This window comes from Streptomyces sp. LaPpAH-108, from assembly GCF_000373625.1.
Taxonomy (GTDB): Bacteria; Actinomycetota; Actinomycetes; order Streptomycetales; family Streptomycetaceae; genus Streptomyces.
In genome coordinates, this window is the sequence record NZ_KB891993.1 from 394,492 (window position 1) to 452,162 (window position 57,671).

General features: G+C 72.0%; 47 protein-coding genes. 23 read left to right on the forward strand and 24 right to left on the reverse strand.

Features of this window, described 5'->3' with window-relative positions; all coding sequences use genetic code 11:
- Nucleotides 1–8: 8 nt before the first annotated feature.
- Nucleotides 9–719 carry a DUF2470 domain-containing protein gene (locus tag B079_RS0113280; RefSeq protein ID WP_018546299.1) on the forward strand — a complete coding sequence of 237 codons (711 nt, stop codon included), beginning with the start codon at nt 9–11 and terminating at the stop codon, nt 717–719.
- 209 nt (nt 720–928) lie between these two features.
- On the opposite strand, the gene B079_RS0113285 is transcribed toward B079_RS0113280, so the two are convergent.
- A complete protein-coding gene (locus B079_RS0113285; RefSeq protein ID WP_078495929.1) occupies nt 929–2,407 on the reverse strand; it encodes an MFS transporter in 1,479 nt (492 codons plus the stop codon).
- A gap of 158 nt (nt 2,408–2,565) precedes the next feature.
- Between B079_RS0113285 and B079_RS0113290 the strand changes: the two genes are divergently transcribed.
- Genes B079_RS0113290 through B079_RS35185 form a run of 4 tightly spaced genes read left to right on the forward strand, consistent with a single transcriptional unit; the run spans nt 2,566 to nt 8,767 of the window.
- Nucleotides 2,566–4,392: an ABC transporter ATP-binding protein gene (locus B079_RS0113290; RefSeq protein ID WP_018546301.1), complete on the forward strand. Its 1,827-nt coding sequence runs from the start codon at nt 2,566–2,568 to the stop codon at nt 4,390–4,392.
- Nucleotides 4,389–6,275, forward strand: a complete 1,887-nt coding sequence (locus B079_RS0113295) for an ABC transporter ATP-binding protein (protein ID WP_106432316.1) — start codon at nt 4,389–4,391, stop codon at nt 6,273–6,275. Before B079_RS0113290 ends, B079_RS0113295 begins: the two co-directional genes overlap by 4 nt.
- Before the next feature lie 42 nt (nt 6,276–6,317).
- The gene (locus B079_RS0113300; protein WP_026248652.1) at nt 6,318–7,040 is read left to right on the forward strand and encodes a TetR/AcrR family transcriptional regulator; all 723 of its coding nucleotides are present in this window, start codon (nt 6,318–6,320) and stop codon (nt 7,038–7,040) included.
- Nucleotides 7,041–7,096: 56 nt separating this feature from the next.
- The gene (locus tag B079_RS35185; RefSeq protein ID WP_158684979.1) at nt 7,097–8,767 is read left to right on the forward strand and encodes a hypothetical protein; all 1,671 of its coding nucleotides are present in this window, start codon (nt 7,097–7,099) and stop codon (nt 8,765–8,767) included.
- Here B079_RS35185 and B079_RS31975 read toward each other — a convergent pair.
- A complete protein-coding gene (locus B079_RS31975) occupies nt 8,741–10,951 on the reverse strand; it encodes a tetratricopeptide repeat protein (RefSeq protein WP_158684981.1) in 2,211 nt (736 codons plus the stop codon). The genes B079_RS35185 and B079_RS31975 overlap by 27 nt on opposite strands.
- 263 nt (nt 10,952–11,214) lie before the next feature.
- Between B079_RS31975 and rox the strand changes: the two genes are divergently transcribed.
- On the forward strand, nt 11,215–12,645 hold the full coding sequence (rox, locus tag B079_RS0113325) for a rifampin monooxygenase (RefSeq protein WP_026248654.1): 1,431 nt from the start codon (nt 11,215–11,217) through the stop codon (nt 12,643–12,645).
- Nucleotides 12,646–12,927: 282 nt separating this feature from the next.
- Nucleotides 12,928–14,040 carry a glutamate--cysteine ligase gene (locus B079_RS0113330; protein WP_026248655.1) on the forward strand — a complete coding sequence of 371 codons (1,113 nt, stop codon included), beginning with the start codon at nt 12,928–12,930 and terminating at the stop codon, nt 14,038–14,040.
- 58 nt (nt 14,041–14,098) lie between these two features.
- Here the strand turns inward: B079_RS0113330 and B079_RS0113335 are convergent, their stop codons facing one another.
- Nucleotides 14,099–14,542 carry a universal stress protein gene (locus B079_RS0113335; RefSeq protein WP_018546309.1) on the reverse strand — a complete coding sequence of 148 codons (444 nt, stop codon included), beginning with the start codon at nt 14,540–14,542 and terminating at the stop codon, nt 14,099–14,101.
- A 444-nt stretch (nt 14,543–14,986) separates the two neighbouring features.
- Here B079_RS0113335 and B079_RS0113340 point away from each other — a divergent pair, with 444 nt between their 5' ends.
- Nucleotides 14,987–16,414: a phosphocholine-specific phospholipase C gene (locus tag B079_RS0113340; protein ID WP_018546310.1), complete on the forward strand. Its 1,428-nt coding sequence runs from the start codon at nt 14,987–14,989 to the stop codon at nt 16,412–16,414.
- Between the two features lie 205 nt (nt 16,415–16,619).
- Here the strand turns inward: B079_RS0113340 and B079_RS0113350 are convergent, their stop codons facing one another.
- Entirely contained in the window at nt 16,620–17,216 is a 597-nt protein-coding gene (locus B079_RS0113350) for a ScbR family autoregulator-binding transcription factor (protein ID WP_199779906.1), read from the reverse strand.
- A 522-nt stretch (nt 17,217–17,738) separates the two neighbouring features.
- On the opposite strand from B079_RS0113350, the gene B079_RS0113355 reads away from it, so the two are divergent.
- A complete protein-coding gene (locus B079_RS0113355) occupies nt 17,739–18,461 on the forward strand; it encodes an HAD family hydrolase (RefSeq protein ID WP_018546313.1) in 723 nt (240 codons plus the stop codon).
- A gap of 42 nt (nt 18,462–18,503) precedes the next feature.
- Here B079_RS0113355 and B079_RS0113360 read toward each other — a convergent pair whose 3' ends face one another.
- Together B079_RS0113360 and B079_RS0113365 are read right to left on the reverse strand one after the other, a co-directional pair.
- Complete coding sequence (locus B079_RS0113360) at nt 18,504–20,300, reverse strand: TerD family protein (RefSeq protein WP_078495955.1); 1,797 nt, start codon at nt 20,298–20,300, stop codon at nt 18,504–18,506.
- 81 nt (nt 20,301–20,381) lie between these two features.
- Nucleotides 20,382–20,936 (reverse strand): DUF3761 domain-containing protein, encoded by a 555-nt coding sequence (locus tag B079_RS0113365; RefSeq protein WP_026248657.1) that lies wholly within the window; start codon nt 20,934–20,936, stop codon nt 20,382–20,384.
- A gap of 244 nt (nt 20,937–21,180) precedes the next feature.
- On the opposite strand from B079_RS0113365, the gene B079_RS0113370 reads away from it, so the two are divergent.
- On the forward strand, nt 21,181–21,795 hold the full coding sequence (locus B079_RS0113370) for a TOPRIM nucleotidyl transferase/hydrolase domain-containing protein (RefSeq protein ID WP_018546316.1): 615 nt from the start codon (nt 21,181–21,183) through the stop codon (nt 21,793–21,795).
- Between the two features lie 18 nt (nt 21,796–21,813).
- On the opposite strand, the gene B079_RS0113375 is transcribed toward B079_RS0113370, so the two are convergent.
- Entirely contained in the window at nt 21,814–22,569 is a 756-nt protein-coding gene (locus tag B079_RS0113375; RefSeq protein WP_018546317.1) for an SDR family NAD(P)-dependent oxidoreductase, read from the reverse strand.
- 111 nt (nt 22,570–22,680) lie between these two features.
- Here B079_RS0113375 and B079_RS0113380 point away from each other — a divergent pair, with 111 nt between their 5' ends.
- Entirely contained in the window at nt 22,681–23,292 is a 612-nt protein-coding gene (locus tag B079_RS0113380) for a TetR/AcrR family transcriptional regulator (protein WP_018546318.1), read from the forward strand.
- A gap of 36 nt (nt 23,293–23,328) precedes the next feature.
- On the opposite strand, the gene sbnA is transcribed toward B079_RS0113380, so the two are convergent.
- The 8 genes from sbnA to B079_RS0113420 all read right to left on the reverse strand — a co-directional run bounded on the left by sbnA (nt 23,329) and on the right by B079_RS0113420 (nt 35,019).
- Entirely contained in the window at nt 23,329–24,348 is a 1,020-nt protein-coding gene (gene sbnA, locus B079_RS0113385) for a 2,3-diaminopropionate biosynthesis protein SbnA (protein WP_018546319.1), read from the reverse strand.
- A 39-nt stretch (nt 24,349–24,387) separates the two neighbouring features.
- A complete protein-coding gene (gene sbnB, locus B079_RS0113390; protein ID WP_018546320.1) occupies nt 24,388–25,458 on the reverse strand; it encodes a 2,3-diaminopropionate biosynthesis protein SbnB in 1,071 nt (356 codons plus the stop codon).
- A complete protein-coding gene (locus tag B079_RS0113395; RefSeq protein WP_018546321.1) occupies nt 25,455–26,459 on the reverse strand; it encodes a TauD/TfdA family dioxygenase in 1,005 nt (334 codons plus the stop codon). The genes sbnB and B079_RS0113395 overlap by 4 nt, the downstream gene beginning before the upstream one ends.
- A 68-nt stretch (nt 26,460–26,527) precedes the next feature.
- Nucleotides 26,528–29,770: a non-ribosomal peptide synthetase gene (locus B079_RS0113400; RefSeq protein WP_018546322.1), complete on the reverse strand. Its 3,243-nt coding sequence runs from the start codon at nt 29,768–29,770 to the stop codon at nt 26,528–26,530.
- Nucleotides 29,771–29,781: 11 nt separating this feature from the next.
- Nucleotides 29,782–32,388, reverse strand: coding sequence for a Pls/PosA family non-ribosomal peptide synthetase (locus tag B079_RS0113405; RefSeq protein ID WP_018546323.1), 2,607 nt, complete (start codon nt 32,386–32,388; stop codon nt 29,782–29,784).
- A 197-nt stretch (nt 32,389–32,585) separates the two neighbouring features.
- Nucleotides 32,586–33,149 (reverse strand): cysteine hydrolase family protein, encoded by a 564-nt coding sequence (locus tag B079_RS0113410; RefSeq protein WP_018546324.1) that lies wholly within the window; start codon nt 33,147–33,149, stop codon nt 32,586–32,588.
- Between the two features lie 18 nt (nt 33,150–33,167).
- Nucleotides 33,168–34,580: an MFS transporter gene (locus tag B079_RS0113415; protein WP_018546325.1), complete on the reverse strand. Its 1,413-nt coding sequence runs from the start codon at nt 34,578–34,580 to the stop codon at nt 33,168–33,170.
- Nucleotides 34,573–35,019: a MarR family winged helix-turn-helix transcriptional regulator gene (locus tag B079_RS0113420; protein WP_026248658.1), complete on the reverse strand. Its 447-nt coding sequence runs from the start codon at nt 35,017–35,019 to the stop codon at nt 34,573–34,575. The genes B079_RS0113415 and B079_RS0113420 overlap by 8 nt, the downstream gene beginning before the upstream one ends.
- A gap of 164 nt (nt 35,020–35,183) precedes the next feature.
- On the opposite strand from B079_RS0113420, the gene B079_RS0113425 reads away from it, so the two are divergent.
- The 3 genes from B079_RS0113425 to dnaK all read left to right on the forward strand — a co-directional run bounded on the left by B079_RS0113425 (nt 35,184) and on the right by dnaK (nt 38,368).
- Complete coding sequence (locus tag B079_RS0113425) at nt 35,184–35,915, forward strand: MgtC/SapB family protein (RefSeq protein ID WP_018546327.1); 732 nt, start codon at nt 35,184–35,186, stop codon at nt 35,913–35,915.
- Nucleotides 35,916–35,996: 81 nt separating this feature from the next.
- Complete coding sequence (locus tag B079_RS31980) at nt 35,997–36,410, forward strand: hypothetical protein (RefSeq protein ID WP_018546328.1); 414 nt, start codon at nt 35,997–35,999, stop codon at nt 36,408–36,410.
- 74 nt (nt 36,411–36,484) lie between these two features.
- Complete coding sequence (gene dnaK, locus B079_RS0113435) at nt 36,485–38,368, forward strand: molecular chaperone DnaK (protein WP_018546329.1); 1,884 nt, start codon at nt 36,485–36,487, stop codon at nt 38,366–38,368.
- 11 nt (nt 38,369–38,379) lie between these two features.
- Here dnaK and B079_RS0113440 read toward each other — a convergent pair whose 3' ends face one another.
- On the reverse strand, nt 38,380–38,592 hold the full coding sequence (locus B079_RS0113440; RefSeq protein ID WP_018546330.1) for a hypothetical protein: 213 nt from the start codon (nt 38,590–38,592) through the stop codon (nt 38,380–38,382).
- Nucleotides 38,593–38,703: 111 nt separating this feature from the next.
- Between B079_RS0113440 and polX the strand changes: the two genes are divergently transcribed.
- Complete coding sequence (gene polX / locus B079_RS0113445) at nt 38,704–40,467, forward strand: DNA polymerase/3'-5' exonuclease PolX (RefSeq protein WP_018546331.1); 1,764 nt, start codon at nt 38,704–38,706, stop codon at nt 40,465–40,467.
- A 1-nt stretch (nt 40,468) separates the two neighbouring features.
- On the opposite strand, the gene B079_RS0113450 is transcribed toward polX, so the two are convergent.
- Nucleotides 40,469–41,119 carry a dienelactone hydrolase family protein gene (locus tag B079_RS0113450; protein WP_037801578.1) on the reverse strand — a complete coding sequence of 217 codons (651 nt, stop codon included), beginning with the start codon at nt 41,117–41,119 and terminating at the stop codon, nt 40,469–40,471.
- Between the two features lie 453 nt (nt 41,120–41,572).
- Between B079_RS0113450 and gcvH the strand changes: the two genes are divergently transcribed.
- The 5 genes from gcvH (at nt 41,573) to B079_RS0113480 (ending at nt 45,952) form a co-directional block, all read left to right on the forward strand.
- Nucleotides 41,573–41,956, forward strand: coding sequence for a glycine cleavage system protein GcvH (gcvH, locus tag B079_RS0113460; RefSeq protein ID WP_018546334.1), 384 nt, complete (start codon nt 41,573–41,575; stop codon nt 41,954–41,956).
- A gap of 31 nt (nt 41,957–41,987) precedes the next feature.
- Nucleotides 41,988–43,058: a glutathione S-transferase family protein gene (locus tag B079_RS0113465; protein WP_018546335.1), complete on the forward strand. Its 1,071-nt coding sequence runs from the start codon at nt 41,988–41,990 to the stop codon at nt 43,056–43,058.
- Between the two features lie 28 nt (nt 43,059–43,086).
- Complete coding sequence (locus B079_RS0113470; RefSeq protein ID WP_018546336.1) at nt 43,087–43,392, forward strand: DUF4235 domain-containing protein; 306 nt, start codon at nt 43,087–43,089, stop codon at nt 43,390–43,392.
- A gap of 233 nt (nt 43,393–43,625) precedes the next feature.
- A complete protein-coding gene (locus tag B079_RS0113475; protein WP_018546337.1) occupies nt 43,626–44,411 on the forward strand; it encodes a hypothetical protein in 786 nt (261 codons plus the stop codon).
- A gap of 164 nt (nt 44,412–44,575) precedes the next feature.
- Nucleotides 44,576–45,952, forward strand: a complete 1,377-nt coding sequence (locus tag B079_RS0113480) for an MFS transporter (protein ID WP_018546338.1) — start codon at nt 44,576–44,578, stop codon at nt 45,950–45,952.
- An 83-nt stretch (nt 45,953–46,035) separates the two neighbouring features.
- Here B079_RS0113480 and B079_RS0113485 read toward each other — a convergent pair whose 3' ends face one another.
- From B079_RS0113485 to lnt, 4 genes are all read right to left on the reverse strand, one after another.
- Nucleotides 46,036–47,988, reverse strand: a complete 1,953-nt coding sequence (locus B079_RS0113485) for a helix-turn-helix domain-containing protein (protein ID WP_026248660.1) — start codon at nt 47,986–47,988, stop codon at nt 46,036–46,038.
- Nucleotides 47,989–48,064: 76 nt separating this feature from the next.
- A complete protein-coding gene (locus B079_RS0113490; protein WP_018546340.1) occupies nt 48,065–48,871 on the reverse strand; it encodes a 3-hydroxybutyrate dehydrogenase in 807 nt (268 codons plus the stop codon).
- Nucleotides 48,872–48,926: 55 nt separating this feature from the next.
- The gene (locus B079_RS0113495; RefSeq protein ID WP_018546341.1) at nt 48,927–49,406 is read right to left on the reverse strand and encodes an NUDIX hydrolase; all 480 of its coding nucleotides are present in this window, start codon (nt 49,404–49,406) and stop codon (nt 48,927–48,929) included.
- A gap of 66 nt (nt 49,407–49,472) precedes the next feature.
- Complete coding sequence (gene lnt / locus B079_RS0113500; RefSeq protein WP_018546342.1) at nt 49,473–51,077, reverse strand: apolipoprotein N-acyltransferase; 1,605 nt, start codon at nt 51,075–51,077, stop codon at nt 49,473–49,475.
- A 430-nt stretch (nt 51,078–51,507) separates the two neighbouring features.
- On the opposite strand from lnt, the gene B079_RS0113505 reads away from it, so the two are divergent.
- On the forward strand, nt 51,508–52,569 hold the full coding sequence (locus tag B079_RS0113505) for an O-antigen ligase family protein (protein ID WP_018546343.1): 1,062 nt from the start codon (nt 51,508–51,510) through the stop codon (nt 52,567–52,569).
- Nucleotides 52,570–52,646: 77 nt separating this feature from the next.
- Here B079_RS0113505 and B079_RS0113510 read toward each other — a convergent pair whose 3' ends face one another.
- Together B079_RS0113510 and B079_RS0113515 are read right to left on the reverse strand one after the other, a co-directional pair.
- Nucleotides 52,647–53,198, reverse strand: coding sequence for a hypothetical protein (locus B079_RS0113510; RefSeq protein WP_018546344.1), 552 nt, complete (start codon nt 53,196–53,198; stop codon nt 52,647–52,649).
- Nucleotides 53,199–53,348: 150 nt separating this feature from the next.
- Nucleotides 53,349–54,143: a glutamate racemase gene (locus tag B079_RS0113515; protein WP_018546345.1), complete on the reverse strand. Its 795-nt coding sequence runs from the start codon at nt 54,141–54,143 to the stop codon at nt 53,349–53,351.
- A gap of 57 nt (nt 54,144–54,200) precedes the next feature.
- Between B079_RS0113515 and B079_RS0113520 the strand changes: the two genes are divergently transcribed.
- The gene (locus tag B079_RS0113520) at nt 54,201–55,376 is read left to right on the forward strand and encodes a glycosyltransferase (protein ID WP_018546346.1); all 1,176 of its coding nucleotides are present in this window, start codon (nt 54,201–54,203) and stop codon (nt 55,374–55,376) included.
- A 28-nt stretch (nt 55,377–55,404) separates the two neighbouring features.
- Here B079_RS0113520 and B079_RS0113525 read toward each other — a convergent pair whose 3' ends face one another.
- A complete protein-coding gene (locus B079_RS0113525; RefSeq protein ID WP_199779917.1) occupies nt 55,405–56,634 on the reverse strand; it encodes a TerD family protein in 1,230 nt (409 codons plus the stop codon).
- A gap of 292 nt (nt 56,635–56,926) precedes the next feature.
- On the opposite strand from B079_RS0113525, the gene B079_RS0113530 reads away from it, so the two are divergent.
- Complete coding sequence (locus B079_RS0113530) at nt 56,927–57,412, forward strand: DUF6643 family protein (protein ID WP_018546348.1); 486 nt, start codon at nt 56,927–56,929, stop codon at nt 57,410–57,412.
- The last annotated feature ends 259 nt before the right edge of the window (nt 57,413–57,671 follow it).

The window sequence follows — 57,671 nt, forward strand, 5'->3', positions numbered from 1 at the left end:
GAGGGTTGATGGCTCCCGGCCCCACCAACGCGGAGCGGGTGCGCTCGGTCCTGGCTCGTGCCGACTCCCTGAGTCTCACGACCGACGCCACCCGCTACGAGCTGATCTCCATGCACACCGTCGACGACGGCGGCACGCTGCGCCTGCGCGTCCCCGCGGCCACCCCGCTCGCCGCCGAGGCGGTGTCCGCGCCGCGTGCCTCGCTGCCGTGCCGACTGCACTTCACCGACATCGCGCCGACCCCGGTCCGTGACCGGGTGCGCAGCCGTGTCGCCCTCGCCGGACGCCTCACCCCGGCCGAGGTCCAGGCCGAGCCGGACATCCTGGTCCTGCGCCTGGACCTGTCCCGGGCGGCCCTGCAGCGCGACGACCGGGCCGCCCGCGTCGGCCTCCGCGAACTCGCCGCCGCCCGCCCGGACCCTCTGGCCATCGAGGAGACCGCGCTCCTCACCCACCTCCACCACGACCATGCCGACATGGTCAGCGCCCTCAGCCACCTCGCCGACCCCGGCTTCCACCACTCCCTCCGCCGCCTCCACCCCGTCGCCCTCGACCGCCACGGCCTCGTCCTGCGCTTCGAGTACGCCCGCAACCACCGCGACGTACGACTGACCTTCCCCTCCCCCGTCCGCGACACGACGGACCTCGGCGCCCGCCTGGACCAGCTCCTGCGACGCCACGGTGCCGGGGCGCGCGGGAGGAGCGGGGATCAGTCCTGAGCCGGGGGCCGGGTGAGGACGGCGCGGCCGTCCCCGCCCCTCACTGCCCGGTGCGCCCCTCCGTCCAGTAGGCGCGCGTCCGGATCTCCCACCGTGCGAGCCCTAACTCCCGCAGGACCGAGCGGAGCGCCACCCCGCCCCGGACGGGGTGGCCGAACAGCCTCTCTGCGTCTGTGGCCAGACCGGCGGGGACGCGGGGTACCGCGAACTCACCTTTCCACGGCGGCCGTCGGGGCGGCCGACAGCTCGGGCTGGGGGGCGGGCCGCTTCGGCAGCAGGGTGGCGGCGGCGAGCGCGGCGACGGCGGTGAGGACGCCGGAGACGAGGAACGCGCGGTCGTAGCCGGCGGTGACCGCGACCGGTCCGGCCGGGTCGGTGTGCTGCCGGGTGACGGTGGAGGCCACCGTGACAAGCACCGCCAGACCGATGCTCCCGCCGCACTGGCGGGCCGAGTTGAGCAGCCCGGAGGCGAGCCCGGCCTCCTCACGGGCCACGCCTGAGGTGCCGAGCGAGGTGTTGGTCACCATGCACAGGCCGAGGCCCACCGAGGCGATCAGGGACGGTCCGAGGATGTCGCCGGTGAAGCTGCCGTGCGGGCTGACCCGGCCGAACCAGCTCATCCCGACCGCGGCGAGCGCGAGGCCGCCGACCAGCAGCGGCCGGGGTCCGACGCGGGGCACCAGCTTCCCGGCGACGACGGTGCCCGCGACCACGCCGACGCTGAACGGCACGAAGGCGAGGCCGGTGCGGACCGGGCTGTAGCCGAGGACCCCTTGCAGATACAGGGAGGCGAAGTAGAACGCGCCGAACTGGCCGCAGGCGATGAGGAAGATGATCAGGCAGGACACGGACAACGACCGGGTCCGGAGAATCCCCAGCCGTACGAGCGGTGCGGCCGTCCGCCGCTCCACCACGACGAACGCGACGGCGAGCAGCACCGCCAGGGCGAGTCCGCCGAGCGTGTGGGCCGAGCCCCAGGCGTAGGTGTCGGTGCGCACCACGGCGTAGACGAGGGTCGTCATCGCCGCCGTCGCCAGCACGGCGCCGGTCACGTCCAGTCGGGGACGCCGGTCCGCGCGACGGCCGCTGATGCACAGCGCGGCCAGCGGGATCGCCACGGCGGCGATGGGGACGTTGACGAAGAGCACCCAGCGCCAGTCGAGGTATTCGGTGAGCACACCGCCGAGCAGCACGCCGACCGCTCCCCCGGCCCCGGCGACCGCACCCCAGACGGCCAACGCCCGGTGCCGCGCGGGCCCTTCGGCGAAGGTCGTGGTGATCACGGTCAGGCTGACCGGCAGCAGCACCGCTCCGGAGACCCCCTGGACGGCACGGGCGGCGATCAACTCCCCGGGATTCTGCGCGAGTCCGCCCAGCAGCGAGGTCAGCCCGAACAGGGCCAGCCCGGCCACGGCGGCGCGGCGCTGCCCGACGAGGTCGGCCAGCCGTCCGCCGAGCAGCAGCAGGCCGCCGAAGGTGAGCGTGTAGGCGTTGACGACCCATTGCAGCGCGTTGGTGCCGAAGCCCATCTCGGAGCCGATCGAGGGAAGGGCGACGTTCACGACCGAGACGTCCAGCACCACCATCAGCTGACACAGACACACCACGGTGAGCACCAGCCCGGCACGCGGTGGCCGCCTCCCCTCCTCCCCCGCCGCGTCCGCAGTGTTCTGTCCCGCTGGTGTCATGACGGCCTCCGGCCCGGTCGCGCGGCAGGTCAGGGGCGTTCGGCCCGAAACCCTGTTGGACAACGTCCAATTAGGTTAGCCTTACCTTCATTCCACGAACAAGTACCGCCGCCCGCACGTCGGCTGACGAAGCCGCAGGGGCAGCCGAGGAGACCGTCATGGCCCCATCCGCCCCACCGGACACCGCTTCCCCGCCGGACACCGCTCCTCCGCCCGCCCCGGTCGAGAACACCGGAGCGACCGGACAGCGCGACGCCCTGGGCAGGCTGATCGCCCCGGTCCGGGGACGGCTCGTCGCCGGAGCCGCCTGCCAGGCCGCGGGCGCCGTGGCGGCGGTGGTGCCGTACGTCTGCATCGGCGAGCTGGCGCGGACACTGCTGAGCACCCCGCCGGACCACGACCGGGTGTGGACGGTGGTCCTGGTGGCGGCAGCCGCGTTCGTGGCGCGGTTCGCGCTGGTCGGCGCCGCCGGTGCGATCAGCCACCACGCGGACACCGACCTCGGCCTCGACATCCGCACCCGGCTGGCCCGACGGCTCGGCCGGGTGCCGCTCGGCTGGTTCGGACGGCACTCCGGCGGTCAGATCAAGACCGCCGTACAGGACGAGGTGTCCGCGCTGCACACCCTGGTGGCGCACGCCGCCAACGACTTCGCTGCCGCCGCGATCACCCCCCTGGCCGTGCTGGGCTGTCTGTTCTGGGCGGACTGGCGACTGGCGCTGATCTCGCTCACGCCGGTGCTGTTCTTCGTCGTCGCCTACGCGCGCATCACCCGTGGCTACGGCGAGCAGATGAGCGCCTATGTCGCCGCACTCGGGCGGATCAACGCGGCGGCGGTGGAGTTCGTGCGGGGCATCGCCGTGGTCAAGGCGTTCGGGCAGGCCCGGCGGGCGCACGCCCGGTTCCTGCGGGAGACGGACGCGTTCGCGGCGGCGTTCCTCGCGTGGACCGCGCCCATGCTGCGGCCGTTCGCGATCGCCACGGCGGCCGTGTCGGGCCCCACCATGCTGCTGGTGATCCTGGGCGCCGGGCTCGGCTTCGTCGCGGCGGGCTGGTGCTCGGCCGTCGATCTGATCCCCTTCGTGGTGCTCGGCATCGGGCTGGCCGGTCCCCTGCTGAACCTGGAGCACTCGGCCTCGGCCCTCCAGCTGGCGCGCGGCGCCGCCGGGAACATCACCGCGCTGCTCGACACGGCGACCCTCCCCGAGCCCGGCGAGCCGAAGGAACCGGCCGGTTCACGCGTGGAACTGCGGGACGTGTCGTTCGCCTACGACCACCGCGCCCCCGTCCTCGACCATGTCGACCTGGTCCTCGAACCCGGCACGGTGACCGCGCTCGTCGGACCGTCCGGCGCGGGCAAGTCGACGCTCGCCGGACTGCTCCCCCGCTTCGCCGACCCCGGCTCCGGGTCCGTCCTGCTCGGCGGGACCGATCTGCGCGACATTCCCGCCGAGGTGCTCTACCAGCACATCGGGTTCGTCCTCCAGGACGTCGGACTGCTGCGCGCGAGCCTGCACGAGAACATCGCCCTGGCCCGCCCCGGCGCCACCCGCGAGCAGGTCGTCGCGGCGGCCCGCGCGGCACGGGTCCACGAGGTGATCACCGCCCTGCCACGCGGCTACGACACGGTGGTGGGCGAGGACGGGCACCTGTCCGGCGGCGAGGCGCAGCGGGTCACCATCGCGCGCGCCCTGCTGGCCGACGCTCCGGTGCTGGTGCTGGACGAGGCGACCTCCTGGGCCGACCCGGAGTCGGAGGCCGCGATCCAGGACGCGCTCTCCCGCCTGGCGCGGGGCCGCACGGTCCTGGTGATCGCGCACCGGCTGTCCACCGTGACCGGCGCCGACCAGATCCTCGTACTGGACGCGGGACGCGTGGTCGAACGCGGGCGCCACGACGAACTCCTGGCCCTCGACGGCCGTTACGCGCGGTTGTGGGCCGCGCAGTCCGCATCCGGGACCGACGCCGGGGAGGCGACCTCGTGATCCGTCGACTGGGACTCCTGCTCGGCGCCGAGGGCCGGGGCGCGTACCGCCGCTATCTGGCCGCGCTGTTCGGCTACAACATCCTCCAGGGCGCCGCCTACGTCCTGCTGGTGCCGGTGCTGCGCGACCTGCTGCGCGCTGAAACGGCCGACGCGGCACGGTGGTTCGCCCTGCTCGCCGTGGTCGTGGTCGCCGGCTGGCTGGTGTCGTACACCGCGCAGCAACTCGGCTTCCGGCTCGGCCATCTGCTCGCGCGCACCCTGCACCACCGGCTCGGCGACCATCTCGCGGAGCTGCCCATCGGCTGGTTCACCGGCGACCGGGTCGGCGGTGTCGGGCAGCTGACCAGCAAGGGCGTCATCGACATCATGGGGCTGCCCGCGCACATGCTCCAGCCACTGGTGTCGGCCGCCGTCACCCCGCTCACCGTGGTCGTGGGGACACTGCTCTTCGACTGGCGGCTCGGACTGTGCGCCCTGGTCACGGTGCCGGGCGTGTTCGCGGTCTTCGCGTGGGCCGCGCGGCGCGCCGCGGAGGTGGACGACGAGCTGCACCGCAACGGCGCCGAGGCGGCCGACCGGATCGTGGAGTACGCCCGGCTGCAGCCGGTGCTGCGCTCGACCGGCCGGACCCGTGCGGGCCACCGGCAGCTCATCGAGGCGCTGGCGGCCCAACATGCCGCACAGCGAAAGCAGTTGCTGCGCAGCCTGCCCGCGCTGGGCGCCAACGCCCTGACCGTGCAACTGGTGTTCACGGCACTCATCGTGGTCGGCGCCACCCTCGCGCTGCGCGATCCCGGCCGCACGCCCGAAGTGGTCGCCCTGCTCGCGCTGCTGGCCCGCTTCGCCGAACCCCTGGCCGCCTCCGCCGAGTACGGCGCCCTGCTGCGGGTCGCCCGCAACAGCCTCACCCGCATCAACGAGGTCCTGGACACCCCGCCCCTGCCCCACCCCGACACCCCCTCGGCCCTGTCCGGCCACCACATCGAGGCGGAGCACCTCACCTTCGCCCACTCCCCCGAGCGGCCCGTGCTCCGTGAGGTCGGCTTCACGGTGCCCGAGGGCACGACCACCGCCGTCGTCGGCCCCTCGGGCGCCGGGAAGACCACCTTGCTGTGGCTGCTCGCCCGGTTCCTCGACCTCGCTCCCGGCGACGGCACGATCCGCATCGGCGGCGTCGACCTGCGCGACCTCACCGCCGAACAGCGGGCCGCGCTGATCACCCCCGTCTTCCAGGACGTCTACCTCTTCGAGGGCAGCATCGCGGACAACATCCGCCTCGCCCGCCCCGACGCCACGGACGACCAGCTCGCCGAGGCCGCCCGGCTGGCCCGCGTGGACGAGATCGTCGCCCGGCTCCCCGACGGCTGGGACACCCAGGTCGGCGAGGGCGGCACCGCCCTGTCCGGCGGCGAGCGCCAGCGGGTCTCCGTCGCACGTGCCCTGCTCAAGCAGGCCCCGATCGTGCTCCTGGACGAGGCGACCGCCGCCGTCGACCCGGAGAACGAGGCCGCCATCACCGCCGCCCTCGCCGCGCTCACCACGACCCGCACCGTCCTCGTCGTCGCCCACCGGCTCACGACGGTCACCCGGGCCGACCAGATCCTGTTCCTGCACGAGGGCCGCATCGCGGAACGGGGCACGCACGCCGAACTGCTCGCGCTGGACGGCCGTTACGCGGCGTTCTGGCACCGGCGCCGACGGGCACGGGGCTGGCGTCTGGAGACCGGGGACGGAAGGGGTGGCGGCGACGCGGCCGGGAACGGGGCGGATGCCGGGGCCGGGGACGGGACGGATACCGGGGAGGCCACCGGGGACGGCGACACGGCCGGGGGCACGACCGGGGGCGGTGACAGCGCGGCTCCCGCAGGGGTCGGCCGGTAGCCGGAATCCGGCGCACCCGCAGGCTGTGAGACGGTAACGGGCATGGCAGCGACACCCGGCCGGCCTTCGCCCGCCCCCGCCTTCCGGCCCCGCAGGAACCCCAAGCCGAGACTGACACCGGACCGGGTGGTCGACACCGCGCTGCGACTCACCCGGGAACACGGGCTGGAGGGCTGGACCATCCGCCAGCTGGCCGCCGCCCTCGACACCTGGCCCAACACCATCGCGCACCACGTCGGCGACCGCGAGGCGCTGCGCCACGCGGTCGTGCAGCGCGTGGTCGAGATGATGCCCAACCCGCCCGCCGAGCTGGGCTGGCAGGACTGGTTCCGCGCGCTGCTCCACCCGGCCCGCGACATCATCGGCGCTCACCCCGGGGTCGCCCGCCGCCTCGCCCGCGACGGCGCCACCGTCCCCGCCGCGCTGCCCATCATGGACCGGGGCATCGGCCTGCTCACCACGGCGGGCTTCGGCGACCGTGCCCCGCTCGCCTACGCCGTCCTCCTCAACAACGCCGTCCTGCTCGTCGCCCTGGACGACGACCGCGCCCTCGCCGACCGCGACCGCGGCCAGGCCGCCGCCACCCTCATGGCGATGCCCCCGCCCGCGGACGCCGGCACCGGCTGGGCCTCCCTGCAGCCCTGGCTCCGGCAATGGGCCACCGACCCCGACACCAGCCGCCAGACCCTCTACCGCTACACGATCGAAGCCCTCCTCACCGGCCTCGCGGCCGACCTCGCCCACCGTCACGAGGGGCACGAGTGAGGGAGCCGGGCCGACTTCCGGTACCCCTGCACCGGGACCGACAGCGCTGGAGCACGGTGCGTGCGCGACGCAGCGTCCTCGGCGTCGTCCACAACATCACCTCCGCGACACGCCTGCTGGACCTGCTGTCCGTCTTCGACGGGGACACCCGGGTGCAGGTTCTTTTCACGCGCACGGGGTCTTCGGCGCTGGACGAGGGCACGGACGCCTTTCTCGCGGCACGGGGAATGCTGCAACTCCCCTGGGACGAGGCGATTTCCCAGCCTTTCGATCTGGCGATCGCGACAAATCGGGGCGGAAATCTTCACGACATACCGTTTCCGCTCGTTGGCGCACCGCACGGGGCGGGGTACAACAAACGCCTGTCTCGCCAGAAAATGAATGAGCATTCAGAGTCGGGAGCTTTTGGGCTCACGGATGAATGGCTCATGCATGACGGCCAGGTGATTCCCTCCGTCATCATCCTCTCTCACGCCGAACAGCTGAGTCGGCTCGCTGAAGGATGCCCACAAGCTCTCCCCCTGGCCCAGGTAGCAGGCGATCCGTGCCTGGACCAACTGAACGCCGGACTGCCCTTCCGCGAAAGCTACAGACAAGCCTTGGGCCTGCTCCCCGGGCAACGTCTGGTGGTCGTCTCCTCGACCTGGGGACCGGGCTCGATCCTGGACTCCCCGCATGCCGAGGTGCTGCGCCGCGCCCTCGCGGAACTCCCCGCCGAAGAATTCCGTGTTCTGGCCGCCGTACACCCCAATTCCTGGTTCGGACACGGCGCCTGGCAAATAAACATGTGGCTTGCCCCGCTTCTGGAAAGAGGCCTCCTCCTCCCTTCTCCAGAATCCGAAACCTGGAAGGCCGCCCTCTGTGCGGCCGATTTCCTCATCGGCGACACCGGATCGCTGACACTGTACGGAATGGAACTCGGCATTCCCTGCGTACTGGGCGCATTTCAGGAATCAGTCGTGGCCTCGGGATCTCCCATGGAGAGGCTGGGCAAAATCATCCCCCGGCTGCATCCCACACTCCCTCTGCTCGATCAGCTCACACGGGCCGCCCGTGTCCAGCAGAGCGACCCAGAACTCGCCGCGCTGCGCGGCAGCGTCACGTCGGAACCAGGGAGATCCGCCGCCCTCCTGCGCCGACTTCTCTACTCCCGGCTGCACATCCCCGAGCCCGCTCACCCTGCGACGACCCGCGCCATCCCCCTACCGTCGCAGCCCTCGGCCCACCCGCACCGATCACCCCACCTGCGGGCCATGCAGGTGACCACCCAGGTGAGTGCCACTGGCACCACACCGGCGGTATCCCTCCGGCGCTTCCCCAGTGGCCTTCGCGACATCCCGAGCACCCACCTGTCCGCCGATCCCGACGACCCGGATCGGCAGTGGCCCGCAGCGGCCGATGTGCTGGTGCTCTCACGCGAGAGATGCCCGCTTCCCGGGGAGTTGAAGTACTCGGACTTCAGCGGTCGGTTCCCGAGGTGTGGGGTGGTCGCTCTGGAGAAGGCCGACCGGGGCTGCGTGATCCTCTTCCCCGATGACACCCGCATGGGGGTGCGCTGGCTCGACCGTCCCGATTGGGCAGACTTCACCATCGCCGCATCAGCGATCTACGCATGGGCGCAGCACTCGCCCGAAGGGCATCGGCCGCTCGCTCCGGGGGTCCGGATCAGCATCAGGGCGGGCGAGGACCTGGCGCCGGCCCTATGCGAACTCACTGCCGGGCCCTGAGCCCTCCAGCCTGTCCCGCGCCTCGTCCGCGCGTCGGCTACGGGCCTCGATGAACAGGTCCCGCGCGCTCTCCCAGTCCACCGTCGCCCGAAGCACGTCGCCGAGTGCGCGGTAGAGATCGCCGCGCAGGAGATGAGCCGCGGCGAGGTTGTACTCGGACTCCGCCTTCGGCAGTTCCTCAAGGGCGGAATCGGCGGCCACAACCGCTTCCTCCAGCCGTCCGCAGACGCGCCGGTCCTCCGCGTACCTCAGCCAGCACTTGCCGATGTTGAGTGCGATGTCCTTGCCCTCACCGAGATGCTCGAAGTACCCCAGCGCCAACCGCAGGGCTTCTTCGGCGTCGTCGTGACGGCGCAGAGCGGTATAGGCGGCAGCACGGTGGTAGGCGAGCAGAGCGATGCCACGGGGATGGCTGATGCCGTCCAGGCTCTGGACCGCCTGGTCGAGGAGCGCAAGAGCAACCTGCGGGCGCTTCAATTTCAACTCCAGCAGACCGAGGCCCTCCAGCGCGCTCGACTGCGTGCGCCGCTCTCCCTCGCTCATGTCCGGCGCGCTGCGGCGCACCAGGCGCAGAGCCTCTTCGAAGTGCTCACGTGCCCGACCGACATCTGCCTCTTCGACGTTCCAGCGGTCCAGATACGCAAAGCCCAGTTGGTAGTGCATCCGGGCTTCGGCCATCAGGTCGCCGCAGCGCCGGGCTGCCGCGAGACCGATCTCATGTGACCGGATCCACTCGGCGTGGCTGGCCGTACGCAGATAGAAGCTCCACAAGCCCTGGCACAACCGCCATGCTTCGTCGTCCATGCCGATCTGGAAGGCAAGGAGCACGGCGGAGAGCAGTCCCGCGCGACAGCGAGAGAGATGATGTTCGACGGATGTCTCCCGCAGCGTGGCGAACTGCGTGTACCAGGCGTAGACGTTCATCGGGTCGTGCCGCCAGCGCGAGGAAAGTGCCGCCTCTCCGGACTCGGCCACGCTCAGCCAGTGGCGGACGATCCAGCCTGCCACCTCCTGCCACTGCGTACCGGCTATGTCTCCCGTCGCGATGGTCGCAACGTGGTCCCGGACCCGACGGTGCATCCGAAAGGTGGCGTCGCTCTCCCGCTTCACCAACTGTGCCGCTATCAGGCCGTCCACCGCGTCGCGGGCAGCGGCCGGTACTTCGTCCGGCATGAGCGCGAGCACGGTGTCCATCCTGAAGTCGACGTATGGCATGGCGTCGAGGCGCCGGTAGAGCCGGGCCGCACCCGGCGCGAGGCAGTGGTAGCCCAGATCAAGCACGTGAGGCGATCCCCTTGAGCCTGCGGCCAGTGCTGCTGCGAGCATCCCTGGAGTACCGGGCACCGCTGTCGTCAAGCAGCCTCTGATGACCCCGGCGTCCAAGGGCAGACGGGGCAACTTCCGGATGGCAAGGCGCAATTCCCTCGATCGCTGAGCGCTTGGAATTCCCTTGAAGGTCAGTTCGACGGTTTCCCCGTACGTCAGGGGCTCCACATCGATGGGCTGGAAGTCCAGTAGCGATTCCAGCCCCCGTGGCACTGTCTCTCCGGTCATCAGCAGAACGCAACTCGAGGAGTCAGGGAGCAACGGGCGCACTTGATCCAGCCCGGACACGTTCTCCAAGATGACCACCATCGGCCGACCTTGCACAAGTCGCCGTACCTCGGCGGCTTTCCGGTCGAGACCGGCGGGATGGTCGTCTCGCGGAGCGCCCAGTTCGTTGAGCCAGCGCTCAAGAATGGCATCGGGGTCGGCTGCTGACGCCCAGGCGTCCGGCGACAGGTCGGCGCGCAGAACGCCTTCCGGAAGCACATCCTGCCGGGACCGGACCCACCAGTGCAGCGCTGTGGACTTGCCTACACCTGATGGGCCGCGCAGAAACATCGCAGCCATCCGCTGCGCGGTGGTACACCGCGCCCAGTAGTCGTTCATCGAATCGAGCACGGTGGCGTTTCCGACAAGGTCGACACCATCCGGGGAGCTGACCAGGGGGCGGCCCAGCGAGTCGCGTCGCGCTCGTCGTGGATTCTCCGGCTCCACTCTGGCCAATGTGCGCCCTGCACCCACACCTCGACCGCGAAGCGCCACGAAGCGCCGTTTGCCCCACTGCCACACATCCTGGACGGCCAGTCCCACGAGGTAGTTCGCGCACACGAGCGCCAACGCCATTAATGCGGCTTCCACCGAATTCCCCCGTTCCGGACGTTCCGGTGGTCCGCGTCCGTCGAGAATGCGCGAGGGAAACCCCCTCCACCTTAAAGATATAGCGCAAGGGGGCCCTTGCGGCAAGGCCCCCTTCGTGGCTCAGAATGGGCGGCCGACGCCCGGAGTCGGGGCAAATCTGAGCTTTGCGATGTATGGACGCATTCGTTGGCGTCCGGGTGGCCGCACGGGCACCGATGGGGTGCCGGGTGGGCGGATGGGCCGTCTTGTGGGACAGGGGATTCATGGTTGACGTGATCGTGGTCGGCGGCGGGCCGACCGGTTTGATGCTGGCGGCCGAGCTGCGGCTGCACGGCGTGCGGACGGTCGTGCTGGAGAAGGCGGCGGAGCCGAGCTGGCAGTCGCGGGCGCTGGGGCTGCATGTGCGCAGTGTGGAGGTGATGGACCAGCGCGGGCTGCTCGACCGGTTCCTGGAGCTGGGGAAGAAGTTCCAGGTCGGCGGGCCGTTCGCGGGGTTCGCCGCGCCGTGGCCGCAGGGGGTGGACACCGCGCACCCGTACGGCCTGGCCATTCCGCAGGTCGTCACGGAGCGGCTGCTGGCCGAGCGCGCCGCCGAGCTGGGTGCCGACCTGCGGCGCGGGTCAGAGCTGGTGGGGCTGAGCCAGGACGAGGAGGGGGTGAGCGCGGAGCTGGCCGACGGCACCCGGCTGCGGGGGCGTTACCTCGTCGGCTGCGACGGTGGCCGCAGCCTGGTGCGCAAGCTGATCGGTGTCGGCTTCCCCGATGAACCCGCCACCGTCGAGACGCTGTTGGGCGAGATGGAGGCGACGGCGGAACCGGCGACGCTCGCCGCCGTGACGGCGGAGATCCGCAAGACCCAGCTCCGCTTCGGCGCGATGCCGCTCGGCGAGGGGACGTACCGGATCATCGTGCCGTCCGAGGGAGTGGCCGAGGACCGTACGGCGGCGCCGACACTGGAGGAGTTCAAGCAGCGGCTCCGGGAGCTGACCGGCACCGACTTCGGGGTGCACTCGCCGCGCTGGCTGTCCCGGTTCGGGGACGCCACCCGCCAGGCCGAGCGCTACCGGGTGGGCCGGGTACTGCTGGCCGGGGACGCGGCGCATGTCCATCCGCCGGTCGGCGGGCAGGGGCTCAACCTCGGCGTGCAGGACGCGTTCAACCTCGGCTGGAAGCTGGCCGCCGAGGTCAACGGCTGGGCTCCGGAAGGGCTGTTGGACACGTACCACGCCGAGCGTCACCCGGTGGCCGCACAGGTGCTCACCAACACCCGTGCGCAGTTCGTGCTGTTGCGGACCGACCCGGGCGTGGTGGCGCTGCGGGAGCTGTTCTCGGACCTGCTGGACTTCGAGGAGGTGAACCGGTACATCACCGAGATGATCACCGCGGTCGCGGTCCGCTACGGCCTCGGCGAGGGCCACCCACTGCTCGGCCGGCGCCTGCGGGACCTGCCGCTGAAGCGGGGACGGCTGTACGAACTCCTGCATGACGGACGGGGGTTGCTGCTCGACGGGACCGGCTCCCTGTCGGTGTCGGGCTGGGACAACCGGGTCGACCACGTCGTGGACGTGAGCGAGGACCTGGACACGCCCGCCGTACTCCTGCGGCCGGACGGACATGTGGCCTGGGTCGGGGACGAACAAGAGGAACTGGCGGGCCAGTTGGCGCGGTGGTTCGGTACGGCGGCGGCCCACTGAGCCGTGGCGGGGCGGCGTTCGGTGCCGATACGCCGACCGGCATCGACCGACGACGGCCCAGAGCCGCCCCGCGTCGCCACCCCGCCCGCACACTCCAGGACTGAACCGTCCGCCCGAGGGCAAGCGGGAGCCACCGGGCCGCAGCCACGGCCCGGTGGCTCCCGTACGGCCGGTCGGTCGTACGACGTGGCGTCGCCCGGGCTCCACGGCCCCCGTCGCCGTCGCTCGTGCGAGAGTCGCCGCAGGGATGCCGGACCCGAACCGGTCGAGGGAGGACGAGGCGTGCGGAGCGTGGGAGTGGAGGAGGAGCTTCTCCTGGTCGACGCGGAGACGGGTGAGCCCCGGTCCGTGTCGGCGGCGGTGCTGGCCTCGGCGGGCCGCGCGGCGGGGGCCGGGGAGGACCAGGTTTTCGAGCCCGAACTCCAGCGTCAGCAGCTGGAGTTCGCCACCCATCCGCAGACCCGCAGGGACGCGCTCGCGGCCGAGATCCGCCGTTTCCGTGCGGAGGCGGCGGACCACGCCGAACGCACCGGGGCCGCCGTGGCCGCGCTGGCCACCTCCCCGCTGCCGGTCAGCCCCACGCTGACCCCCGACCGGCGCTACCGCTGGATGGCGGAGCGCTTCGGGCTGACCGTCCAGGAACAGCTCACCTGCGGCTGCCATGTGCACGTCTCGGTGGACTCCGACGCGGAGGGCGTCGCCGTGCTCGACCGCATCCGCCCCTGGCTGCCCGTCCTGTTGGCGCTGAGCGCCAACTCCCCTTTCTGGCAAGGCCAGGACAGCGGATACGCCAGCTTCCGCAGCCAGGTGTGGGGGCGGTGGCCCTCCGCCGGACCGGCCGAGATCTTCGAGTCCGCCGAGCGGTATCACGCGCAGGTGCGGGACATGGTCGGCACCGGGGTCCTGCGGGACGACGGGATGATCTACTTCGACGCCCGTCTCTCCCGCCGGTACCCCACGGTCGAGATCAGGGTCGCGGACGTGTGCCTGGACGCGGACTCGACGGTCCTGCTGGCCGTGGTGACGCGCGCGCTGGTCGAGACGGCCGCCCGTGCCTGGCGGGCCGGGGAGCCTCCGGCCGGGCACGGCGTGGCACTGCTGCGGCTGGCCGCCTGGCAGGCCGCCCGCTACGGCCTCGAAGGCCCGCTGCTCCATCCCGGGACCATGCGTCCGGTCCCCGCCGAGACGGTGGTGCGGGCGCTGTACGACCATGTCCGCGACGCCCTGGACGACCACGGGGACGCCAAGGTCGCCGGGGACATCCTGTCGGGGCTGCTCCGGCACGGAAACGGCGCGATGACGCAGCGCGGCGTCCTGGAGCGGACCGGCAGTCTGCGGGACGTGGTGACCGAGTGCGCTCGGCTCACGCAGGCGGAGCGGGGTACGCGGCCGTGACCTCGTGACGGCACACGCGGCCCGGTGACAGCGCTGGGTACTCCGGCCGGGCCCCCGCTCAGGATGTCCCGGCGCGCACGATCACCACCGGGCAGGTCGCGTGGTGCGACAGATGCTGGCTGACCGAGCCGAGCAGCGCGCGGGCGAACCCGCCCCGCCCCCGGCTGCCCACCACCAGCGCCTCGGCCCCCTCGGCCGCCCGCAGCAGCACGTCGGGGGCGTTGCCGTGCACCAGGTGCATCTCCACCGCGCCGTAGCCCTCGCCGCCGAGCACTTCGGTCAGCTCGCGCCGCATCCGGTCGCGGGCCTCCTCGGCGTCGACGTCCATGTCCACGGCGGGCGCCGACCAGCCGTACAGCCCCGGCAGCTCCCACACGGCGATCGCCTCCACGGTGCCGCCGAGCAGACCGGCGTAGCGCATGGCCCAGCGCAGGGCGGCGTACGAGGACGGCGACCCGTCGATGCCGACGACGACCCTCGGCCTGGAGACACCCTCGTCCATCTGTCACACCTCTCGCCCGACCGGTCGCGCTCTCCTCTCCACGCTGCGTGAGGCGTCGCCGCACCGCCAGAGATGGACCTCCGAGCGCATGACGGACACGCCCGTTCGGCGGAGCGCGGCGTCGGCCGGGCGCCGGCCTTCGTGTACGGCACACTCATCCGGGACTCGTCATCACCCATTCCGTCTCACGCTCCTTACGCGAACGGCACCTCCGTCAAGTCGGCGCCGTGCGGGGCCACAACGACTCTCACCTGCGTCAACGGCCTTGTGCGGCGAGCCCGTTGAGGTCACTGCTTGGCCATCGCTTTCCCATACGTTGACCACATGTTCACCACCCACCCCTGATGCATCACGCCGTCCCGGGCGGAGAGTGATCGGCGGCCCGCGGTTCCACCCGGGCCGCCGTCGTTCCGGAGTGCTTCTCTCGCTCAAGAAGGGGCAAAAATGGCCGAGTTGACTCGTCGTAGAGTCCTGGGTTCGGCCGCGGGCGCGCTGGGCGCCGCCGCGGCGATCTCCCTCCTCCCGCCGAGCGTCCAGAAGGCCGTGGCCGCCGAGCCGCCCAGGCGCGGTTCGCTGCGCGACATCGAGCACGTCGTCCTGCTGATGCAGGAGAACCGGTCTTTCGACCACTACTTCGGCACGCTCTCGGGGGTCCGGGGCTTCGCCGACCGGCACGCCCTCACGCTGGACGACGGCAGATCCGTCTTCTACCAGCCGGACACCGAGAACCCGAAGGGGTACTTACTCCCCTTCCATCTCGACACCCACACGTCGAGCGCCCAGGCCATCCCGTCCACCAGTCACGCCTGGTCCGTGCAGCACCAGGCGTGGAACAACGGCAAGATGGACCAGTGGCTGCCCGCCCACCGCAAGGCCGACGGCGTCAACGGCCCCTATGTGATGGGGTATTACACGCGCGAGGACATCCCGTTCCAGTTCGCGCTCGCCGAGACCTTCACGGTCTGCGACAACTACTTCTGCTCGGTGATGGGGCCGACCTGGCCCAACCGGCTGATGTGGATGACCGGTTCGATCGACCCGTCCGGCCAGAACGGCGGCCCGGTCATCAGCAACAAGGCGCCGTCGCCCTATCGCTGGACGACGTACGCCGAACGGCTCCAGGCCGCCGGGGTCAGCTGGAAGGTGTACCAGCAGGACGACGACTACGGCTGCAACCTGCTGGAGCAGTTCGCCGCCTTCCGTGACGCGCAGCCCGGTTCGGAGCTGTACGAGCGGGGGATGCGTCCGCAGCCCGAGGGCACCTTCGAGGACGACGCCCGCAACGACCGGCTCCCGGCGGTGAGCTGGATCATCCCGACGAGCACCCAGTCCGAGCACCCGGACTATCTCCCCGCGGCCGGGGCCGACTTCGTCGCCTCGAAGATCGAGGCCATCGCGTCCAACCCGAAGGTGTGGCGCAAGACCGCCTTCATCCTCAACTACGACGAGAACGACGGCCTGTTCGACCATGTGGCCCCGCCGACCCCGCCTGCGGGCACGCCGGACGAGTTCGTCCAGGGGCTGCCGATCGGGGGCGGCTTCCGGGTGCCGGCCATCGTCATATCGCCCTGGACCGTCGGCGGCTGGGTCGCGTCCGAGGCGTTCGACCACACCTCGGCGCTGCAGTTCCTGGAGCGGTTCACCGGGGTCGAGGAGCCGAACATCAGCGCCTGGCGCCGGGAGACCTTCGGCGACCTGACGACCGCCTTCCGCTTCCGTGACAGCCATCGCCGCCCGCCCCGGCTGCCCGACGACACGGCGGAGCAGCTGGAGAAGGCGAAGGAAGAGGTGGCGACGCTGCCCGAGCCCACGCTTCCCGGCGAGGAGCAGACGTTCCCGCGCCAGGAGCGGGGGCGCCGCCCGCATGTGTGACCGCTCCATGCTCGACCGCCCCATGCGTGACGCCCACATGTGCGGCCCGCACGCGTGCGACGCCCCCATACAGGCCGCCCACATGTGTCACGACTACATGTGTCACACCCATACGTGACGACCACGACGCGTTCCGGGCGGCTCCCGCCGTCCGGAACGCGTCCCCACGTCCGCACATCCACGCGCCCGCACACCGACCACCCCGTCACCCAGCCGACCGCAGCCCCGGCAGCGTCAGCTGCCACCAGTCCCCCACCCGGTCGTTCACGGTCGCCGCACCCTCCAGCGCCTCGGTCAGCGAGCACAGCCCGAAGAACGCGCGGACCAGCGCGCGGGCGGCCTGGGCGGGCCGCACATGGGTGGCCAGATCACCCGAGACCCGTGCCTGGGCGAGCAGCCGCGTGACGGCGGCGGTCCACAGCGCGAAGGGGTCGGGGAGCGTGGCGTTGATGGTGTCGCGCTCGGCCCACAGCCGGGCGCCCGCGCGGGTCACGGGGTCCTCGGCCAGGGCCCGGGCGATCTCGTAGCTGAGGCCGACGAGCCGGTCCATCGGCGGAACCGCCTCGTCGGCGTAGCGCGGGGCCAGCTCCGGCCAGCTGGCGAACCGGTCCTGGACGACGGCGAGGGCGATGCCCTCCTTGCTGGCGTAGTGGAAGTAGATGGAGCCGCTCGTACGGCCCGATCTGGCACTTATGTCGTTCACGCTGGTGCCCGCGTAGCCGCGTTCGGCGAAGAGTCCGGCTGCCGCTTCCAGGAGTGCTCTGCGGGTAACCCTGGCCCGTTCCTGCAACGTCCCGTCCACCCTCGCTCAGCCTGCGTGACTGCGGAGAATGTAGTGCGCCCGCGTGCGCCCGGAGCACCCGACGGCCATACTCGCGCGGTTATTGCGTATTTCTTTCGAGGATGAACGCCGACGAGTGGCAATGGGCCCGATCCGCCGCCCTTTCGGCACCCGGCCCCCGCCCGACGGCTCCGGCGCGACAGCCGGACACCACGAGCTGAACATGCCTCAACTCTCCTCGAAACAGGTCACTTTGAGGGCCGACACCCCCACCGCTCCGCACACCGCTCCCCCACGCCCCATACACCTCACCACCCGCCCCCGTCGATAACTCCTTGTAGTCATTGTGTGACTCTCGGGCGCGAAAATAACGTAACGGCTGCGATGTTTCCGTTTGGTCATGGAAGACCAGGAATGCCGCATTCGCCGCGCTCAGGCTTCGCCGAGCAGGCACACATTCCCGGCACGACCGGCACGCGGGACACCGCCAGACCGACACCGCGGCCATGCCGCGCGCGACTGCTCGCTCCCCAGGAGACCACTGTGACCACCACGGCCCATCCCCTCTTCAACTGGTCCCCCGATGCCGTCGTCTTCGACTGCGACGGCACCCTGATGGACAGCGAACGTCACTGGCAGGACGCCCGTGGCCAGGCGTTCCGGGACTTCGGACTCCGCGCCCCCTCGGGGTTCGCGGAGCAGGCCAAGGGCGTGCACTACGCCGACTGCGGGCGACTCATGGCCGAGTCGGTGCACAAGCCCGAGCTGACCGCCGACCTCACGGCCGCCCTCCTCCGCCACTTCCTGGCCCTCGTCGCCGACGACCCGGTGACGATGCCGGGCGCGGTCGAGCTGGTGCGCTCGCTCTCCGGCCGGCTGCCGCTCGCGGTGGCCAGCAACTGCCCGGTGGAGGTGGTGGAGGGCAGCCTCGAACGGGCGGGGCTGCGGGCGCACTTCCAGCACATCGTCGTACCGTCCGCAGGACCGGAGAGCGGCACGGTACGCCCCAAGCCCTGGCCGGACGTGTACGCCACCGCTGTCCGCCTCTGCGGTGTCGACCCCGCCCGCGCGCTGGCCGTCGAGGACTCCCTGACCGGCATGGAGTCGGCACGCCGGGCCGGACTGCGGGTCGTCGGGCTCGGCCCCCGCCCGCACGGTGAGCAGGCGGAACACGCCGACCTGTGGGTTCCGGCCCTGCACAGCCCCGACCTGCTGGGCTGGGCCGACTCCTGGTCGGTCCGGGCATCGGGCGGCGACATCGAATAGCCCGCGCGGCCCGCTGGACAGCCGGCCGAACAGGCCGCCCGGCTAGGAGATGTCGACGCCGTGGGCGCGGGCGAGTCCTTCGAGTCCTTCGGCCCAGCCCTGGCCGAGGGCGCGCAGCTTCCACACCGACCGGCCGGCCGCCGTGTGCCGGTACACCTCGGCGACGGCCATCGCCCGGATGCCGGGATCGGCGGGCGGCCGGAAACTCCACGTCCGACCGGCACCGCCGTCCAGGCTCAGGGCGGCATGAGTGAGGGAACCGCAGGTCAGGCCCGTGTCGACGGCCATGTTCAGGGCGACGGTGACGCGGTGGACGTGCGGGGGCAGCGCGGCGGGGCGCAGGGACGCGCGCTCGACCGCGTACGGCCCCTCGGTCTGCTTGCCCAGCAGCCGGGCCGCGCCCGAGGCGCCGACGGGCTGGTTGTAGAAGACGAAGTCCTCGTCACCGGCGACCCGGCCGTCCGCGTCGGTCAGGAAGAGCGTCAAGTCGGCGTCGGCGCCCGCGAATTCGAAGGCGATCCGCAACTCCTGCCAGGCTGCGTCGGGGAGGACGACACTCTGTCCCTGGGCGAGTGGGGTCGCGGCGGTACGGCCCTGGGGTGCGGCCTGCTGCTTCCACTCGGCGAAGGGGCGGATGCGATAGGGGTCCGGCAGGGCGGCGGCGTGCGCGTCGGGGACGTTCGCGCTCAGGTCGCCGTCCAGCCCGGCCAGGGTCGCGTCGCCGGACACGGAGTCGTCCGCGGGGTCGTCCGCGTCGTCCTGGGCGCCTTCGAGCAGGCTCCGCAGTCCGGGCAGCTTGCCGACGTCCAGCGGCTTGAGGGTGCTGGACAGGTTCCCGGCGACGGTGGTGGTGACCGAGCAGACGACTCCCTGGCCGATGTCGAGGAAGCGCAGCGCGTCCTCGGTCCGCTGCCAGGGCCCGGCCTCGATCGCCCGGCGCGTCCAGCGGCCGTAGGCCACGAAGCCGAGGCGCTGATTGCCGGGCAGCCGGGTGAGGACGGCGAGGTCGATCGCGGTGATGCCCGGCGCGGTGGCGAACGCCTCCTTGAGCGTGGCGACGATGTTGGAGCCCATGGCGGTGAGCCACCACAGGGTGCGGTCGCGTTTGGTGAGCTTCTTGAGGGTGGGGCGGCCGGTGGGCGTGACCCCGGGCGTCTGGTCGGGCAGCGCGTCGATGTCCGGCTGCCGCATCACCACGGAGAGGACCGAGCCGTCGACGCCCACCGCGCAGCCCGAGGCGGGATTGTCGGCGAAGGCGTGGTTGACCGCGGCGCACACGGTCTCCTCGTCGTTGCCGATCAGGGCCCGCCACCACTGGTCGGCCTCGGCGAGGAGCCCGGTGTGCGCCGCGCGCAGCCGGGCCTCCTCCACGGCGAGGTACCCGGGGGCGTCCTCCTCGGCCTGCCGCTTGGCCGCACTGCGCGCACCGCGGGCGAACAGCCCGAGCCCGGCGAGGTGGTGGGCCTGCGCCTCCGCCAACGCCCAGGCCAGGTGCAGTCGTTGCGGTTCGGGGACCACGGGCGGGGTCAGCGTCGGGAAGGACTCCAGGTGGACGCTGGTCATGCGGTGCCGCAGCTCACGCAACTCGGCGATGGCCGCGTCCCGTTGGGCCTCCTGCTGGGCTCGTTCGGCCTGGCGGCGGGCCCGCTGGAGCTGGGCCGCCGAGGGGGCCACGGTCCGGCGCCTGGCCTGCGGACGACGGCCGCCGCGCAGCGCGCCGGACGTCTGGAACGGCCCGACGCCGGAGGAGATCCGGGTGCCTCCGCTGCCCGTGCTGACGCGTGCGATCCGGGGTCCGACGGAGGCGCGTACGCCCCGCGTCGAGACCCGCACGCTCATTCCGGGTACGCCCACACGAAAGCCGAAGCCCACGGTTCTCCTCTGGTCCTTGACGGGGTCGGGCCGCTGACGGAGCCGGTTCTACCGGTAGAAGACGGCGACACCGCCGTGGTGCGAGCAGGCGCCCTGGTGATGGGCGGCGTAGCTGTACGTGCCGTCGTTGCACTGGGCGGTGGCACCGGCGGGGTGGGACGTACCGCCCCCGGAGGCGGAGGAGCCGCCCGAGGTGGAACCGCCGGACGAGGAACCCCCGGTGGTGGAGGAACCGCCCGACGAGGAGCCGCCGGAGGTCGAGCTGCCGCCCGAAGTGGTGGACTTGGCGGCCGAGTTGCCAGTGGCGGGCTGCGCCGTTTTGGTCACCGTGACCGTCGGGCGGGGCTTGGGCTTCGCGGTGACCGTGATGGTCGGCGCGGGTGCGGGCGTCTTCGTCGCGGTCGCCGTGACCGTGACCTTCGGAGCCGGTGCTCCGGCGCTGGCCGAACTCGATCCCCCGCCGCCCACGGCGGCCCCGGCGACGAGCAGCGCGATGCCGCCCGCCCATACGCGCTTGCGCTTGTGCAGCGGCCGGATGTCGGGCATACGGACGGGCTCGGGCGGCTGGACACCCCACGGCTGCCCCGGCTGGTACTGACTCACGCGAAGACCCCCCACGACGAACACCGGACACCTGCGGCCCGGACAGTTGAGGACTTTACAAAATCTCCTCATGGAGTGCGCACCCTCGTTACACAACCGGGACAACACGCGGCACCGAAGCGGTCACACCGCGCAAGCGTCCCGGCGGCGCCGGAGCGGGCATTCCTGGCGAAAGAGGCCGCGTCTCTGGTCCGTCGGCCGAAAATCGCTGCCGTGACGGCCGGTGAGGGCGGAGACTCGTGTCATGGCTGACATGGGGGCGTTCCGGGAAGCGGCGATCGCATGGGCGGCCGGTGGACCCGGTGACCGGGCGCGGGAGCTGGCCGGACGGCTGCCCGTCCGCGCGGTCGTCCTGCTCGAAGGGCCGAGCGACGCGGCGGCGGTCGACGCGCTGGCCGCGCGCCGGGGCCGGGATCTGGCGGCGGAGGGGATCTGCGTGCTGCCGATGGGCGGCGCGACGAACGTCGGGCGCTTCGCCCGGCTGCTGGGCCCGGCCGGTCTGGGCCTGCGGCTCACGGGGCTGTGCGACGAGGCGGAGCGCCGCTACTACGCCCGCGTCCTGGAACGGGCCGACGCCGCGCAGGGGTTCTTCGTCTGCGCGGCGGATCTGGAGGACGAGCTGATCCGCGCCCTGGGCGTGCCCCGGGTCACGGAGCTGATCCGGATCGAGGGCGATCTGCGCCCGCTGCAGACCTTCCTGCGCCAGCCGGAGCAGCGGGAGCGCACTCCGCAGCAGCAGTTGCGCCGCTTCCTCGGCACGAAGAAGGGCCGCAAGATCCACTACGGCCGCGTCCTCACCGAGGCCCTGGACCCGGACGGCGCTCCCGCCCCGCTCGCGGAACTGATGGCCAGCCTCTGACGGGCAGTCACTCTCCCGCTACACCGCCGCATACCCCCCGTCCACGGTGAGCGTGGCCCCATGGATGTGCGACGCCTCGTCGCTCGCCAAGAAGGCGACGGCGGCGGCCACTTCGGCCGGGGTGCCGCCGCGCCGGGCAGGCATCCGCGTGATGATCGGGGCGAGGTGTTCCTCCATCGCCGCCACCTTCTCGGTCAAAGTCGGCCCGGGAGCAACCGTGTTGACGCGCACGCCGTACGGACCGTACTCGTCCGCCCACGACATGGTGAGGGAGTGCACAGCCGCCTTGGTCATGCTGTAGAGCGCCGAACGCGCCGCGCCTCGCAGTCCGTTGATGGAGCCGAGGTTGACCACGGTGCCCTGTCCGCGCTCGGCCATGGGCGGGGCCAGCAGACCGGTGAGGAGGAACACCGAGCGCACGCTGACGGCGAGTGCCTGGTCGACGGTCTCCTGGGTGACCTCGGCGGTGGGGGTGGGCGCGAGCAGGAGCGCCGCGTTGTTCACGAGGATGTCGATCCGGCCGCCCGCCGCGTCGAGCGCGTCGGCGGCGAAGCGGCGGAGCACGTCGGCGCCACCGGAGAGGTCGGCGCCGACGAAGGCCGCCGCGCCGCCGTCCTTCTCGATGCGGGCCACGACCTCCGCGCCGCGCCGCTCGTCGCGTCCGCCGACGACGACGAACGCGCCCTCGGCGGCGAGCCTCGCCGCGATGGCGGCGCCGAGGCCCGTGGTGGAACCGGTGACCAGGGCCGTGCGCCCGGTGAACCGCTCAGTCATGATGCCGTGCCTTCCGTGCGGGACCGGTTCCGCGGGCGGACCGGCCGGGGGCTGCCCAAGCTGCCACCCGAAAAATGGACCCGCAAGTCCAGAAAATGGCAGGATGGCGCCATGGCACGACGACTCACCGCCAAGGGCACGGCCACCCGGCAGCGCATCGTCGAGGGAGCCGCCGAGGAGATCCGCGAGCGCGGCGCGACCGAGACGACCCTGGACGACATCCGCGCCCGCACGGCCACCAGCAAGAGCCAGCTCTTCCACTACTTCCCGGGCGGCAAGGAGGAGCTGCTGCTCGCCGTCGCCCGGCACGAGGCCGGCCGGGTACTGTCCGACCAGCAGCCCCACCTCGGCGCGCTCACCTCCTGGCATGCTTGGTGGGACTGGCGGGACGCGGTGGTCGACCGCTACCGCGCGCAGGGGCAGCGCTGCCCGCTGGGCACGCTCACCTCGCAGCTGACCCGCGCCACGCCCGGCGCGCAGGCCGTCACCACGGAGCTGCTGGCTTCATGGGAGGCGCAGATCGCGGCGGGGGTACGGGCCATGCGCGCGCAGGGGAAGGTCCCGGCCGGTGTCGACCCCGGCCGGACGGCGGCGGCCCTGCTCGCCGCGATCCAGGGCGGTGTGTCGATCCTGATGTCGACCGGCTCGCTCACGCACCTGGAGGCGGCGCTTGACCTGGGCATCGAGCGGCTTCTCGGCGCGCCCGCGCGCTCGGCCGACTGACCCGGCGGTCCGGCGCGGGTGCCGCACCGGACGGCGTCACGGCCAGCGGTCGGGCTCGCGCGGGGCCGGGTCGTCCGGCTCCAGGGCGGTGGCGATGTCGTCGCCGTCCAGGATCTGGTCGCCGTAGAGGTCCTGGAGCCAGTTGGTCTGGTAGATGGTGTCGAGGTAGCGCTCGCCGAGGTCGGGGGCGATGGCGACGGCGGTGATGTCGGGGGTGCCGTGGCGCGACAGCCATTCCGTCGCGCCGCTGACCACCGTGCCCGTGGAGCCGCCGAACAGGAAGCCGCGCCGGGCCATGAGGTGGCAGGCGCGTATGGTGTCGGCCTCCTCGACCCGGATCACCTCGTTGACGTACGACTCGTCCAGGAGCGGGGGTCTCATGCTCATGCCGAGTCCGGGGATCATACGGCGGCCGGGTTCGCCGCCGAAGGCCACCGAGCCCACGCTGTCCACGGCGACGATGCGTACGGGGCGGTGCCACTGCCGGAAGTAGCGGGCGCAGCCCATCAGGGTTCCGGCGGTGCCCGTGCCGACGAACAGCACGTCGAGGCGCGGGAAGTGGCGGGCGATCTGCGGTGCCGTGGTGCGGTAGTGGGCCTGCCAGTTGCCGGGGTTGGTGTACTGGCTGAGCCACACGTACCGGTCGTCGGAGGCGCACAGCGAGCGGACGTATTCGAGCCGGGTGCCCAGGAAGCCGCCGTTCTCGTCCAGGTCGGCCACGATGTGCACCCGGCTGCCGAGGGCTTCCATGAGCAGCCGGGTGGACAGGTTGCACCGGGAGTCGGTCACGCACAGGAAGCGGTAGCCCTTGCTCGCGGCGATCATGCTGAGGGCCACGCCCAGGTTGCCGGAGGAGGATTCGACGATGACGGAGTCCGGCTTCAGGATGCCGTCCCGTTCGGCGCTCTCCACCATCTCGTTCGCGGCCTTCAGCTTGATGGAGCCCGCGAAGTTGAATCCCTCGCACTTCAGATAGAGGGGGTGGTCGACGACCGGCTTGAGGTCGACGAAGAGGTGGCCTTCGTTGAAGTCATGGGGAGCGGATATGACGGGCACGGTGGGCCTCCTGGTACCGGGGACGGGTGGCGGACCGACTCAGCCGTACCGGCGCAGGTCGTGGAAGAAGTGGTCGATGACGCGGAGGTCTCCGGCTCTCGCGGCCTGGTCGTAGACGTACTTGCCGACGGCGAGGTCGAGGACGCCGAGGCCGAACGGTGAGAAGATCACCGGCCGGTCGGCGGGCGGGGCGGCCCGGCCGAGCATCACGTCGTTGAGCGTGCCGTTGAGGAAGTCCCGGTCGCCGGTGTGCTGTTCGACCAGGTGCGGGGAGGTGTCGGCCTTGAGGCAGTGCTCGACGTCGTCCACGAAGTTGGCCGAGGCCAGCAGGACTTCGGGGGCGAGGTCGCGCAACGAGATGTGCAGGACCACGGGGTTGTGCTTGAACAGGGCCGGGTCGGTGACGTGCGGCTCGCCCGCGATCGTGGCGAAGACGACCAGGTCGCTCTCGCGGATCAGGTCCTCGGGCCGCTCGTGGACGGTGATCTGGGCGGTGGTCCCGCTCTGCTCCAGATAGCCGCGGAATCCGGCGGCGCTCTCGGCGGCCACGTCGTGCACACCGATGGTGTCGAACATCCAGCCGGTGCCCGCGAGGAAGGTGTGGATGTAGCGGGCGATGAGGCCCGTGCCGAAGAATCCGACGCGGGTCGGGCGCTGCCGGGTGCGGCTGAGCCAGTCCGCGGCCAGTGCGGCGGAGGCCGCGGTCCGGGTGGCGCTGATGATGGAGCTTTCCAGGCAGGCGAACGGGTAGCCGGTCACCGGGTCGTTGAGGATGAGGACCGCCGAGGCGCGGGGCAGCCCCGAGCGCACGTTCTCCGGGAAGCTGGAGATCCACTTGATGCCGTCGACGGCCGCCGAGCCGCCGAGGGAGGCGGGCAGCGCGATGATGCGCGAGCTGGGGCGGTCGGGGAAGCGCAGGAAGTACGAGGGCGGGTTGACCGAGTCACCGGCGCCGTGCAGCCGGTAGGTGGCCTCGACCAGTTCGGTGAGCTGCTTCTCGCGTCCTTCGAGCGCCTGGCGCACCTGGTCGCCGGAGATCACGGCGAAGGAGGGCACCGAGGGCGGCTCGGGCGCCACCGGCTGTGCGGGGGTGGTCAGCTGGCTGGTCATCGCGTGCCCTCCTGCGGAGTGGTGGCGCCGTCGGCCAGGCGGCGGGGCTCGGCCATGCCGACGAGCACCTGCCGGTCGCCGGTGAAGGGCTCTCTGCTGTGCGCGGTACGGATGTTGTCGACGAGCAGCAGGTCACCGGCCTGCCAGGGCTCGCGCCCGGTGTGCTTCTCGTAGGTGTCGTTGAGCACCTGGACGACGTCCTCGCCGATCGGGGCGCCGTCGCCGAAGCGGGTGTTGAACGGCAGGCCGTCCTCGCCGTACTCGTCCACCAGGTATTCGCGGACCTCGGGGGCGAGCGTCCACTCGTTGAGGAAGGCGATCTGGTTGAACCAGCAGCGCTCGCCGGTGACCGGGTGGCGGACGACGGCCGGGCGGCGCTGCGCGGTGCGCAGGGAGCCGTCGGGCTGCCAGGTGAAGTCGATGTCCTGGGCCCGGCAGTAGCGCTCGATCTCGGCGCGGTCGGCGGTGCCGAAGGACTCCTCCAGGGTGGCGCCGATCTCGTCGTTGTAGGAGCGGGTCAGCAGCCAGCCCTCGCGCTCGAAGCGTTCGGTCAGCGCGGCGGGCAGCGCCCGCAGGATCTCGGTGGCGTCGGCCACGGCCGTGGCGCCGCCCTGTTCGGGCGCGGTCAGGCAGGCGAAGAGCATCAGGCCGGGCGGTTCGAGCGTGTAGCTCAGCTCGTGGTGCATGCACATCGGCTGGTTGGCCGGCCAGGCCGTGGAGGAGTAGAGCCCCGGGCCGAACTCCTGGCGGGGCGCGAAGGATTCCCGCTCCGTCAGCAGACCGCCGGTCAGCCGGGAGAAGACGGCGCCGACCTGCTCCGTGTCGCGCAGCCCCAGACCACGGATCAGCAGCGCTCCGTGCTCGGTGACCTGAGTGCGCAGCACCTCGCGGTACTGGGCCGCCCAACTCGCCACGTCGGCGGGGGTGTCGACGTGGGCGACCGCCGGTCGGTCCGGCCGCGACTCGACAGCGAGCGGTGCGGCCAGGGATGAGGTGGACATCTCGGTTTCTTCCTTTCGGTTGCCGGTCCGCGGTACAGCGGGGGTCGGGGAGAGGAAAGGCAGGAGGTTCAGGAAGGGGCCAGCGGGGCTGTGGCGGCGAGGACCGCCTTGGCCGCCTCGTCCGGGCGCAGCCGGGTGAAGTAGTGGCCCCCGTCGGGGAGTTCGTGCAGGTCCACGTGGTCGGCCAGGAGCAGCCAGTCCCGGTGGGCGTCGGTGTGTCCGGCCGTGTACGGGTCGTCGGCGGCCACGACGACCGTCACCGGGGCCGCGAGTCTCGCCCGGGGCGGGTTCTCCAGGGCGTCGCTGAAGTAGCGGTGCGCGGCCAGGCAGTCGTGCCGGTAGGCGGCGCCGACACGTCCCGCGTGCGGCGCGGCGAGTTCGGCCAGCTCGGTGTAACCACCCTCCGAGGCAAGCCGGGCGGCGATGGCGGTGTCGTCCCGGCCGTCCAACTCGGTGATGGCGGCGCGGCGTTCAGCCACGGTGCCGGGCAGCTGTGCGGCCAGGAACAGCCGGGTCACCTCGATGCCGCGTTCCTGGAGCCTGCGGGCGGTCTCGACGGCCGGGGCGGTGCCCGAGGAGTGGCCCCACAGCATGACCCGGGTCAGCCCGCGTGCGGTGATCTCGTCGGCCACCCGCCGCGCCACCTCGGGGATCGGGGCGAACGGCTCCTGGTGGGCGGCGAGATCGTGTCCGGGCAGCTCCACCGCGAGCACCTGGGTATCGGAGGCCGCCAGCGCACCGGCCATCGGCTGGTAGTTGACGGCGTTGCCGCCCGCGTAGGGGAAGCACACCAGCGTGCTCTCCGGTGTCCCGGCCGTCTCCGCGAGCGGCTGGAGCAGTTCGGTGCGCGCACCGCTCGCGCCGTCGAGAAGGGCGGCCAGGTCGGCGAGGACCGGGTGGCGGGTGATGTCCTTGAGGGACACCGCGCGGTCGAGCGCGATGGTGAGCTTCACGGCCGTCAGCGAGGTGCCGCCCGCGTCGAAGAAGTGGTCGGTGCGTCCGATCCGCTGCTCGGGCAGACCCAGCAACTCCGCCCAGATGGCGGCGAGTCGGCGCTCGGCCGGGGTGCGCGGGGCGTCACCTGCCTCCTCGCGCTCGGGCGCGCTCTGTTCGGCCAGCGCGGTGAGCGCCTTGCGGTCGGTCTTGCCGTTGGCGGTCAGCGGCAGGGCGGACTGCCAGTGGAAGGCGGACGGGACCATGTAGGCGGGCAGGTCGGCGGCGAGCGTGTCGCGCAGCTCGTCCACGGGGAGCTGCCGCCCGGAGTAGAAGGCGATCAGGTGCTTGCCCTGGCCGGGCCGCTCGGCGACGACCACCGCGCCGTCGCGTACACCGGGCACCCGCAGCAGGGTGTTCTCGATCTCCCCGATCTCGATGCGGAAGCCGCGGATCTTGACCTGGTTGTCCCGGCGCCCGAGGAACTCCAGCTTGCCGCCGGGGTGCCAGCGGCCCCAGTCGCCGCCCAGGTAGAGCCGTTCGCCGGGGCGGTACGGGTCCTCCCGGTACGCCTCGCGGGTGCGCTCGGGGTCGTTGACGTAGCCCCGGCCGACGCAGACGCCGGAGAAGGCGATGAGGCCGGGGGCGCCGAGCGGGACCAGGTCCAGGTGCTCGTCCACGACGTACACGCGCACGTTGTTGACCGCGCGGCCCAGCAGGACGCGTTCGCACGGGCCGTCGATGATCTCGTGGTTGGTGTCGTCCGACGTCTCGGTCAGGCCGTAGGCGTTGACCAGCTCGATGCCGGGCTGGACGGCGAACCAGCGCTGGGTGAGTTCCGGCTTCAGCGCCTCACCGGTCACCGACACGCAGCGCAGATCGGGGAGTTCGCGGGGGTGCTGCTCCAAGTAGGAGACCAGGACCTCCAGATAGGAGGGCACGAGCTGGGTGACGCCGACCCGGACTTCGGTCAGGGTGTCGACGAAGCGCTCCACGTCGACCAGCACGTCCTGTCCGACCAGCAGGGTCCGGCCGCCCACGAGCAGTCCGGACACCAGCTGCCACAGGGAGATGTCGAAGCACTGCGGTGCGGTCTGGGCCACCGTGTCGCCCTCGCCGATGCCCAGGTCGTCGATCTTGGCGAAGAGGTGGTTGACCATGCCCGCGTGCTCGCACATCGCGCCCTTCGGCTCGCCCGTGGAGCCGGAGGTGAAGTAGATGTAGGCGAGCTGGCCGGGGTCGACCGTGATGCCCGGGTCGTCGTCGGCGTGCGGCTCGGCGTACGCGTCCTCGACGAGCAGCCTCTCGGCGTCGGGGACGGTGGCGAGCGCCTGGTCGAGAGTGCCGGTGCTGCCCCGCTCGGTCAGCACCAGGCGGCACCCGGCCCGGGACAGCGTGGCCGCGATCCGGCCGGGCGGGAAGTGCGGCTCGATCGGCAGATAGGCGCCGCCCGCCTTGAGGACCGCGAGGGTCGCGGCCAGCCAGTCGAGATTCCGTTCGGTGACGACCGCGACCACGTCCTCGCGGTCAAGGCCCCGGGCGAGCAGCGCGCGGGCCAACCGGTTGGCGCGGGCGTTGAGTTCGCCGTACGTCCACTGCCGGTCGCCCTGCACGGCGGCCACCGCGTCCGGGTGGGTCCGCACGCGCCGCTCGAAGAGTTCGTGCGCCCGCGCGTCGGGGAGCGCCCGCTCGGGCCCGGCCAGCCCCTCCAGCAGCTCGTGCCTCTCCCGCGCCGACAGCAGGCTCTGCCGGGTGTGTTCGGCGTCCGGATCGGCGGTCATCAGGTTCAGCGCGGTGAGGTGGTATCCGGCGATGCGGGCCGCGCTCCCGGTGTACAGGACGTCCGTCCGGTAGCGCAGCCGCAGCATGGGCGCTCCGTCGTCCCCGCTCCAGCCCACGTGCAGCACGACGTCGTCGGGGAGGGTGCCGTCGCCCGCTCCGCAGGTGACCTCGTACGGCGGTTCGGTCAGGGCCAGTTCGCGCCGGAGCGCGGCCACCGGGAAGTCACGGTGCGCGAGCACGTCGGCCCGCGCGCGGTGGGCCGCCGTGACCAGGTCGCGCCAGGTGCCGGGGGCGGCGGTCAGGCGCAGCGGCAGGGGTTCGCCGGTGGCATCGGCGAAGTGGCCCGTGACCACGTCCTGTTCGCCGGAGAGAGCGGCCAGCGCCTTGGCGTGGACCGCCAGCAGGAGGGCGTCGAAGGGCACGTGAAGCTCGTGTGCCAGCGCGTGCACGGCGTCCGCCAGGGCTTCGGGCACGGGCACCTCGTACTCGGCCACGCCGGCCGCCGGCTGCCCGGTCCACCTCGGGACCTGGGTGAAGCCTCCGGCGGTGAGTGTCCGGCACCAGAAGTCCCGGTCCGCCTCCACGTGCGCTTCCATCGATTGCTCCCTCAACTCACGGTCGTTGCGGCGGCGTTGTCCAGAAACGGGGGTGTTCTGCGATCCGGTCCCACGGGGGGCGGCGCGGTCTCGGGCAGGTCGGCGGCGGGGTTGCCGCCCCAGTGCGCGTGCGGCGGGACCTCCTCGCCCTTCATCAGGAAGGAGTCGGGCGCGAGCACGGCGCCCTCGCCCACCTTCACGCCGTAGTGCACGTGCGCGGCGACGCCCAGCGTGCAGTCGGCGCCGATCCTGGTGACGGCGGACTTGAAGGTGCCGTCCTCCTGCGAGTGGCACTGGATCTTGCATCCGGCGTTGAGCGTGGCTCCGTCACCGATGGCGGTGAGCGTGCGCTCGGTGATGAAGCTGCCGTCGTCGAAGACCATGCGGCCGATACGGACGCCCATCAGCCGCCAGATCAGGGGCTTGTAGGGGGTGCCGTTGAAGATGTTCAGGTGCTGGTCCGGGATCTTCCACAGCCGCTCCTGCTTCCAGAACGAGCGGTCGTAGATGGAGCACAGCTGGGGGCGCAGCCTGCGGAAGGACAGCAGGCAGCGTTCCACCACGATGTAGTAGCCGGTGGACAGCAGCAGCGTCAGCGCCATGTACCCGGCGATCACGAAGTGCCCCACCACGCCGTACAGGTTCACGGTGGCCAGCGCCAGGAGGGTGAGCGCGAGGACGTGCAGCCAGCGTACGAACAGCATCAGGGCCATCGAGCGCAGGTTGTAGCGGTTCTTCGCGGCGAGCCCCTGGCGCAGCGCCTCGCCGCCCCTGAGGTGGTCGAACCGCGCGTCGCGCTCCACCGTGCGGGGGATCTCGAAGCACGGCGAGCCGAGCAGTCCGACACCTTCACGGACCTCGCCGTCCAGCGGCACCATCACCTTGGTGGCCAGCAGGCAGTTCTCGCCGGTCCGGCCGCCGGTGGGGTAGGCGATGTTGTTGCCGAGGAAGTTGTGCGCGCCGATGGTCGTCCGCGAGAGGCGGAACGAGGTGGCGGAGTAGTCCGCGTTGATGACGGAGAGCCCGTCGGCCACCATCGTGCCGCTGCCCACGGTGACCAGGAGCGGGCTCTCGTGCTGCACCTCGGTGCCGAAGTTGGAGCCCGTCTGCTCGACGTGCGAGAGGTCGTACCCGATGCCGCGCAGGTAGCTCACGATGTACGAGCTGTCGCCGAAGAGCCACGCGAAGAACTTGACGTTGGTCATGCGCGCGGTCGCCCGGTGCACCGCGTACTGGAAGCCGTAGAGCGGGTACACCCGGTCCGGTCTCACGACCAGGCTCAGCAGGCGCGGGAGCGTGCAGAGGGCGGCCAGGCCCAGGACGACGAAGCCGAGGAAGAGGGCCAGCGAGAGGAGCACCGAGTCCCATGCCAGCTCGGACAGCGTGAGCGCGGCGGCGGGCTCCAGGCGCTTGCGGATCGCCGGCACCTCGGTGAACAGCATGTACATCCCGCCCACCCCCAGCGGGATGTACAGCAGGAGCAGCTGGAGCAGGGAGGCGCAGCCGAACCAGGTACGGCGCAGGGCGCCGCACGGGGCCGGGGCGACCCGCACATAGTCGACCTCGGTGGGCTGGGCGGGCGATCCGTGCCGGTGCTCGCCGTCCGGGACCGCCTGGCCCCGGTGCAGGGACGAGGAGTGGCCGAGCTGCGCGCCGTCGCCCATCGACGTGTCGATGTCCAGGATGGTCTTCTCGCCGATGTACACGTCGCGGCCGAGGGTGATCCGGCCGGTCTGGATGCGTCCCGCGTACGCCCGGTAGCCGAGCAGGAACGTGTCCTTGCGGACGACGGTGCCGGAGCCGATGGTCACCAGGTCGGTGCAGACCGGCATGGAGTGGGAGAGGATCGTGACGCCCTTGCCGATCCGCGCGCCGAGCGCCCGCAGATAGAGCACGTACAGCGGATTTCCGACGAAGAGAAGCATCGGATTGGCGTGGAGCAGCGACTTCACGATCCAGAAACGCAGGTACGCGGCGCTCCAGACGGGGAATTCGACGGGTTTCCAGCGGCCGATCAGCACCCATTTGGCGACGACCGGTATGGCGCACAGGACCAGGAATCCGGCGCCGCCGAACAGCAGGGAACGCAGATAGATCTCCCACAGCCCCGATCCCGAGGCGACCCATTCGTAACCGGCGGCGGTGCCGAATCCGGCGACCAGTGAATACCCCAGGAAGCACAGCGTCTGCAGAGTTCCGCACAGGACGTGGGAGGCCCGGCTCGCCCGCCGCACCGGTTCCGGCGGCACGGTCCGCACCAGCGGCGCGAGGGACGCCGGGGCGTCCACCTGGGGCGGGGCGGCCTGTTCCAGAGCCGCCGCCAGACCGCGGAGCGTGGGGTGCTGGTAGATGTCCTTCATGGACGGGGAGGGCAGGTCTCCGCGTTTGCGGACCCGCGCGCAGAATTGCGCCATGACCAGGGAATTGGCACCGAGGTCGTCGAAGAAATTGCCGTCGGGGGGAATGGTCTCGATCCCCACGACACCGGCCAGCACTTCCGCGAGGCGCGTTTCGGTGTCCGCTCTCACCGGACCGGGGCTGTCGCGCCGGGTGACGGCGCCGCCTTCCGGTCCGCGTATATCTGTCTCCGAGTGGACCTCCGAGGACTGCTCCACCATTTGATCTCCTCGAAGAGGTCTGGATCGCTGGCCGCTTCAGTTTCGGCCCGCGACCGCGAGGCTGCCACTCCGAGTCGATCACCCCGGGAACGGGAATACGCCTGGCAAGCCCGTGATCCCTGGGTGCACGCGGATGAGCGGCACTCCAGGGATCACCTGAACGGCGGAGCCCGGGACGGGGCGGACAGGCGGTGTGCTCAGCCGGTCACGCCGAGCAACCGCCCCCATTCCTCAACGGTGGCGGTGCCGATGTCCGGCCGGCGGATCAGCACCTCGCCGATGACCGTGTCGTGCAGGGCGGGGTCGCTGTCGGCACAGGCGTCCGACAGGACGGTGACGCCGTAGTCGAGGTCGGCGGCCTGGAAAGCGGCGGCCAGGACGACCCCGGCGGTGGAGACACCGGCCAGGGCGACGTGCTCGATACCCCGGGTGTCGAGGAGCTGCCGCAGGTCGTTGCCCGCGAAGGCGCTGACCCGGTTCTTGTGGACGACGATCTCGCCGTCGACGGGGGCCGCCTCGGGAACGAGCGCGGCGCCGGGGTCACCGGCGGTGTAGCGGCCCGGAGGGAGGGCGCCGAAGATCTTGTTGCGGGGGTGCGCGTCGACGTGGTCCGCGCGCAGCTGGAGCGCCACATGGATGACCGGCACACCCGCGGCACGCGCCGTATGGAGGGCGCGCACAGCGCGGGGCAGGTAGCCGTCGGGCATGTGGGCCGCGTGGGCGACCTGGAGGTCCATGAGGAGCAGGGCGGTGCGGGGCATGGGTGTGCCTTTCGTACGTCACTTCGCCGTCTGCGCGTCGGCCGCAGTCGCGCGGCCCAGCGTGCGGTCGAACACGGTCAGCAGCAGATAGAGCGCACCGGCGCCGAGCATGACCCAGGCGAGGTGGTGGATCCCGGCGGTGTCGGCGTGGCGGCCGAAGGACGCGGCGGTCGCGGAGGAGGCGACCATCGAGCCGATGTAGGCGAAGGTGCGCAGCAGTCCGGCCGAGGACGCGATGCGGTCGGGGTCGGCCTGGAAGTAGACGGAGTTCTGGAGGGCCAGGTTGTTCAGCCCCTGCGGGACGCCGAAGAGCAGGGCGACCAGCGGCAGCATCCAGAACGGGCTCTTCCCGGAGAGGGTGAGGATCAGCAGGCAGGCGACGATCTGCCCGGCCGCGCCGAGCAGCAGCTTGCCGCGCACGCCCTTGCGGCGCCCGGAGACGATCGAGACCCCGATGGCCATGAGGAACATGGGGATCTGCGCCAGTCCGGCGTGGAAGGGACTGAGCCCGTAGCCCTCCTCGGTCCACTGGCTGAAGCCGTAGAGGAAGGCGTAAGAGACGACATAGGCGACGAGCGCGCGGCCGTACGTCGCGATCAGCGGGGTGTTGCCGCCGAGGACGCGCAGGTCGATGAAGGGGGCGGCGGCGCGCAGCTCCCGCAGCGCGAAGGCGGTTCCCGCGGCGACGGCGATCAGCAGCAGGTACCCGTCGCGCAGATGCAGGTTCATCAGGAAGAGCAGCAGCGAGGTGAGCGTCGCGGCGAACAGGGCCATGCCGGGCAGGTCGAGCCGCGCGGCGGCGGGCCCGGACTCGTCCGTCCCGGGGGCGGACCTGGGCAGCCGCCACAGGCCGAGCAGGACGGCGAGCACGGCCAGCGGGACGTTCAGTGCGAAGGTGGCCCGCCAGCCGCCGACCGCGATGAGCAGCCCGCCGAGCAGCGGGCCGACGACGGCGATGGTCTGGTTGGTGACGGCGAGCGCGGTCAGCACCCCGCCGGGGCTGTCATGACCGGTGCGCCGGGCCTCGCTGCGCAGCAGGGCCATCGCGGCCGGGTAGCCCGCGCAGGTGCCGAACCCGAGCAGGACCCGCGCGACGATCAGCACCCCGAGGTTCGGCGCGAGGGCGCCGACGACACCGGCGACGCCGACGAGGCTCGTGCTGATCAGGAACAGTCTGCGCGGTCCGAACAGGTCGATGAGCCGCCCCACGACGGGCTGTCCGAGCGAGGTGGCCAGATAGAGCGCCGAGACGAGCCAGGCGGTCTGGGAGGCGGGGGCGCCCAGGGCCGTACCGATGGGGACGAGCGCGACGGAGATGATCGTCGAGTTGATCGGGTTGAGGACGGAGCCCAGCATCATGGGCGGCAGCAGCCGCCGGTCGAAGCCGGGCTTCTCCGTCTCGGATATGGCGTCCGCCTTCGCCTCAGTCACGGGTCAGCCGCTCCAGTACGGCCATGGCGGTGATCACGGTCTGCCGCTCCTCCTCGGTGCACCGGTCCAGCAGCCGCTCCGCGAGCCATTCGGTACGGGCCTGGCGGCCCTCCGCCACGCGGCGCCTGCCCTCGTCCGTCAGCACGATGAGCAGGCGGCGCCCGTCGTCCGGGTCGGGGTGGCGCTCCAGCAGGCCCATCGCGGCGAGCGAGGCGACGGTCGCGGTCATCGACTGGTGCCGTACGCCCTCGTCGGCGGCCAGTTCGCTCGCCGTGACACCGCCCTTGTCGGACAGACGGGCCAGGACGGACGCCTGGCTCAGGGTGAGGTCGTCGACCTCGGACGCCTTCAGGATGCGGCGGCGCAGTCGGCTGATGACGGTGCGGACGTCGCGCGATGCCTGGATCGCGGAGGGCGGCAGGCCGGGGTTCTCACTCATGCGGCCCACCGTAATCTTTACAGTTCCAACTGTACAGCTTTCCCTGTGGAATGAGATCACGAGGACCCCACAAGAGTTACCATCCGTGACATAACGCTTCTGATCAGTCACGGGCGGCATGGCTCTCCGGCTGGGTAGGCGCAGGGGCCGGAGTGGAGGTGCGCATGAGCCAACTGGCCGTCCCGATGTGGGACGTGAGCAACGGGCAGGGACTGCGGCAGCTGGCGGAGCTGGGGCTGGCGCTGGTGCTGTCGAGTGTCATCGGCTGGGAGCGGGCGGCCCAGCAGAAGAGCGCGGGGCTGCGCACGCACACCCTGGTCGGCATCGCCAGCGCCCTGATGATGGAGGTGTCCCAGTACGGCTTCACCGATGTGCTGGGTCTGGAGCACGTCTCGTTCGACCCCTCGCGGGTGGCGGCGCAGATCGTCTCCGGGATCGGCTTCATCGGCGGCGGCATCATCTTCGTGCGCCGGGACGCGGTGCGCGGTCTGACCACCGCGGCCACGGTCTGGCTCACCTGCGCGGTCGGCATGGCCTGCGGCGGCGGGCTGCCGATCCTCGCCATCGCGGTCACCGTCCTGCACTTCCTCGTCGTGCGCGGCTACCCCCGCTTCGCCGCCGGGATGATGCCCAGCTCGACGCCCTCCGCCTACGAGCTGCACATGACCTACCGCACCGGGACCGCGCTGCTGCCCCGGCTGATGGAGACCTGCACCCGGCGCGGGTTCCGCATCACCCAGGTCAAGGTCGAGCGGCTGCCCGGGCAGACCGATCCGGCCGCCCACGTCCTGTTCGAACTGGAGGGGACGGGCGACACCGGCGAGCTGACCTCGGAGCTGTTCCAGGACCCGGGCGTGATCGACGTGGCGCTGAACGTGTCCACGGACGACGACTGACACTCCCCGGACCGGGCGGCCGACCCTCCCGGACCGGCGTCCGGCCGCCTCCCGGCGGACAATGGGAGGACCATGGCACGGATGTCGGTCGACGGTGACGAGCTGGTCGTACGCCTGTCGCTGCGGGAGCGGGCGGCGGCCCGGCACGCCGATGTGCGCGTACCGCTGGCGGCCGTCCGCCGGGTGACCGCCGAGCCCGACTGGTGGCGTGCGCTGCGGGGAGTCCCCCGGCACGGCACCCGGCGGATCGGGACGCGCGCCCATCAGGCCGGGACGGACTTCACCGTCGTACGGCCCGGTGAGCCCGTCGTGTGCGTCGAACTCCGGCCGCCCGCGCCCTACCGCCTCCTCGCCGTGTCCGTGCCGACCCCGGCGAAAGCCCGGAGCACGGCCCGGTCGCTGGCCCGGAGTGTGCCGGGGCTCGACACCTCCACGCGGTACCGGCAGCCGCTCCCCGTCCCCGGGGAGGAGCCGCCCCGAGCCGCCCTGACCTGAGGGACCGCACGTTTCGTCCCGGGTTTCCCGGCAACCCGGGACGAACGGGGCACAGGCGAGGAGGGTGAGCCCAGATGGCGCGTTCGGTCGGCATCGACCTCGGTACGACGAACTCGGTGGTCTCGGTCCTCGAGGGCGGCGAGCCCACCGTCATCACCAACACGGAAGGGACGCGGACCACCCCGTCGGTCGTGGCCTTCGCCAAGAGCGGCGAGGTCCTGGTCGGCGAGGTCGCCAAGCGGCAGGCCGTCACGAACGTCGAGCGCACCGCGCGCTCCGTCAAGCGGCATGTCGGCGACCACGGCTGGCGCTTCCCCGACCAGGGGGACATCGACGGCAAGCGGTACACCGCGCAGGAGATCTCCGCGCGGGTGCTGCAGAAGCTCAAGCGGGACGCGGAGTCGTACCTCGGCGAGGACGTCACCGACGCCGTGGTGACCGTACCGGCCTACTTCGACGACGCGCAGCGGCAGGCGACCAAGGAGGCCGGGGAGATCGCGGGCCTGAACGTCCTGCGGATCGTGAACGAGCCGACGGCGGCTGCGCTGGCGTACGGCCTGGACAAGGAGGACGACCAGACGGTCCTCGTCTTCGACCTCGGCGGCGGCACCTTCGACGTGTCCCTCCTGGAGATCGGCGAGGGCGTCATCGAGGTCAAGGCCACCAACGGCGACACGCATCTGGGCGGTGACGACTGGGACCAGCGGGTCGTCGACCACCTGGTCACGACCTTCAAGAACCATCACGGCATCGATCTCGCCAAGGACAAGATGGCGGTGCAGCGGCTGCGCGAGGCCGCCGAGAAGGCGAAGATCGAGCTGTCCAGCGCGACCGAGACGAACATCGCCCTGCCCTACATCAGCGCCTCCGCTGACGGTCCGATGCACTTGGAGGAGAAGCTGACCCGCGCGCAGTTCCAGCAGCTGACGGAGGATCTGCTGGAGCGCTGCAAGGGACCGTTCCACAGCGCGGTCAAGGACGCCGGGATCGAACTGGCCGACATCGACCATGTGATCCTGGTCGGCGGTTCGACCCGGATGCCGGCGGTGACGGAGCTGGTGCGCGAGCTGACCGGCAAGGACCCGCACAAGGGCGTCAACCCAGACGAGGTCGTGGCCGTCGGCGCCAGTCTCCAGGCCGGTGTCCTCAAGGGCGAGGTCAAGGACATCCTGCTGCTCGACGTGACCCCGCTGTCCCTGGGCATCGAGACCAAGGGCGGCATCATGACCAAGCTGATCGAGCGCAACACCACGATCCCGACGCGCCGTTCGGAGATCTTCACCACCGCCGAGGACAACCAGCCCTCGGTGAGCGTGCAGGTCTTCCAGGGCGAGCGGGAGATCGCGGCGTACAACAAGAAGCTCGGCATGTTCGAGCTGACCGGGCTGCCGCCCGCCCCGCGTTCGGTGCCGCAGATCGAGGTGGCCTTCGACATCGACGCCAACGGGATCATGCACGTCTCCGCCAAGGACCTCGGCACCGGCAGGGAACAGAAGATGACCGTCACCGGGGGCTCGGCGCTGGCCAAGGGCGACATCGACCGCATGGTGCGCGAGGCCGAGCAGTACGCGGAGGAGGACCACCGGCGCCGCGAGGCCGCCGAGACCCGCAACCAGGCCGAACAGCTCGTCTACTCCACCGAGAAACTGATCAGGGACAACCCCGAGAAGATCCCGGCGGACGCGCGCCACGAGACGGAGACCGCGATCGCGGAGCTGAAGGAACAGCTCAAGGGCGAGGACACGACGGCGATCCGGTCGGCCCTGGAGCGGGCGAGCGAGTCGGCGCAGAAGCTGGGTGCCGCGCTGTACGACACCTCGCGGGCGCAAAGCGCGGGAAGCGCGGCGAGCGGGGAGAGCCAGGCGCCGTCGTCCGACGCGGGGTCCGCCGGGGGCTCGGCGGACGACGAGGTGGTGGACGCCGAGATCGTCGACGACGACAAGCGGGAGGCGGGCTGACGCGTTCCGTCTCAGCGGGCGCAGCCCACGTCCAGCACCTCGATCACGTCACCGTGGACGGTGTAGACGAGCCAGCACCACTCGCCGAACGCGGCGGCCAGGGCCGGGGGCTCGGTCTCCGCGTCCTTGGTGACCGCGTCGATGAGCATGATGATCTCCGCGTGCATCTCGTCGGGCACGCCGAAGAGCACGTTCGCGGCCTGGGGGATCAGTTCGACTCGCATGGGCGCCTCGCGACCGTTCGGAGTCCCGTACGACCACCATAAGTCGACTTTCCGTGCCGCTGTCGGCCCGGGGACAGGAATGAATGCCGCGTTCCTGCCTACTCGGAGACCATGGCCCGGCCCAATGACGAAGTGGCGGCCCTGTTCCAGGAGTACGCCGACCTGATCTCGATCACCGGCGGGGAGGCGTACAAGGCGCGCGTCTACGAGAAGGCCGCCCGTGCCGTCGGCGGCTATCACGCGGACGTGTCCACGCTGGACGCCAAGGGGCTGCGGGAGATCCCCGGGGTCGGCAGGTCGATCGCGGAAAAGATCGAGGAATACTTCCGCACCGGCGGTGTGGCGGCGGTCGACGAGCTGCGCGCCAGGATCCCGGCCGGGGTCCGGCGCCTGACGGCCATTCCCACGCTCGGTCCGAAGAAGGCGATGGCGCTCTACGACGAGCTGGGCATCTCCTCGGTCGAGGAACTGGTCGACGCGATCCACGCCGAGAAGCCGCGCGAGCTGAAGGGCTTCGGGCCGAAGACGGAGGAGAAGATCCTCCACGGCGTCGAACTCCTCCGGTCCTCGGGCGACCGCGTCCTGATCGACGTCGCCATGGACCTCGCGGACGAGATCGTCGCGGCGCTGTCCGAGGTGCCCGGCTGCCGCCGCTGCACCTGCGCGGGGTCGCTGCGCCGGATGCGGGAGACGATCGGCGACATCGACATCCTCGTCGCGGCCGAGAAGTCCGCGCCGCTGATGAAGGCGTTCACCGAACTCCCTTACGTCACCGAGGTGATCGCGCACGGCCCGGCGAAGACCTCGGTGCGCACCGACCGGGGGCTGGCCGTCGATCTGCGGGTCGTACCGCCGGACTCCTGGGGCGCGGCGCTGCAGTACTTCACCGGGTCGAAGGCGCACAACATCCGCACCCGGGAGCTGGCCGTGCACCAGGGGCTGAAGCTGTCCGAGTACGGCCTGTTCGACGCCGAGAGCGGGGAGAAGATCGTCTCCGAGACCGAGGAGGAGGTGTACGCCCGGCTCGGGCTGCCCTGGATTCCGCCACCGCTGCGCGAGGACCGGGGCGAGATCGAGGCCGGACTGCGCGGCGAACTGCCCGTCCTGGTCCAGGAGTCGGACCTCCGGGGCGATCTGCACACCCACACCGATCTGACCGACGGACTCGCGCCGCTGGAGGAGATGGCGGAGGCGGCAGCGGCACGCGGTTACGCGTACCTCGCGATCACCGATCACGGGCCCGACCTGTCCATGCAGCGGATGACCGAGGAGCGGATGCTGGCCCAGCGCGAGCAGGTGAAGAAGCTCGACGGCACGTACGGCAAGCGGGGCAGGCGGCGTGGGATGCGGCTGCTGCACGGGGTCGAGCTGAACATCGGCCCGGAGGGCGAGGTGGACTGGCCCGAGGAGTTCCTGGCGGGCTTCGACCTGTGCGTGGCCTCGGTGCACTCGCACTTCGACCAGAGCCGTGAGGCGCTGACCCGGCGGATCGTCCGGGCCTGCGAGAACCCGTACGTCAACGTCATCGGCCACCCCACCACCCGCCTCATCGGCAAGCGGTCCCCGCTGGACGCCGACCTGGACGAGATCTTCGCCGCCTGCGCCCGCACCGGCACCGCCCTGGAGATCAACTCCCACCCCGACCGCCTGGACCTGCGCGACGAGGACATCCTGCGCGCCCGCCGCCACGGTGTGAAGTTCGCCGTCGACAGCGACGCGCACTCCGTGCTCCATCTGGCCAACACCCGGTACGGGGTGGGGACGGCGCAGCGGGGGTGGCTGACGAAGGACGATGTGATCAACACCTGGCCGGAGACGCGGTTGCGGCGTTTCCTGCGCAAGGGGCGGCGGTCCGGCGCCCGGAACGCCTCGTGAGTCACCGGTCGCGCAACCGCTCCGCGCACCACTCCCCCGCCAGCCGCGCGACCTCCTCCAGGGTGCCGGGCTCCTCGAAGAGGTGGGTCGCGCCGGGTACGACGCGCAGCTCGTGCGGGGCGCGCAGCCGTGCCGCGGCCTCCTCGTTGAGCCGCAGGACTTCGGGGTCGTCGCCGCCGACCAGCAGGAGGACCGGGGCGCTCACCTGCTCCAGCGCGTCCCCGGCCAGGTCGGGGCGTCCGCCCCGGGAGATCACGGCGTAGACCCGCACCGATCGCTCGGCCGCGGCCACCAGTGCGGCGGCGGCCCCGGTGCTCGCCCCGAACAGCGCGACCGGCAGCTCCCTCGTGCTTTCCGGCTCCGCCAGCCAGTCGATCGCGGCGACGACCCGCCGCCCGAGCAACGGGATGTCGAAGCGGTGCTCGCCCGTGACGACGTCCTCCAGTTCCTCGCGTTCACTGAGCAGATCCATCAGCAGCGTCCCGAACCCGGCGTTCCTCAGCTCCCCTGCGACCATCCGATTGCGCGGGCTGTGCCGGGAACTCCCGCTGCCATGCGCGAACAACACCACCGCCCGCGCCCCGTCGGGCAACCCCAGATCGCCCTCCAACGCGGCCCCCTCGGCGGGAATCAGCACCATCTCGGAGATCACCGCCACCATCTCCTTCCGGGACCGGTCGGACGGCCCCTTCGCGCGGCGCCTCCCGCGTACCCGCCCAGCGGGCGTCTGCACACCGCACGAGGGGCCGCTCGCCCCGGATCAGCCCGCGCGCCCCACGGCCTCGGCGCCCGCCGCCTCGTTCCGCAGCCAGATCGTGCGCTGCGGGAACGGGATGTCGATGCCCGCGGTGTCGAGGTGGGCGTCCTCGCCCACCGTCTCGCCGAGGTCGACGGTGTCCCCACGCCGTACTGGTCCTCGAACATGATGAGGAGCCCGGAGAGATGGTCGGCGACCAGGCTCTGCGTGCCGAAGCCGACCGCCGATTCCCCCTCCTGTCAACGCCTGTTGACATGTCGTCCGCCGTACCGGGACGCCTCGGCCGATTCCGTGATCATCTCGGGCATGATGAGCCGGCCGACCGGCCACGACACCCCTGGAGCGAGCATGTCCGATATCCCGTCCGAGCTGCGGTACGCCGATTCGCACGAATGGCTGCGCACGGAAGAGGACGGTGCGGTGACCATCGGGCTCACCGACCACGCGCAGACGTCGCTCGGCGACGTGGTCTTCGTGGAACTCCCCGCGGTCGGGAAGATCCTCGCCGCTGGTGATCCCGTCGGCACGGTCGAGTCGGTCAAGGCCGCATCGGAGTTCTACGCGCCGGTCGGCGGCGAGGTGATCGCCGTCAACGACGACGTGAGCGAGGAACCGGAGCTGGTCAACGAGGACCCCTACGGCACCTGGCTGGTCAGGCTCAAGCCGTCGGACGCGAGCGAGCGCGACAAGCTGCTCGACGCCGCCGGGTACAAGGCCCTCATCGGGGAATGAGCCGTGCCGGGGCCGACGGTGAGGAGACGACATGGGTGACCAGGACAACAAGGGTGACCGGGACGACCAGGGCAACCGGGCGTACGGCCACAAGCCGTTCAAGCGCTCCCGGAGCCATTTCACGGACCGGATCACCGCCGACGGCCGCGACGGCTGGCCCGTGGAGTCCGGCCGTTACCGGCTGGTGGTCTCCCGCGCCTGCCCGTGGGCCAGCCGTGCGGTGATCTCCCGTCGGCTGCTCGGCCTGGAAGAGGCGCTGCCGATGGCGGTGACCGACCCGATCCAGGACGACCGGAGCTGGCGGTTCACCCTGGACCCCGACGGACGCGACCCGGTGCTCGGCATCCGCTATCTCGCCGAGGCGTACGAGAAGCGGGAACCGGGCGCACCCGGCGGAGTGAGCGTGCCCGCGATCGTGGACGTGCCCAGCGGGGAGCTGGTGACCAACGACTACCAGCAGCTCACCCTCGATCTGGCGACCGAGTGGACCGCCCTGCACCGCGAGGGCGCGCCGGACCTGTACCCGGAGCGACTGCGCGACGAGATCGACGCAGTGATGGAAGGCGTCTACCAGGACGTCAACAACGGCGTCTACCGCGCCGGGTTCGCCACGCACCAGAAGGAGTACGAGAAGGCGTGCGCCGGGGTCTTCCGGCGCCTCGAGATGCTGGCCGAGCGGCTGGCCGGGCAGCGCTATCTGGTCGGGGACACGATCACCGAGGCGGACATCCGGCTGTTCACCACCCTGGTCCGCTTCGACCCCGTCTACCACGGGCACTTCAAGTGCAATCTGTGGAAGCTGACGGAGAACCCGGTGCTGTGGGCGTACGCGCGGGATCTGTTCCAGACGCCGGGGTTCGGCGACACCGTGGACTTCGACCACATCAAGCGGCACTACTACCAGGTCCACTCCGGCATCAATCCGACCGGCATCGTGCCGCTCGGCCCGGATCTGAGCGGCTGGACGACCCCGCATCACCGCGAGCGGCTGGGCGGCCGTCCCTTCGGCGAGGGGACGCCGCCCGGTCCCGTGCCGCCGGGCGAGCGGGTCGGTCCGCCCGGGCAGGCCGGGTGGACCGGGCAGCTCGGGCAGCTCGCATGAGTAGCGCCTGGCGAGGAAGAAGCCTCCCATGGCGAAGAACACGACCACACGCAAACTGCCGCTGGCCTACAAGCCCGTCGGCTTCGTACTGAGCTGGACCGGCGGCGCGCTGGCCGGGCTGGCGTTCCGCAAGGCGTGGATGGCGATACGGCACGAGGAGGACGCCCCCGACGCGCTCGACCGCGACCGTGGCTGGGGCGAGATCCTGTTCGCGGCGGCGCTCCAGGGCGCGATCTTCGCGGTGGTGCGCAGCGCGGTCGACCGTACGGGGGCGAAGGCCATCGAGCGATCGACCGGGGTGTGGCCGGTCGCGGACCGGGGAGGACGGGACTGACACCGGGTGGTGGCGGTGGGGGTGAAGGTGAGGGTGGGGCGGTGGTGGCTCGGTTCGGCGGGTGGACGGGCGGTCGGCGTCGGTCCCGGCCAGGGCTGGCGCTCCGGCTCCGGCTCGTCCAACTGCCGGACCAGGGGCTCGGGATGGGCAAGGGGCCGGACGGGGGCCCGCGTTTTAGGCCGGATGCCGCGTCAGGATGCGGGGCACCTCGGTCCCGCCGGAGGATCACGATCATGCGCATCCTCACTTTCGCCCCGTCATGCGTCCGTCCCGCCCGGCCCCGTGGTGCGCGGCTCCTCATATCCGCCCTCGCCTGCGGCGCCCTGCTGACGGCGGCCACAGGCTGTGGCGGCACCGACGACCGGGCCAAGCCCGGTGGCCCCGCGCACAACGGCAACCCGGCGGCGGCCGGCTCCGCGCACCCCGTGTCCGGCCCGGGAGTTCCCGGCATCGGAGAGCGGACCGGCGCGCGCATCCCGACCGGCACCCGTCAGCTCGTGGTCGTCTACGGCGAGGACCGCGACTCCCCCGACAGCCTCGCCGTGCTGTACGAGAAGCACGGCACGCAGTGGGAACGCACCGCCGCCTGGCCCGCGCACAACGGCCGCCGCGGCTGGACGACGGACCATCAGCTGGACGACGAACGCAGTCCCGTCGGCGTCTTCACCCTCACCGACGCCGGAGGCTCGCTCAGGAGCCCGGGCACCAAGCTGCCCTACTGGTACGACGACCACGCCTTCGCCGCCTCCATCGACCAGGACGACGAGGACCACGCCCACGACTTCGACTACGTCATCGCCATCGACTACAACCACCTCAAGGGCACCCCGCCCTTCGACTGGAACCGTCCCGAGGGCGTGGAGAAGGGCGGCGGCATCTGGCTCCACGTCGACCACGGCGACGGCACGTCCGCCTGCGTCACCGTCCCCGAGTCCGGGATGAAGACCCTGCTCAACACCCTCGACCCGGCGCAGCACCCCGCGGTGGTCATGGGCGACCGGGAGCGCCTGATGCAGTGACGGTCCCTCCGGTCGGCCCGTCGACCGACCCCTCACCCATGGTGGGCGCACTCACTCCCGCGCCCAGAACTATGGTGTCCCACCACATACGACCCTGACCTGCGCGTTCCTACCGTGTGGCGACACGCATTCCGTCCCCCGTCACACGCCAGGAAGTGGTGCCGATGTCGTCACCCGCAAGCGCCCCGCCCGCTCCCACGAAGCTCCCCCGCATCGTCGCCGCCTCTCTCGTCGGGACCACAATCGAGTGGTACGACTTCTTCCTGTACGGGTCCGCGGCGGCGCTGGTGTTCAACAAGCTGTTCTTCCCGGGCTCCGATCCGCTGGTCGGGACACTGCTGTCGTTCCTGACGTACGCGGTCGGGTTCGCGGCGCGGCCGCTCGGGGCTCTGGTGTTCGGGCACTACGGTGACCGGCTCGGGCGCAAGAAGCTGCTGGTGCTGAGTCTGCTGCTGATGGGCGGTGCGACCTTCGCCATCGGGCTGCTGCCCACGCACGCGACCATCGGAAGCGCCGCACCGGTGCTGCTGACGCTGCTGCGTCTGGTGCAGGGCTTCGCGCTCGGTGGCGAGTGGGGCGGTGCCGTCCTGCTGGTGTCCGAGCACGGGGACGCGCGCAGGCGTGGCTTCTGGGCCTCGTGGCCGCAGACCGGCGCGCCCGCCGGGCAGCTGCTGGCCACCGGTGTGCTGTCGCTGCTCACGGGCGTCCTCTCGGACGACGCCTTCGGCAGCTGGGGCTGGCGCATCCCGTTCCTGCTCTCCGGCGTGCTGGTGATGGTCGGCCTCTGGATCCGTCTCTCCGTCGACGAATCACCCGTGTTCAAGGAGGCGCTGGCCCGGGCCGAGTCCAGGAAGGACGACGTGGAGGAGAAGCTTCCACTCGTCTCCGTGCTGCGCCATCACTGGCGGGACGTGCTCGTCGCGATGGGCGCCCGTATGGCGGAGAACATCAGCTATTACGTCATCACCGCCTTCATCCTCGTCTACGCCACCACGTCCGCGGGCGTCTCGAAGCAGACCGCGCTCAACGCCGTACTCATCGCCTCCGCCGTGCACTTCGCCGTCATCCCGGCCTGGGGCGCCCTGTCCGACCGCGTCGGACGGCGGCCCGTGTACCTCCTCGGTGCGGCGGGCATCGGGCTGTGGATGTTCCCGTTCTTCCGGCTCGTCGACCAGGGATCGTTCGGCTCTCTGATCGTGGCCGTCACCGTCGGACTGGTGCTGCACGGGGCCATGTACGCGCCCCAGGCCGCCTTCTTCGCCGAGATGTTCGCGACCCGGATGCGCTACTCCGGTGCCTCCATCGGTGCCCAGTTCGCCTCCGTCGCGGCCGGTGCGCCGGCCCCGCTGATCGCCACCGCGCTGCTCGAGGAGTACGACAGCTCCACGCCGATCGCGCTGTACGTGATCGCGGCCACCCTCCTGACGCTGATCGCCGTGGGTGTGGCCCGCGAGACCCGGCACCGTGACCTCGCCCAGGTGGCGGAGCGGGGCGCAGACCAGACCGGCGCGAGTGCGACCGCCGAGGCGCGGACGGCATGAGCCGTACATGACCTCGATCGGTCTCTCCACTGACCAGTCTCCGCTGACCGGCCCCTGCTGACCGGCCTCCACGCGGGGGCCGGTCAGTGCCGTCCCGGCACCGCCAGCCCGTGAAGCCGCAGGGCCAGTTGGATCTCCAGGGCGCGGGACGGCGTCTGCCAGTCGGCGCCCAGGAGCCGGCCCACCCGTTCCAGCCGCTGGGCGACGGTGTTCACGTGCACATGGAGGGTGTCCTTGGTCCGGGCGGGGCTCATGCCGCAGGCGAAGTAGGCGTCCAGCGTGCGCAGCAGGTCCGTGCCGCGCCGTTCGTCGTAGGACACGAGCGGGCCGATGGTGCGCTCGACGAAACCGCCCACGTCCCGGTCTGCGGCGAGCAGCAGGCCGAGGAACCCGAAGTCCTCGGCCGCCGCGCCGTCTCCGCCGCGTCCGAGGAGGTGCAGCGCGTCGAGACAGCGGCGCCCCTCGGCGTAGGCGGCGGCCACCGCCTCGGGCCGGTCGGCGAGGCGGGTGACGGGGGCGGAGGCGCCGACGGTGACCGGCTGGCGGACGGCGGCGCCGAGGTCGCGGGCGGTGCGGCGGGCCAGGTCGGTGGCGCTGTCGCCGTCGGCCAGCGGGAGCAGCAGGACGGTGCCGCCGTCGCGGGTGGCGGCCAGGCCGTGCCGGGTGGCGGCGAGGTGGGAGGCGGCGGACCACAGGCGTCGGCGGGCGGCGGCCTCCTCGTCGGCGTCGGCGGTGGGCGCGTCGAGCCGGGCGGCGAGGACGACATGGGTGGCGTCCAGGTCGGCGTGGAAGCGTGCGGCGCGTTCGCGGAGCAGGCGTGGGTCGCGGTCGCGGGCGTCCAGCAGGTCGTCCAGCAGCTCGCCGCGCACCCGTCGTTCGGCCTCGGCGGCGGTGCGGCGGGCGAGCAGGAGCAGCGAGGTGACCATGGCGGCGCGTTCCAGGGTGAGCTGGTCGACGGGATCGAGGTCCGGGTGGCCGCGCAGGACCAGCGCGCCGAGGGATTCGCCGCCCGCGACCAGGGCGGCGATCCAGTCGGTGCCGTGCCGTACCGCGTGGCCCTCGGAGCGGGAGGCTTCCAGGGCTTCGGCGGGTGCGGTGCCGGTCTCGGTGAACTCGACGGTCGCGCCGAGGACTTCGGAGACGGCTGCCGTCACGTCCGCCACTCCCCCACCGCGCAGGACGAGTTCGGCGAGGCGGTCGTGCACCTCGGAGGCGCGCTCGATGACGGCGCTGCGGTCGCGGATGATCTCGTTGGCGCGTTCGAGACCGGCCAGGGCGGAGCGGGTCTCGGTGAGCAGGTTGGTGGTGTCGATGGCGGCTGCCGCGAGAGCCGCGAACGAGCCGAGCAGAGCGATCTGTTCGCGTTCGAAGACCCGGGCCCGCCGGTCGGCGGCGTACAGGACGCCGATGACGTGCGGGCCGAGCATGAGCGGCACGCCGAGGATGGCGACCAGTCCCTCGTCGCGCACGGCGGCGTCGATGGTGAGGGTGTGCCGGAAGCGGGCGTCCTGGAAGTAGTCCTCGGTGACATAGGGCCGGGCCGTCTGGGCGACGAGTCCGCCGAGCCCTTCACCCATGCCGAGGCGGAGCTGCTGGAAGCGGGCGGAGACGCAGCCCTCGGTCACCTGAAGGTATGTGTCGCCCCGGTCCTGGGCGTTGAGGCTGAGGTAGGCGGTGTCGGTGCCGAGCAGGGAGCGGGCGCGCTGCACGATGGCCCGCAGGACGGCGTCCACGTCACGGAGTCCGGCCAGGTCGTGGGCGGTCTCGAAGAGCGCGGAGAGTTCCGCCTCGCGGCGGCGACGCCCTTCCAGCTCCGCGCGGACGCGCAGCGCGAGGAGCTTCGCCTGCTCCAGCGCGGCGATCCGCTCGGCGGGCAGACTCTCGGCGCGGGCGAGCAGCACCGGGCGTTCGTACATCTCCGGGGAGGCGTCCCGGGCGAGGAGTTCGAGGTACGGAATCTCCGTACCGGGTCGGGGTGGTGCCGCGACGGTCCCGGTGCCGGGGCCCGCGGCCTGGGGGGCTTGATCGCGAGACATGGTCACAGCATCGCCCATCGGCAGCCGGACGCGTCAGCCCTGTGGACAACTCCGTCCGCGAGCGCTGCGGGCCCGTTCAGTGCGCCGTCCATCCGCCGTCCATGACGAGGGAGGTGCCGGTGATGAAGGAGGACTGCGGGGCGCAGAGGTAGGCCACGGCCTCCGCGACCTCCTCCGGTTCGATCAGCCGCTGAAGGGCGCTGTCCTGGAGCAGGACCTCGGAGAGCACGCGGTCCTCGGGGATGCCGTGGGCGCGGGCCTGGTCGGCGATCTGCTTCTCGACCAGTGGGGTGCGCACATAGGCCGGGTTCACACAGTTCGAGGTCACGCCGTGGGGGGCGCCTTCCAGGGCGGCCGTCTTGGACAGTCCCTCCAGCCCATGTTTGGCGGCCACATAGGCGGACTTGAAGGCCGAGGCCCGCAGCCCATGGACGGAGGACACATTGACGATGCGGCCCCAGCCCTGCTCGTACATGTGGGGCAGCGCGCCCCGGATCAGCCGGAAGGGCGCCTCCAGCATCACGGTCAGCACGGTGTGGAAGACCTCGGGCGGGAACTCCTCCAGCGGGCGCACCAGCTGGAGCCCGGCGTTGTTCACCAGGACGTCGGTGCCCGCGGCGGCCCGTTCGGCGGCGTCGAGATCGGTGAGGTCGAGGACGTGCGGGACGACCGTGCCCGTGAGGTCCCCGGCCCGCTCGGCCAGTTCGGCCAGGCCCGCCGCGTCCCGGTCCACGGCCCGGACCTCGGCCCCGGCCGCCGCGAGCCGCAGCGCGCAGGCCCGGCCGATCCCACTGGCCGCACCGGTGACGAGCGCGACACGGCCGCCGAGGTCCAGGGCGACGGAGAAGGGGCGGGGGCCGGGCTGCGGGCTGGGCGACGTCATGTGCCGAACCCTAAGTGGAACGGATGGCTCACCACATGTGGTGATGACCCATACTTCAGCCGCTGGTCATAGGGTCGAACCATGTGGGTGCATCGGACATGGCCTGCTTGATCCGGAACAGCGCGAAGTCGTCCAGGTCGGGCAGCGCATTCACGGCGTACCAGCCGACCTCCAGCGACTCGTCGTCGTTGACCCGCGCCTCGCCCCCGGTCGCCCGGCAGCGGAAGGTGATGTCCATGTACTGGCAGACGTCGCCGTTGCCGTAGGTGACCGGTCCCAGCGCCTGGACGAGGACGACCCGCTCCACGACGCAGTGCACGGCCGTCTCCTCGTGGACCTCCCGCACGGCGCAGGCCGCGGGCTGCTCGCCCGGCTCCGGGATGCCGCCGATCACCGACCACTCACCGGTGTCGGTGCGGCGGCCCAGGAGCACCCGGCCCGCGTCGTCGAAGACGATCGCGGTGACTCCGGGGAGCCAGAGCAGCTGGTGGCCCGCCGAGGCCCGGAGCGTACGGATGAATTCAGGTGTAGCCATGGGCCGACCCTATGGCCCCGCACTCCCCCGGCGGACCGCTTCGGGGGGCGTACGGCGGTCGTACGGCTACGCGCGACCGGCGCGTCGACCGCGCATCCCGGCGCCGATCGCCCAGCCGACGCCGCCCGCGGCGACCAGGACAAGCGCGATCTCGGGCAGCACGCCGAGGCGGGTGGCGGGCGTCTCGGAGGAGCGCAGCGGGATCTTCTGGTCGAGGTAGGCGGGCACGAACATGCCGGTCTTCCCGGTGACCTTGCCGTCGGGCATGATGACGGCGCTGACGCCGCTGGTGACCGGCACGGTCACGGCCCTGCTGTGCTCGACGGCGCGGACGCGGGACATGGCGAGCTGCTGGTAGGTCATCTCGCTGCGGTCGAAGGTGGCGTTGTTGCTCGGCACGGAGATCATCTGCGCGCCGTGGGTGACGGTGTCGCGCACGGCCCAGTCGAACGCGGCCTCGTAGCAGGTGGCGAGCCCGACCTCGGTGCCGTCCATGCGGAACACGCCGGGCTTGTCGCCCCGGCTGAAGTCCTGGCGGACCATGCCGGTCCACTCGCTGTTGATCGCGCCGACGAGCGAGCGCAGCGGCAGGTACTCGCCGAAGGGCTGGATCTGCCGCTTGTCGTACGTCTGGGTCGGGCCCTTGCCCGGGGTCCACAGGATCTGCTCGTTGTAGAGCTTGCCGTTCCGCTCGACGACCGAGCCGACCGAGATCGGCACGCCGACCGCCTTGGCGGCGTCGTCGATGACGATGGCGGCGTCGGGGTAGGCGAAGGGGTCGATGTCGGAGGAGTTCTCCGGCCACAGCACGAAGTCGGGGCGGGGCGCCTTGCCCGCCTTGATCGCGGCGGCGAGCTTGAGGGTCTCGCGCGCGTGGTAGTCGAGCACGGCCCGGCGCTGGGCGTTGAACTCCAGGCCCGAGCGGGGCACGTTGCCCTGGATGAGCGCGACCGTGGCGGTGCCGTCCTCGGCCTTGTCGCTCACCAGGGTGCGGGCGGCGACGGCGCCCACGACGGGCACGGCGACACTGAGCAGCGCGGCCACGGCGGCCGAGCGGCGTACCTCGCGGGCGCGGCGGCGCTCGGTGACGAGCCGTACCGCCTCGTACAGGCCGAAGCCGCACAGGACGACCGCGAAGCCGAGCGCCGGGGTGCCGCCCACCGCGGCGAGCGGCAGGAAGACGCCGTCCGCCTGGCCGAAGGCGATCTTGCCCCAGGGGAAGCCGCCGAAGGGCATGCGGGCGCGGACCGCCTCCCCGGCGATCCACATGGCGGCGGCCCACACCGGCCACGCGGGCAACCGGGACACGGTGGCGATGCCCGCGCCGACCAGGGCGACGAAGATGGCCTCGATGGCGACCAGCGCGAGCCAGGGACCGGGACCGACCTCCACGCCGGTCCACACCAGCAGCGGCAGCAGGAAGCCGAGCCCGAAGAGGTAGCCGAGGCCGAGGGCCGCCTTCCAGGTCCGGCCGCGCAGCGTCCACGCGAGACCGGCGAAGGCGGGCAGGGCCAGCCACCACAGGGGGCGCGGCGGGAAGCTGAGGTACAGCAGCACACCGCACAGGGCGGAGGCGGCGGCCGGGATCAGACGCAGCAGACGGCGGCGGCCCGGCGAGACGGGCGGCCGGAGCTGTTCCGGCTGGTCCACGGAGGTTGCGGTGACGGTCACGCGGGGAGTCTACGGCGCGGGGTGGGACCGCTGACAGCGCGGGCCGGGCCGCCGACCTGCGCGGTCTCTCCCGTGGGTCCGGGTCGACGCACCGGCGTCCCCTATGTGTGGCGACACCATGTGGTCCGTTATGTGTGGCGACACCATGTGGTCCGTCCATGTGTGGCGACACTATGGTCCGCCATGGGCGCCCCACCGTGCGGTCCACACATGTGCCGCGGCGCCATGTGCTCCGCGCCCCGAGCGCAAGGCCGACGGCTCACCTCCACCCGGAATCGCGACCTTCCCGCGCAACTCGTCCACAAACCGGCCATCAGCCGTTACGGTGTGGCCCAGCCTCGGCGGTGCGGCCGGTCCCGGTGCGCGTGGCGAGGCTGCGGCCACAGGTCGGGGGACCGGGTGCGAGGGGCGACGGGTGGGGTCGACGGGGATGACGCGCGCGACGGAGACGGACGCGGAGCGTGCGGGGCGGAACGTTTCGGACGGGGCGGGCATGATCCTGCTCGGTCTGTGCGCGCTCTGGGCGCTGATCACGGCGGCGATGCATGACGGGCGTCCCGAGGGGGTGCTGCTCGCGGTGCTCGCGGCGGCGGCCGGGTGCGCCACGGGACGGGTATCCGGGGCGCTGCTCCCGGTGGCGGCGCCGTGCGCGGGGGCGGCCACCGGGCTGGTCCTGGCGGTGACGACGCCCGCGCTGCTGCCCGGACCGCCGTACGCCGACCCGCTCGGGCACACCGGTGCCACCGCTGCCGTGCTGGCGCTGGCCACCGGCGCGGCGTGCTGTGCCGCCTGGGCGACGCCCGTACCCGCGCTGAGGTCGGCGCTGTGGCTGCCGGCCGCGCTGATCGCGCTGTCCGGCGCTGTCGTGGGGTCGCCGGTGGGCTGCGTCGCGAGTGGCGCGGTGCTGCTCTGCTCGCTCGCCGCGGGCTCGATGCCGCACCGGGGTGTCGGTGTGGCCGGTCTGGCCCTGGCGGCGGCCGGTACGGCGGGCGGGGTGTGGGCGGTGGCGGCGGGCGCGCTGCCCGGTCCTCTCGCGGAGGCGGCCACCGACCGGCTCGGTCCGTACCGCGTCCACCTGTGGCAGGACGCCCTGGGACTGGCCGGGCGGGCACCGCTGGCCGGGGTCGGCCCCGGGCACTACGGCCGGCCGGGCACCGTCGCCCCGGGTCTTCCCGCCGAGGCCGGACCGCACTCGGCTCCGTTGCAGCTGCTGGCCGAGCAGGGGCTCGTGGGGGTGCTGCTGCTCGCGGGTGTCTTCTGCTGGGTGCTGCACGCCCTGTGGCGGGCTCCGCGTCCGACCCCGGTCGTGCTGACGGCGGGTGCGGCCCTGACGGTCCTGGCCGTCCTCGCCTCACTGGGCAACGCGCTGAGCTTCACCACCGTGACGGCGGGCGCGGGCCTGCTGGCCGGATGGGCCACGGCCCGGCCCTGGGCGGACGAGGAGCGCACGGCCCGCGAGGAAGCGGTGGCCGGGGAACGGACGAGGATCTGAGCGGGGGGGGCGTCACGGATGGCGGCCACATGTGGGGCGCCACATGGAGGCGCCCCACACAGGCACCCCCCTCAGCCTCAGCGCGCCGACCCCGCCGACCCCGCCGCCCCCGCCCGCAACCGGGACCGGATGACCCGCACCGCCGACTCCGCGTTGTCCACGGTGACGGTGAACGTATGGCCGTCCCACAGGCTCAGCTCGATGCCCTCGCCCCGGCGCACCACGACGGCCGTGCCGCGCTCCGGGCGCCAGCGGTAGCCCCAGCCGCCCCAGTGGCGCGGGGTGACATGGGGGATGAAGTCGGCGCCGACGACGTCGGACAGCGGGATGCGGCGACGGGGTACGCCCACATGGCCGCAGCGCACTTCCAGGCAGTCCTGGTCGAGGATGAGGTCCACATGGACGAAGGCGAGCGTGCCGTAGAGGACGAGCAGGCCCGCGGCGATGCAGCCGACGACGGACATGACGAGCGGGACGATGCCGGACGTCCAGGCGGACTGGACGGCCAGCGCGATACCGAGCGCCAGGCAGGCAGCGCCGACCAGCGCCAGCAGCCATTGCACGCGGTTGGTGGCGCGACCGGTCCAGACGTCGGGGTGCGAGTCCTCGGCGTCGTGGTGCTCCCTCATGCCTATGAGGTTACTCAGGTTTCGCTGCGCCGGTACCCGGTCGCGCTCGGTCACTGCTCCGGGCGGCCCACCGAGGCCGTCGGCCGCACCCCGTCACCACGGCGACGCGGCGCGGTCACCACCGCGACGCCACGCGGCGGCGAGCCGTCGTCACCGCCGGTCGGCCAGCCGTTCCGCGGCCGGGAGCAGGCGTCCCTCCGCGTAGTGCAGGGCGGCGGCGGGCAGCTCACCCTCGCGGCCGCTGAGGATCACGGTCAGCGTGCCCACGGCCGGGGCGCCCGGCGCGGGCTGCTCGCCGATGCGGCGCAGCGCCTGGGCGGCGATGGCACCGGCGGAGGCGTGCAGGACGAGCGGGGCGGCGCCGGGGCGCTGGACGGCGGCGCGGATGCGTTCCGCGACCAGCTCGTAGTGGGTGCAGCCGAGCACGACGGTCGTCACATCGTCGGGGGTGAGTTCGGCGGCGGCGGCGACGGCGGCCTCGATGGCGCGCTCGTCGGCGTGCTCCACTGCCTCGGCCAGGCCCCAGCAGGGCACCTCGGTGACCTGGACCCCACGGGCGAATTCCGCTATGAGTCCGCGCTGATAGGGGCTGCCGGTGGTGGCGGGGGTCGCCCAGATGGCGACGGAGCCGCCCCCGGCGGCGGCCGGCTTGATCGCCGGGACGGTGCCGATCACCGGGATGCCGGGTTCGAGGCGGGCGCGGATCGCGGGCAGGGCGTGCACGGTGGCGGTGTTGCAGCCGATGATCAGGGCGTCGGGCCGGTGGGCGGCGGCGGCCTCGGCGACGGTGAGGGCGCGGCTCGTCAGGTCCTCGGGGGTGCGCGGCCCCCAGGGCATGCCGTCGGGGTCGAGCGAGAGGACGAGATCGGCGTCGGGCCGCAGGCGACGTACCGCGGCGGTGGCCGCGAGAAGGCCGATTCCGGAGTCCATGAGCGCGATCTTCACCCGGCCACCATAGTCGATGGCCCGCGCACGGGCCGTCCGGTGGGGCAGACTGCGGCCGTGAGCGCCATCGAGTGGACCGCCGTCGCCTCTCTCGTCGTCTGGTGCTGGCTGCTGCTGGGCCAGGGGTTCTTCTGGCGCACCGACGTACGGCTGCCGCCCCGCCGTGAGCCGGACGTGTGGCCGTCGGTGTGCGTGGTCGTACCGGCCCGGGACGAGGCGGAGGTGCTGCCCGCGAGCCTGCCCTCGCTGCTCGCGCAGGACTATCCGGGGCGGGCCGAGGTCTTCCTGGTGGACGACGGGAGCGCCGACGGCACCGGGGAGCTGGCGCGGGAGCTGTCCCGGCGGTGCGGCGGGCTGCCGTTGACGGTGACTTCTCCGGGTGAGCCGCCCTCGGGCTGGACGGGCAAGCTGTGGGCGGTGCGGCACGGCATCGCGCTGGCCCGCGCGCGTGAGCCGGAGTATCTGCTGCTGACGGACGCCGACATCGCGCACGCGCCGGACAGTCTGCGCGCGCTGGTGGCGGCGGCCGGGACGGGCGGCTTCGATATGGTGTCGCAGATGGCGCGGCTGCGGGTGGCGAGCCCGTGGGAGCGGCTCGTGGTCCCGGCGTTCGTCTATTTCTTCGCCCAGTTGTATCCGTTCCGGTGGATCGCCCGCCGGGGCGGTCGTACGGCGGCTGCGGCGGGCGGTTGTGTGCTGCTGCGCGCGGAGGCGGCCGAGCGGGCGCGGATTCCGGACGCCATCCGGCAGGCCGTGATCGACGACGTGGCGCTGGCGCGCGCGGTGCGCGGCTCGGGCGGCCACATCTGGCTGGGCCTGGCGGACCGGGTGGACAGTGTGCGCCCCTATCCACGGCTGGGTGATCTGTGGCGGATGGTCTCGCGCAGCGCCTACGCGCAACTGCGGCACAACCCGCTGCTGCTGCTCGGCACGGTGGCCGGGCTCGCCCTGGTGTATCTGGTGCCGCCCGGCACGGTGGTGGCCGGGGCCGTGCTGGGCGACACCGCGACGACGGCCGTGGGCGCGGCGGCGTGGGCGGTGATGGCGGCCACGTACGTGCCGATGCTGCGCTACTACCGGCAGCCGCTGTGGCTCGCTCCCCTGCTGCCGTTCACGGCGTTCCTCTATCTCCTGATGACGGTGGACTCGGCGGTGCAGCACTACCGGGGTCGGGGGGCCGCGTGGAAGGGGCGCACGTACGCGCGCCCCGACGCGGTGGCCGACGAGGGCTGACCGAAGGCGTCACTGCTGACCGAAGGGGTCACTTCCGGCCGGGAGTCCAGTTCATGCCCCACCCATAGGCCCGGTCGACGGTCCGCTGCGGGCTCATCCCCCGTTCCGGTACGAGGTAGCGGGCCTCGCGCCGGACGACGAGGTCGCCGCCCTGGTTGGTGAGCAGGGCGAGCGCGCACACGGTGGAGGGCACCGCGCATGCGTCGAGCGAGAAGTCGACGGGGGCGCCGTGCTGGGGGCGCAGGGTGACGGTGGCGTGCAGTCCGGCGAAGGAGGTGGCGCCCTCGTAGATGGTGACGAAGACCAGGATGCGGCGGAAGTCGGCGGCGTGGTCGAGGTTGACGGTGAGGTTCTCGCCGTCGGCCGAGGCGCCGGTGCGGTCGTCGCCGTCGAGGTGGATGTACGGCGGCCGGTCCAGGGCGCCGAAGGCGTTGCCGAGGGCCTGTACGACGCCCTTGCGGCCGTCGGCGAGTTCGTACAGGGCGCACAGGTCGAGGTCGAGGTTCCGTGCGGCGCCCTTGGTCCACCGGCCCGCGCGCATCAGCCAGTTGAGGTTGACCCGGAGGGCTCCGGTGGTGGCGCCCTGCTTGGCGAGCGAGACGGCGGGGGCGGCCTTCGTGAGGGTGATCCTGGCGGGGCGGGCGGCCGACTCGGGTGGCGTGCGCCGGGGTTCGGGGCCGGGCTGTGGCAACTCGGGCCCAGATTGCCGCAGTTCGGGCGTCCCGGGTTCGGGTCGCGGGGGCTCGCGGCGTGCGGTGACGCCGTACTCCTTGGCCAGTCCGTCGTGCCCGTCGGCGTAACCCTGGCCGACGGCGCGGAACTTCCAGCCGCCCTGGCGGCGGTACAGCTCGCCGAGCACGAGGGCCGTCTCCACGCTCGCGCCGGTGTGGTCGTACTGGGCGACGGCCCGGCCGTCCGCACCGGTGACCCGGACGCCGAGGCCGGGGATCTGTCCGAAGGTGCCGCCGTCCGCCGTCGTGGTGAGGACGATCCGCTCGACGGCGTCCTCCACGCGCGCGAGGTCGACGGTGAAGACCTCGGTGGCGTGGTCGCCGTCGTGGCGCCGCTCCTCGTGGCGGACGGCGCCGGAGGGGTGTGCGGGGTGGTCGCGGGTGACGTGGTCGGCGTCGGAGCGGATCTTGCCGGATGTGAGCAGCAGGGCGGCGACCTCCGTCGCGGGGGTGCCGGGGCCCGCGCGACGGCTCGTCTCGATGCGCAGCACCGTGGTGGGTACCGGCGTGTTCGAGCCCTTCGACATGATCATGTCCGCCCCCATCAGATCTCGCCGTTTCCGGGCCCCGCGACCGTACCGGGACCGCTTCCCCCGCCCCGCGCGCGGGCCTCCCGAACTCCCCTGCCCAGTGCGGGAGAACCGCACGCCGCTCCCCGGCCACCCGCCGGAAACTCGCCCTTTACACGATCCAAACGTCGAATGGCGTCCATTTTTGCCAAGTTCGCTCGGATTAGCGATCCAAGTTCGCCACCGACACGGAAAACAACCTTCTTATCGGTCTCCCCAACCAGCACATCGTGGGCTTAACTTATGTGCCATGACCTCCCCCCGCTCCACCTATGGCGGCGGCTACTACTCCGCCTCCTTCCCGGACACCCCGATCTACGACTCGCTCGTGGCCGAGCGGGGCACCCCGCAGATCGCCCCGATCCGAGTCCCGGCCGCCTACGACACGCCCGGCGGGAACCTCCCCGTCGGCAACATGCCGGGCGCCCACATGGGCGGCAGCAACCTTCCGGCGCTGCCCTCCGCACTGCCCGCCCTCCCGGCCGCCCCGTCGCAGCCGGCTCCCGCGGCCTACGGCTACCCGCAGCAGCAGCCCGCACCTCTGCAGCAGGCGCCCACCGCGTACATCCCGCAGCAGGCCGCCGCGCCGCGCGGCTACCCGGGGGCGCAGCCCCAGCAGCCGCGCCCCGCCGCGCCCGGCACGGGGTACGAGGCGATGCGCCCGGCCGCGCCGCGCCCGCCGCAGCAGCCGTACCAGGACCCGTACAACAACCAGCAGCAGTACCGGGGTTACTGATCGGACCACCCCGTGGTCGGTGCCGTCCGGCAAGGTGACGCTACGGGGAGCCGGCCGGAGATCGCTCCGGACGCCGACGGACGACGGGGGGAAAGGTCGTCACACAGCGCGTGTGCCCACGTCGGGACGGACGCCGCCACCGAGTCTGACTCGGTGGCGGCGTCCGTCTTTCCGTTCGGGTCGCGGGCGGGGAACCGGGAGCGGGGTCCGGTCGTTCGCAAAGATGAGAATCTCATGAGAGTCGCCCGCCGGACGTGGC

Excerpts from the sequence above, each read along its gene's own strand:
- B079_RS0113470 (WP_018546336.1), top strand. The coding sequence starts at position 43,087 with ATGGCGAAGAACACGACCACACGCAAACTGCCGCTGGCCTACAAGCCC.
- B079_RS0113490 (WP_018546340.1), bottom strand. The coding sequence starts at position 48,871 with ATGACGTCGCCCAGCCCGCAGCCCGGCCCCCGCCCCTTCTCCGTCGCC.
- B079_RS31980 (WP_018546328.1), top strand. The coding sequence starts at position 35,997 with ATGTCGGTCGACGGTGACGAGCTGGTCGTACGCCTGTCGCTGCGGGAG.
- B079_RS0113280 (WP_018546299.1), top strand. The coding sequence starts at position 9 with ATGGCTCCCGGCCCCACCAACGCGGAGCGGGTGCGCTCGGTCCTGGCT.
- B079_RS0113510 (WP_018546344.1), bottom strand. The coding sequence starts at position 53,198 with ATGAGGGAGCACCACGACGCCGAGGACTCGCACCCCGACGTCTGGACC.
- B079_RS0113405 (WP_018546323.1), bottom strand. The coding sequence starts at position 32,388 with ATGGTGGAGCAGTCCTCGGAGGTCCACTCGGAGACAGATATACGCGGA.
- B079_RS0113395 (WP_018546321.1), bottom strand. The coding sequence starts at position 26,459 with ATGTCCACCTCATCCCTGGCCGCACCGCTCGCTGTCGAGTCGCGGCCG.
- B079_RS0113505 (WP_018546343.1), top strand. The coding sequence starts at position 51,508 with ATGACGCGCGCGACGGAGACGGACGCGGAGCGTGCGGGGCGGAACGTT.
- B079_RS0113420 (WP_026248658.1), bottom strand. The coding sequence starts at position 35,019 with ATGAGTGAGAACCCCGGCCTGCCGCCCTCCGCGATCCAGGCATCGCGC.
- B079_RS0113375 (WP_018546317.1), bottom strand. The coding sequence starts at position 22,569 with ATGACTGAGCGGTTCACCGGGCGCACGGCCCTGGTCACCGGTTCCACC.
- B079_RS0113340 (WP_018546310.1), top strand. The coding sequence starts at position 14,987 with ATGGCCGAGTTGACTCGTCGTAGAGTCCTGGGTTCGGCCGCGGGCGCG.
- B079_RS0113335 (WP_018546309.1), bottom strand. The coding sequence starts at position 14,542 with ATGGACGAGGGTGTCTCCAGGCCGAGGGTCGTCGTCGGCATCGACGGG.
- B079_RS0113525 (WP_199779917.1), bottom strand. The coding sequence starts at position 56,634 with ATGTCGAAGGGCTCGAACACGCCGGTACCCACCACGGTGCTGCGCATC.
- gcvH (WP_018546334.1), top strand. The coding sequence starts at position 41,573 with ATGTCCGATATCCCGTCCGAGCTGCGGTACGCCGATTCGCACGAATGG.
- B079_RS0113400 (WP_018546322.1), bottom strand. The coding sequence starts at position 29,770 with ATGGAAGCGCACGTGGAGGCGGACCGGGACTTCTGGTGCCGGACACTC.
- sbnB (WP_018546320.1), bottom strand. The coding sequence starts at position 25,458 with ATGACCAGCCAGCTGACCACCCCCGCACAGCCGGTGGCGCCCGAGCCG.
- dnaK (WP_018546329.1), top strand. The coding sequence starts at position 36,485 with ATGGCGCGTTCGGTCGGCATCGACCTCGGTACGACGAACTCGGTGGTC.
- B079_RS0113290 (WP_018546301.1), top strand. The coding sequence starts at position 2,566 with ATGGCCCCATCCGCCCCACCGGACACCGCTTCCCCGCCGGACACCGCT.
- B079_RS0113465 (WP_018546335.1), top strand. The coding sequence starts at position 41,988 with ATGGGTGACCAGGACAACAAGGGTGACCGGGACGACCAGGGCAACCGG.
- B079_RS0113300 (WP_026248652.1), top strand. The coding sequence starts at position 6,318 with ATGGCAGCGACACCCGGCCGGCCTTCGCCCGCCCCCGCCTTCCGGCCC.
- rox (WP_026248654.1), top strand. The coding sequence starts at position 11,215 with ATGGTTGACGTGATCGTGGTCGGCGGCGGGCCGACCGGTTTGATGCTG.
- B079_RS0113410 (WP_018546324.1), bottom strand. The coding sequence starts at position 33,149 with ATGCCCCGCACCGCCCTGCTCCTCATGGACCTCCAGGTCGCCCACGCG.
- polX (WP_018546331.1), top strand. The coding sequence starts at position 38,704 with ATGGCCCGGCCCAATGACGAAGTGGCGGCCCTGTTCCAGGAGTACGCC.
- B079_RS0113440 (WP_018546330.1), bottom strand. The coding sequence starts at position 38,592 with ATGCGAGTCGAACTGATCCCCCAGGCCGCGAACGTGCTCTTCGGCGTG.
- B079_RS0113530 (WP_018546348.1), top strand. The coding sequence starts at position 56,927 with ATGACCTCCCCCCGCTCCACCTATGGCGGCGGCTACTACTCCGCCTCC.
- B079_RS0113370 (WP_018546316.1), top strand. The coding sequence starts at position 21,181 with ATGGCTGACATGGGGGCGTTCCGGGAAGCGGCGATCGCATGGGCGGCC.
- B079_RS0113380 (WP_018546318.1), top strand. The coding sequence starts at position 22,681 with ATGGCACGACGACTCACCGCCAAGGGCACGGCCACCCGGCAGCGCATC.
- B079_RS0113425 (WP_018546327.1), top strand. The coding sequence starts at position 35,184 with ATGAGCCAACTGGCCGTCCCGATGTGGGACGTGAGCAACGGGCAGGGA.
- B079_RS0113360 (WP_078495955.1), bottom strand. The coding sequence starts at position 20,300 with ATGAGCGTGCGGGTCTCGACGCGGGGCGTACGCGCCTCCGTCGGACCC.
- B079_RS0113285 (WP_078495929.1), bottom strand. The coding sequence starts at position 2,407 with ATGACACCAGCGGGACAGAACACTGCGGACGCGGCGGGGGAGGAGGGG.
- B079_RS0113485 (WP_026248660.1), bottom strand. The coding sequence starts at position 47,988 with ATGTCTCGCGATCAAGCCCCCCAGGCCGCGGGCCCCGGCACCGGGACC.
- B079_RS0113495 (WP_018546341.1), bottom strand. The coding sequence starts at position 49,406 with ATGGCTACACCTGAATTCATCCGTACGCTCCGGGCCTCGGCGGGCCAC.
- B079_RS0113480 (WP_018546338.1), top strand. The coding sequence starts at position 44,576 with ATGTCGTCACCCGCAAGCGCCCCGCCCGCTCCCACGAAGCTCCCCCGC.
- B079_RS0113475 (WP_018546337.1), top strand. The coding sequence starts at position 43,626 with ATGCGCATCCTCACTTTCGCCCCGTCATGCGTCCGTCCCGCCCGGCCC.